56 protein-coding genes and 1 pseudogene (1 of these 57 running past the window's edge) are annotated in these 57,407 nt (G+C 45.1%); 21 read left to right on the top strand and 36 right to left on the bottom strand.

The window, feature by feature from the left end; genetic code table 11:
• Positions 1 to 1,019 carry the 5' portion of a multidrug efflux RND transporter periplasmic adaptor subunit VmeT gene (vmeT, locus tag ACF8EG_RS14760; protein WP_079858969.1) on the bottom strand. 67 nt of this gene lie to the left of the window's left edge, so 1,019 of the gene's 1,086 nt are visible here — the first part of the coding sequence; its start codon is at positions 1,017 to 1,019; its stop codon lies beyond the left edge, outside the window.
• 150 nt (positions 1,020 to 1,169) lie between these two features.
• Between vmeT and vdeR the strand changes: the two genes are divergently transcribed.
• Positions 1,170 to 1,895, top strand: a complete 726-nt coding sequence (vdeR, locus tag ACF8EG_RS14755) for an efflux transporter transcriptional repressor VdeR (protein ID WP_069507096.1) — start codon at positions 1,170 to 1,172, stop codon at positions 1,893 to 1,895.
• Positions 1,896 to 1,967: 72 nt separating this feature from the next.
• On the opposite strand, the gene gcvT is transcribed toward vdeR, so the two are convergent.
• Positions 1,968 to 3,086 carry a glycine cleavage system aminomethyltransferase GcvT gene (gene gcvT, locus ACF8EG_RS14750; RefSeq protein WP_025523335.1) on the bottom strand — a complete coding sequence of 373 codons (1,119 nt, stop codon included), beginning with the start codon at positions 3,084 to 3,086 and terminating at the stop codon, positions 1,968 to 1,970.
• A gap of 260 nt (positions 3,087 to 3,346) precedes the next feature.
• Entirely contained in the window at positions 3,347 to 3,970 is a 624-nt protein-coding gene (locus ACF8EG_RS14745) for a helix-turn-helix domain-containing protein (protein ID WP_005454180.1), read from the bottom strand.
• A 375-nt stretch (positions 3,971 to 4,345) separates the two neighbouring features.
• On the opposite strand from ACF8EG_RS14745, the gene ACF8EG_RS14740 reads away from it, so the two are divergent.
• The 6 genes from ACF8EG_RS14740 (at position 4,346) to ACF8EG_RS14715 (ending at position 11,519) form a co-directional block, all read left to right on the top strand.
• Positions 4,346 to 5,641 (top strand): serine hydroxymethyltransferase, encoded by a 1,296-nt coding sequence (locus ACF8EG_RS14740; RefSeq protein WP_005478453.1) that lies wholly within the window; start codon positions 4,346 to 4,348, stop codon positions 5,639 to 5,641.
• A gap of 51 nt (positions 5,642 to 5,692) precedes the next feature.
• Positions 5,693 to 6,073 (top strand): glycine cleavage system protein GcvH, encoded by a 381-nt coding sequence (gene gcvH, locus ACF8EG_RS14735; RefSeq protein WP_005454126.1) that lies wholly within the window; start codon positions 5,693 to 5,695, stop codon positions 6,071 to 6,073.
• Positions 6,074 to 6,201: 128 nt separating this feature from the next.
• A complete protein-coding gene (gene gcvP, locus ACF8EG_RS14730) occupies positions 6,202 to 9,066 on the top strand; it encodes an aminomethyl-transferring glycine dehydrogenase (protein WP_069507093.1) in 2,865 nt (954 codons plus the stop codon).
• Between the two features lie 408 nt (positions 9,067 to 9,474).
• On the top strand, positions 9,475 to 10,197 hold the full coding sequence (locus ACF8EG_RS14725) for an HNH endonuclease signature motif containing protein (protein WP_069507092.1): 723 nt from the start codon (positions 9,475 to 9,477) through the stop codon (positions 10,195 to 10,197).
• A 753-nt stretch (positions 10,198 to 10,950) separates the two neighbouring features.
• Complete coding sequence (locus ACF8EG_RS14720; RefSeq protein ID WP_031850706.1) at positions 10,951 to 11,160, top strand: cold-shock protein; 210 nt, start codon at positions 10,951 to 10,953, stop codon at positions 11,158 to 11,160.
• A 203-nt stretch (positions 11,161 to 11,363) separates the two neighbouring features.
• Positions 11,364 to 11,519, top strand: a complete 156-nt coding sequence (locus ACF8EG_RS14715; protein ID WP_162836296.1) for a hypothetical protein — start codon at positions 11,364 to 11,366, stop codon at positions 11,517 to 11,519.
• Positions 11,520 to 11,855: 336 nt separating this feature from the next.
• On the opposite strand, the gene ACF8EG_RS14710 is transcribed toward ACF8EG_RS14715, so the two are convergent.
• From ACF8EG_RS14710 to accD, 5 genes and pseudogenes are all read right to left on the bottom strand, one after another.
• Complete coding sequence (locus ACF8EG_RS14710; RefSeq protein ID WP_069507090.1) at positions 11,856 to 12,350, bottom strand: YcxB family protein; 495 nt, start codon at positions 12,348 to 12,350, stop codon at positions 11,856 to 11,858.
• A gap of 223 nt (positions 12,351 to 12,573) precedes the next feature.
• On the bottom strand, positions 12,574 to 12,834 hold the full coding sequence (locus tag ACF8EG_RS14705; RefSeq protein WP_005376453.1) for a DUF5062 family protein: 261 nt from the start codon (positions 12,832 to 12,834) through the stop codon (positions 12,574 to 12,576).
• Positions 12,835 to 12,916: 82 nt separating this feature from the next.
• Positions 12,917 to 13,285 (bottom strand): annotated as a pseudogene (locus ACF8EG_RS14700) (threonine aldolase); the annotation flags it as partial.
• Positions 13,286 to 14,146, bottom strand: a complete 861-nt coding sequence (locus ACF8EG_RS14695; RefSeq protein ID WP_069507088.1) for an immunity 49 family protein — start codon at positions 14,144 to 14,146, stop codon at positions 13,286 to 13,288.
• Between the two features lie 239 nt (positions 14,147 to 14,385).
• A complete protein-coding gene (gene accD, locus ACF8EG_RS14690; protein ID WP_069507084.1) occupies positions 14,386 to 15,255 on the bottom strand; it encodes an acetyl-CoA carboxylase, carboxyltransferase subunit beta in 870 nt (289 codons plus the stop codon).
• A gap of 109 nt (positions 15,256 to 15,364) precedes the next feature.
• Here accD and ACF8EG_RS14685 point away from each other — a divergent pair, with 109 nt between their 5' ends.
• The 4 genes from ACF8EG_RS14685 to ACF8EG_RS14670 all read left to right on the top strand — a co-directional run bounded on the left by ACF8EG_RS14685 (position 15,365) and on the right by ACF8EG_RS14670 (position 19,668).
• Positions 15,365 to 16,270 (top strand): LysR family transcriptional regulator, encoded by a 906-nt coding sequence (locus tag ACF8EG_RS14685; protein ID WP_069507082.1) that lies wholly within the window; start codon positions 15,365 to 15,367, stop codon positions 16,268 to 16,270.
• A gap of 155 nt (positions 16,271 to 16,425) precedes the next feature.
• A complete protein-coding gene (locus tag ACF8EG_RS14680; protein WP_069507080.1) occupies positions 16,426 to 17,040 on the top strand; it encodes a PolC-type DNA polymerase III in 615 nt (204 codons plus the stop codon).
• 173 nt (positions 17,041 to 17,213) lie between these two features.
• The gene (locus ACF8EG_RS14675; protein WP_069507078.1) at positions 17,214 to 18,974 is read left to right on the top strand and encodes an ABC transporter ATP-binding protein/permease; all 1,761 of its coding nucleotides are present in this window, start codon (positions 17,214 to 17,216) and stop codon (positions 18,972 to 18,974) included.
• Between the two features lie 301 nt (positions 18,975 to 19,275).
• Entirely contained in the window at positions 19,276 to 19,668 is a 393-nt protein-coding gene (locus ACF8EG_RS14670; RefSeq protein ID WP_069507076.1) for a hypothetical protein, read from the top strand.
• A gap of 39 nt (positions 19,669 to 19,707) precedes the next feature.
• Here ACF8EG_RS14670 and ACF8EG_RS14665 read toward each other — a convergent pair whose 3' ends face one another.
• The 4 genes from ACF8EG_RS14665 to ACF8EG_RS14650 all read right to left on the bottom strand — a co-directional run bounded on the left by ACF8EG_RS14665 (position 19,708) and on the right by ACF8EG_RS14650 (position 23,354).
• Positions 19,708 to 20,712: a metal-dependent hydrolase gene (locus ACF8EG_RS14665; protein WP_069507075.1), complete on the bottom strand. Its 1,005-nt coding sequence runs from the start codon at positions 20,710 to 20,712 to the stop codon at positions 19,708 to 19,710.
• A 322-nt stretch (positions 20,713 to 21,034) separates the two neighbouring features.
• Positions 21,035 to 21,493, bottom strand: a complete 459-nt coding sequence (locus ACF8EG_RS14660) for a hypothetical protein (RefSeq protein WP_005454292.1) — start codon at positions 21,491 to 21,493, stop codon at positions 21,035 to 21,037.
• A 94-nt stretch (positions 21,494 to 21,587) separates the two neighbouring features.
• Positions 21,588 to 22,616 carry a phospholipase A gene (locus tag ACF8EG_RS14655; protein WP_025500713.1) on the bottom strand — a complete coding sequence of 343 codons (1,029 nt, stop codon included), beginning with the start codon at positions 22,614 to 22,616 and terminating at the stop codon, positions 21,588 to 21,590.
• Positions 22,617 to 22,850: 234 nt separating this feature from the next.
• A complete protein-coding gene (locus tag ACF8EG_RS14650; protein WP_017447616.1) occupies positions 22,851 to 23,354 on the bottom strand; it encodes a DUF2938 domain-containing protein in 504 nt (167 codons plus the stop codon).
• Between the two features lie 84 nt (positions 23,355 to 23,438).
• Here ACF8EG_RS14650 and ACF8EG_RS14645 point away from each other — a divergent pair, with 84 nt between their 5' ends.
• On the top strand, positions 23,439 to 23,846 hold the full coding sequence (locus tag ACF8EG_RS14645; protein WP_069507074.1) for a helix-turn-helix domain-containing protein: 408 nt from the start codon (positions 23,439 to 23,441) through the stop codon (positions 23,844 to 23,846).
• Between the two features lie 64 nt (positions 23,847 to 23,910).
• On the opposite strand, the gene def is transcribed toward ACF8EG_RS14645, so the two are convergent.
• The 5 genes from def to ACF8EG_RS14620 form a co-directional block, all read right to left on the bottom strand.
• Complete coding sequence (def, locus tag ACF8EG_RS14640; RefSeq protein ID WP_069507073.1) at positions 23,911 to 24,417, bottom strand: peptide deformylase; 507 nt, start codon at positions 24,415 to 24,417, stop codon at positions 23,911 to 23,913.
• 204 nt (positions 24,418 to 24,621) lie between these two features.
• The gene (locus tag ACF8EG_RS14635; protein ID WP_005395194.1) at positions 24,622 to 24,873 is read right to left on the bottom strand and encodes a DUF2999 family protein; all 252 of its coding nucleotides are present in this window, start codon (positions 24,871 to 24,873) and stop codon (positions 24,622 to 24,624) included.
• 100 nt (positions 24,874 to 24,973) lie between these two features.
• On the bottom strand, positions 24,974 to 26,419 hold the full coding sequence (locus ACF8EG_RS14630) for an AGE family epimerase/isomerase (protein ID WP_069507071.1): 1,446 nt from the start codon (positions 26,417 to 26,419) through the stop codon (positions 24,974 to 24,976).
• Between the two features lie 113 nt (positions 26,420 to 26,532).
• Positions 26,533 to 27,069, bottom strand: coding sequence for an AAA family ATPase (locus ACF8EG_RS14625; protein WP_069507067.1), 537 nt, complete (start codon positions 27,067 to 27,069; stop codon positions 26,533 to 26,535).
• A gap of 271 nt (positions 27,070 to 27,340) precedes the next feature.
• The gene (locus tag ACF8EG_RS14620; RefSeq protein ID WP_005454041.1) at positions 27,341 to 28,687 is read right to left on the bottom strand and encodes a magnesium transporter; all 1,347 of its coding nucleotides are present in this window, start codon (positions 28,685 to 28,687) and stop codon (positions 27,341 to 27,343) included.
• 212 nt (positions 28,688 to 28,899) lie between these two features.
• Between ACF8EG_RS14620 and ACF8EG_RS14615 the strand changes: the two genes are divergently transcribed.
• A complete protein-coding gene (locus tag ACF8EG_RS14615; RefSeq protein ID WP_069507065.1) occupies positions 28,900 to 29,772 on the top strand; it encodes a universal stress protein in 873 nt (290 codons plus the stop codon).
• Positions 29,773 to 29,817: 45 nt separating this feature from the next.
• Here ACF8EG_RS14615 and ACF8EG_RS14610 read toward each other — a convergent pair whose 3' ends face one another.
• A complete protein-coding gene (locus ACF8EG_RS14610; protein WP_025498829.1) occupies positions 29,818 to 30,207 on the bottom strand; it encodes a MazG nucleotide pyrophosphohydrolase domain-containing protein in 390 nt (129 codons plus the stop codon).
• Between the two features lie 26 nt (positions 30,208 to 30,233).
• Complete coding sequence (locus tag ACF8EG_RS14605; RefSeq protein ID WP_169609944.1) at positions 30,234 to 30,662, bottom strand: PaaI family thioesterase; 429 nt, start codon at positions 30,660 to 30,662, stop codon at positions 30,234 to 30,236.
• Positions 30,663 to 30,873: 211 nt separating this feature from the next.
• On the opposite strand from ACF8EG_RS14605, the gene gloA reads away from it, so the two are divergent.
• Together gloA and ACF8EG_RS14595 are read left to right on the top strand one after the other, a co-directional pair.
• Complete coding sequence (gene gloA, locus ACF8EG_RS14600) at positions 30,874 to 31,260, top strand: lactoylglutathione lyase (protein ID WP_005481322.1); 387 nt, start codon at positions 30,874 to 30,876, stop codon at positions 31,258 to 31,260.
• An 11-nt stretch (positions 31,261 to 31,271) separates the two neighbouring features.
• Positions 31,272 to 32,372 carry an alkene reductase gene (locus tag ACF8EG_RS14595; protein WP_169609946.1) on the top strand — a complete coding sequence of 367 codons (1,101 nt, stop codon included), beginning with the start codon at positions 31,272 to 31,274 and terminating at the stop codon, positions 32,370 to 32,372.
• A 120-nt stretch (positions 32,373 to 32,492) separates the two neighbouring features.
• Here the strand turns inward: ACF8EG_RS14595 and ACF8EG_RS14590 are convergent, their stop codons facing one another.
• Complete coding sequence (locus tag ACF8EG_RS14590; protein WP_005498697.1) at positions 32,493 to 32,768, bottom strand: nitrogenase-stabilizing/protective protein NifW; 276 nt, start codon at positions 32,766 to 32,768, stop codon at positions 32,493 to 32,495.
• Between the two features lie 241 nt (positions 32,769 to 33,009).
• On the opposite strand from ACF8EG_RS14590, the gene ACF8EG_RS14585 reads away from it, so the two are divergent.
• Positions 33,010 to 34,860 carry an acyltransferase family protein gene (locus ACF8EG_RS14585; protein ID WP_169609948.1) on the top strand — a complete coding sequence of 617 codons (1,851 nt, stop codon included), beginning with the start codon at positions 33,010 to 33,012 and terminating at the stop codon, positions 34,858 to 34,860.
• Positions 34,861 to 34,939: 79 nt separating this feature from the next.
• Here ACF8EG_RS14585 and ACF8EG_RS14580 read toward each other — a convergent pair whose 3' ends face one another.
• From ACF8EG_RS14580 to ACF8EG_RS14565, 4 genes are all read right to left on the bottom strand, one after another.
• A complete protein-coding gene (locus ACF8EG_RS14580; protein ID WP_005376497.1) occupies positions 34,940 to 35,410 on the bottom strand; it encodes an RES family NAD+ phosphorylase in 471 nt (156 codons plus the stop codon).
• Position 35,411: 1 nt separating this feature from the next.
• Positions 35,412 to 35,864, bottom strand: a complete 453-nt coding sequence (locus ACF8EG_RS14575; RefSeq protein ID WP_005481265.1) for an antitoxin Xre/MbcA/ParS toxin-binding domain-containing protein — start codon at positions 35,862 to 35,864, stop codon at positions 35,412 to 35,414.
• Between the two features lie 162 nt (positions 35,865 to 36,026).
• Positions 36,027 to 38,201 (bottom strand): catalase/peroxidase HPI, encoded by a 2,175-nt coding sequence (gene katG / locus ACF8EG_RS14570; RefSeq protein ID WP_140094329.1) that lies wholly within the window; start codon positions 38,199 to 38,201, stop codon positions 36,027 to 36,029.
• A 193-nt stretch (positions 38,202 to 38,394) separates the two neighbouring features.
• Entirely contained in the window at positions 38,395 to 39,936 is a 1,542-nt protein-coding gene (locus tag ACF8EG_RS14565) for a glutamate synthase-related protein (RefSeq protein WP_021448450.1), read from the bottom strand.
• Positions 39,937 to 40,093: 157 nt separating this feature from the next.
• Between ACF8EG_RS14565 and ACF8EG_RS14560 the strand changes: the two genes are divergently transcribed.
• Positions 40,094 to 40,573 (top strand): aminoacyl-tRNA deacylase, encoded by a 480-nt coding sequence (locus tag ACF8EG_RS14560; RefSeq protein WP_020842041.1) that lies wholly within the window; start codon positions 40,094 to 40,096, stop codon positions 40,571 to 40,573.
• A gap of 77 nt (positions 40,574 to 40,650) precedes the next feature.
• On the opposite strand, the gene ACF8EG_RS14555 is transcribed toward ACF8EG_RS14560, so the two are convergent.
• Both ACF8EG_RS14555 and ACF8EG_RS14550 read right to left on the bottom strand, forming a co-directional pair.
• On the bottom strand, positions 40,651 to 41,328 hold the full coding sequence (locus ACF8EG_RS14555; protein ID WP_025522951.1) for a response regulator: 678 nt from the start codon (positions 41,326 to 41,328) through the stop codon (positions 40,651 to 40,653).
• Positions 41,325 to 42,899 (bottom strand): sensor histidine kinase, encoded by a 1,575-nt coding sequence (locus ACF8EG_RS14550; protein WP_025630128.1) that lies wholly within the window; start codon positions 42,897 to 42,899, stop codon positions 41,325 to 41,327. The genes ACF8EG_RS14555 and ACF8EG_RS14550 overlap by 4 nt, the downstream gene beginning before the upstream one ends.
• A 273-nt stretch (positions 42,900 to 43,172) precedes the next feature.
• Here ACF8EG_RS14550 and ACF8EG_RS14545 point away from each other — a divergent pair, with 273 nt between their 5' ends.
• The gene (locus ACF8EG_RS14545) at positions 43,173 to 44,576 is read left to right on the top strand and encodes an anion permease (RefSeq protein WP_169609950.1); all 1,404 of its coding nucleotides are present in this window, start codon (positions 43,173 to 43,175) and stop codon (positions 44,574 to 44,576) included.
• Positions 44,577 to 44,643: 67 nt separating this feature from the next.
• Here the strand turns inward: ACF8EG_RS14545 and ACF8EG_RS14540 are convergent, their stop codons facing one another.
• From ACF8EG_RS14540 to ACF8EG_RS14525, 4 genes are all read right to left on the bottom strand, one after another.
• Complete coding sequence (locus tag ACF8EG_RS14540) at positions 44,644 to 46,056, bottom strand: coniferyl aldehyde dehydrogenase (protein WP_169609952.1); 1,413 nt, start codon at positions 46,054 to 46,056, stop codon at positions 44,644 to 44,646.
• 125 nt (positions 46,057 to 46,181) lie between these two features.
• On the bottom strand, positions 46,182 to 46,754 hold the full coding sequence (locus ACF8EG_RS14535; RefSeq protein ID WP_015313154.1) for a GNAT family N-acetyltransferase: 573 nt from the start codon (positions 46,752 to 46,754) through the stop codon (positions 46,182 to 46,184).
• Between the two features lie 5 nt (positions 46,755 to 46,759).
• The gene (locus ACF8EG_RS14530) at positions 46,760 to 47,245 is read right to left on the bottom strand and encodes a GNAT family N-acetyltransferase (RefSeq protein ID WP_169609954.1); all 486 of its coding nucleotides are present in this window, start codon (positions 47,243 to 47,245) and stop codon (positions 46,760 to 46,762) included.
• Between the two features lie 17 nt (positions 47,246 to 47,262).
• A complete protein-coding gene (locus tag ACF8EG_RS14525) occupies positions 47,263 to 47,721 on the bottom strand; it encodes an NUDIX pyrophosphatase (RefSeq protein WP_015313152.1) in 459 nt (152 codons plus the stop codon).
• 187 nt (positions 47,722 to 47,908) lie between these two features.
• Between ACF8EG_RS14525 and ACF8EG_RS14520 the strand changes: the two genes are divergently transcribed.
• A complete protein-coding gene (locus tag ACF8EG_RS14520) occupies positions 47,909 to 48,814 on the top strand; it encodes a DMT family transporter (RefSeq protein ID WP_021448444.1) in 906 nt (301 codons plus the stop codon).
• Positions 48,815 to 48,887: 73 nt separating this feature from the next.
• On the opposite strand, the gene ACF8EG_RS14515 is transcribed toward ACF8EG_RS14520, so the two are convergent.
• Together ACF8EG_RS14515 and ACF8EG_RS14510 are read right to left on the bottom strand one after the other, a co-directional pair.
• Positions 48,888 to 49,202 carry a multidrug efflux SMR transporter gene (locus ACF8EG_RS14515; RefSeq protein WP_005498670.1) on the bottom strand — a complete coding sequence of 105 codons (315 nt, stop codon included), beginning with the start codon at positions 49,200 to 49,202 and terminating at the stop codon, positions 48,888 to 48,890.
• Between the two features lie 154 nt (positions 49,203 to 49,356).
• Positions 49,357 to 51,462 carry a M4 family metallopeptidase gene (locus ACF8EG_RS14510; protein ID WP_069507046.1) on the bottom strand — a complete coding sequence of 702 codons (2,106 nt, stop codon included), beginning with the start codon at positions 51,460 to 51,462 and terminating at the stop codon, positions 49,357 to 49,359.
• A 350-nt stretch (positions 51,463 to 51,812) separates the two neighbouring features.
• Here ACF8EG_RS14510 and ACF8EG_RS14505 point away from each other — a divergent pair, with 350 nt between their 5' ends.
• Positions 51,813 to 53,180, top strand: coding sequence for an endonuclease/exonuclease/phosphatase family protein (locus ACF8EG_RS14505; protein WP_069507044.1), 1,368 nt, complete (start codon positions 51,813 to 51,815; stop codon positions 53,178 to 53,180).
• A 75-nt stretch (positions 53,181 to 53,255) separates the two neighbouring features.
• Here the strand turns inward: ACF8EG_RS14505 and ACF8EG_RS14500 are convergent, their stop codons facing one another.
• The 4 genes from ACF8EG_RS14500 to ACF8EG_RS14485 form a co-directional block, all read right to left on the bottom strand.
• Complete coding sequence (locus tag ACF8EG_RS14500; RefSeq protein WP_021485223.1) at positions 53,256 to 53,795, bottom strand: phosphatase PAP2 family protein; 540 nt, start codon at positions 53,793 to 53,795, stop codon at positions 53,256 to 53,258.
• Positions 53,796 to 54,183: 388 nt separating this feature from the next.
• Positions 54,184 to 54,570, bottom strand: a complete 387-nt coding sequence (locus ACF8EG_RS14495) for an MAPEG family protein (RefSeq protein ID WP_020842033.1) — start codon at positions 54,568 to 54,570, stop codon at positions 54,184 to 54,186.
• Between the two features lie 205 nt (positions 54,571 to 54,775).
• Positions 54,776 to 55,681 (bottom strand): EamA family transporter RarD, encoded by a 906-nt coding sequence (gene rarD, locus ACF8EG_RS14490; protein WP_069507042.1) that lies wholly within the window; start codon positions 55,679 to 55,681, stop codon positions 54,776 to 54,778.
• Positions 55,682 to 55,769: 88 nt separating this feature from the next.
• Positions 55,770 to 56,492 (bottom strand): sulfite exporter TauE/SafE family protein, encoded by a 723-nt coding sequence (locus ACF8EG_RS14485; protein ID WP_005486597.1) that lies wholly within the window; start codon positions 56,490 to 56,492, stop codon positions 55,770 to 55,772.
• Between the two features lie 377 nt (positions 56,493 to 56,869).
• Here ACF8EG_RS14485 and mshA point away from each other — a divergent pair, with 377 nt between their 5' ends.
• Positions 56,870 to 57,406, top strand: coding sequence for a type IV pilin MshA (mshA, locus tag ACF8EG_RS14480; RefSeq protein ID WP_017447641.1), 537 nt, complete (start codon positions 56,870 to 56,872; stop codon positions 57,404 to 57,406).
• The last annotated feature ends 1 nt before the right edge of the window (position 57,407 follow it).

Raw genomic sequence — 57,407 nt, 5'->3', positions numbered from 1 at the left:
ATAACCACGTAGTCGTTGTTGTCCAAACCTGACTCAATCGCGCCACTTTCATTTAGTGACAGTGTCACTTTATTCACTTGTTGCGTTGAGCTATCCATCACCCAAACTTCACCTTGGCTCTCTTGCTTGTTTACCCAAGCCGATGTCGGCAACGTCATGGCGTTAGACTTGTTTTGCTTAGCAATGTGTACTTGTCCTGTCATCCCAGTGAGCAAGTTGCGATCAGTTGGCCGAGTGATCGTCACAATCGCTTCATAGCTGTTGGTATCGATGTTTGGCTGCGTTGAGATTTCTTTGAACTTACCCGGAATACGTTTGCTTGGTTCGCTGTCCATCGTTACCCACATCTCTGCGTTTTTTAGTGCAGACAGAGAGACAGACTCCGCGTAACTAACGGGCAAAGTGAAAGAAACATCCAGCGTGGTGTTATCAATCAAATTGAGGATTTCTTGCTTTTCACCTACCACTTGATACGGCTTCACGTAGGTGTACGACACCACACCGTCAAATGGCGCTTGAATTTTGGTGTAACTCAAATCGGTTTTCGCTTGTTCAAAACTTGCCAACGCTGCTTTGTATTGCGTTTCTTTTTGATCGTAGCTATCGGTGCTGATGAGTTTTTTGCTGTACAGACTTCTTGCTCGTTCCCACTGAGTTTTCGCCAGTGCATATTGGGCTTGCGCCGCGTCTAAAGCCAATTGCAGATCTTTCGGGTCTAGTGTGGCGAGCACTTCACCCTTTTCTACCCCTTGTCCCATTCTTACCAGTAGCTTTTCAACTTCCCCACCAACTTGAAAAGACAACTGCGCTCGATACGTTGCATCAATACGCGCAAGAAAAGCGTCAGAGTCGTCAACCGTAAGATCTTTAACAGCAAGTAATTTAACGGGTTTGATTAAAGGCTCTGCCGGTTCTGATATGGCTTTATTACACCCTGTCAGCAACATAGAGAGACTTAACGTCACCACAGCGCCAATCAAAGTGTGCTTTATAGTTTGTTTTCGCACTGGCTTCTCCATAGACTTAAAATTTACTACACAGTCGTGCAGTATAGGCAGAATTGAATATTGATCAACATATTTTCCACATGGATAGCAAATTAATTAGTCAAAGCGTTCGGTTTCTGGTAAAAGTAGGCACGTTGATTAATATTCGGGAAAAATCGAACTATGAATGTAAGAAAGCAAGGCCGACGTAGCGCTGAAGCCGCAGAACAAACTAAGTGTCTGATCCTTAAGGTCGCTGCAGATATGTTTTGTGAGCTGGGTTACGAGCGAGTCTCGCTAAGAAACATCAGCGAAAAGGCGGGTGTATCACATAGTTTGATTCGTCATCACTTCGGCAGCAAAGAGAAAATCTGGCAAGCAGTGAGTGACGCGATGGATGAGTTCCTGCAAAATTATATGGCAGGCCTAATCAACGAAATGCCTGAGAACACCCCATCAAATCGCAAGATTTACCTGTTTATGGTTCGCATGTTGGCGTTTGCACTCGTGAACCCTCATCCAGTACAAATGATTGCTGACTCAATCCGACAAGATGATAACGCGCTGTTTGACTACTTCCTAAAGTCAAAAGACGAGTTTGCCGAGATTTTCACGAGCATTTTCGCGCAGTACAACAGTGAGTTCCCAGAAGCACAATTCGATCAGTGGGAATCAAAATGGCAGATGTTGCTCTTTGCACACGGCGCAGTCAGCCTTGCTCCAATGATGCAAGAAACATGGCCAGATATCGCAGACAATCGTGAACAACTGCTGATCAAACACTGGGAATTGTTTAATACGATCATGGCGACGCAATTCAGAATCGCGAAAGAAGATATGATCCACCCTAGCAAGCTTGAAGACATCGTTATCGACATGTGTTGTACCATCGATGAAGCGGTAAACTAAAAAGCCAATAAGCGAAAATAAGACATAAAAAATGCCGAGCTATTCAGCTCGGCATTTTTGTTTCATTCGGTTTTAACCGCGGTAGTAGCGTTGCGGTACAAACGGCATTTTTTCAACCGTCATTGGTAACATTTTGCCACGCACTTCTGCGAACAGCTCCGTACCAATCGCAGCAAGATCGGCGCGCACATAACCCATTGATACTGGCTTACCTGCGTTTGGACCGGCTGTACCGCTGGTTACGATACCAATTTTCGCACCATCAGCATCAAACAGCTCAACACCTTCACGAACTGGCGCTTTTGTTTGACCAACAAGGCCAACACGCTTACGTGCAACATCTTTGGTTTCAATCTGCTTTAGAATGATGTCAGCACCAGGGAAACCACCTTCACGTTCACCGCCAACACGGCGCACTTTTTGGATACCCCAAAGCAAGCTCGCTTCAACTGGTGTTGTAGTCGTGTCTAGGTCATGTCCGTATAGACACAAACCACACTCTAAACGAAGTGAATCACGCGCACCAAGGCCAATCCATTCTACTTCTTCTTCCGCAGTCAGTTTGCGTGCTAATTCTTCTGCCTTGTCAGCAGGAACCGAGATCTCGTAACCATCTTCGCCAGTGTAGCCACTACGAGAAACAATGCATTCGGCGCCTAAAATATCGACTTTACGAATATCCATGAACAGCATGTCTGTCACTTCTGGAGCAAAACGTGCTAACACCGTTGCCGCTTGAGGGCCTTGAATAGCAAGCAGAGCGCGATCTTCAATGACTTCTAGTTCAACACCCGATGGCAGATGCGCTTTTAGGTGAGCGATATCTTGTTCTTTACACGCTGCGTTCACAACCACAAAAAGATGATCGCCCAAGTTTGCAACCATTAGGTCATCCATAATGCCGCCTTCTTCATTAGTGAAGAACGCATAACGCTGTTTGCCAGACTCAAGATCCACAATATCAACAGGAACTAATGTTTCTAGAAATGCTGCCGCGCCTTCACCAATTAAGCGAAGCTGACCCATATGAGATACATCAAACAAACCTGCTGCATCACGAGTGTGTAAGTGTTCCTTCTTTACGCCTAGAGGGTATTGAACCGGCATATCGTAACCCGCGAACGGGACCATTTTTGCGCCAACTTCAACATGAAGTGCGTGCAGTGGTGTTTTCAGAAGTTCTTGAGTCATTTTCGTCTCCATTTAGATAGACCCGAGAATGCTATCGGCATTCGATGTGTTTCCAATAATAAACATGGCTCATTCTATTTTGCACGAACAAGACAGCGATCGGCTTTCAAAAGTGTGACTCTTAACATTTTAATCACAACAAAACGTATAAAAAAGGCGCTTCATTGACCGATATATCATCAACAGAGCGCCATCATAACGTATTTACACTTGTTAGCAATCGTTTGCTTTCACTATAGGAAATTTACAACTATTTATCACTACTTGGCGGTAACCCACAAAATTTGAGCATCTTCCTCACTTACGCTGGTCAACATGTGTCCCATGTTCGCGTCGTAATAGACACTGTCACCTTCGCTCAAAACCACCGGCTCGTAAAACTCAGAATAGAACATAACCTCCCCTGATAAGATGAGCAAAAACTCCTCGCCATCATGACGAACCCAATCTTTGTATTCGTCGAAACTGCGAGCACGGATCTGGCTCTTAAACGGCATCATTTTCTTATTGGAAAGTTGTGTCGCGAGCAGTTCATGCTCATAGGTTTGAGTCGGGTGTGGTTTTCCTTCACTTTTCTTAGTGATATCTCTACGCCCTGTTGCCACTTTTTTTCTTGGAGGTTCAAATAGTTGCGGCATGTCAATCTGCAATCCAAGCGCCAATTTTTGCATGGCTTGGAACGTAGGAGAAATCTGTTCGTTTTCAATCTTACTTAGCGTAGAACGCGCAAGGCCAGTACGCTGACTCGCCTCTTCTAACGTAATGCCCAACTTAGAACGGATATCCTTAATGCGCTGACCAAGCTTTAACGGCTCGATATTTTGATCATTTTGTTCTTTCGCCAACGTCATCGACGGGTATTCATCGTAAATACTTTCTGCCATAAATCCCTCTATAAATATCCTTATTTCTCTCCTACTAGCATTGTGCATGAACCCTATAGTGGATAAAAGTGCACCACGTTAATTAAAGCGTGCTCTTGTTAACAAAACCAGAAATCTTGTTTCTTATAGGAAATTTTTGGTTGATTGTTCCCGCCTCAAGCGCTATGTTACCAACTTGTTAGATGTAGAGATGCAAATTTCCGTAAGAGATTGAAGAAGAAAAAGCGCAATCCGACGGAGTTTTCGCCCGCTTTTTAGGGCTGGATGTTCACTCTGTTCTGCTACGCAGTTCAGCTGTTTTGAGGACAAATGAACCACATCGCAAGTCAATCAATCTTCTGCGGGTTCATTTTCAGATTTGGAAGGTCAACTACCATGAATAAGAGTTACCCTAACCACAGCTTGGAAAACTTTTTCTCTACCAACCTCTCTGCGACAGATGACGCTGTCTTTGCCGGAATTCAGGCGGAATTCACTCGCCAAAACGAACAAATCGAACTTATCGCTTCTGAGAACATTGTGTCTAAAGCGGTAATGCAAGCTCAAGGCACATGCCTAACCAACAAATACGCTGAAGGTTATCCAGGTCGCCGTTACTATGGTGGTTGTGAGCACGTAGATACAGTGGAAGCCATTGCTATCGAACGTGCGAAAAAACTTTTTAATTGCGAATACGCAAACGTTCAACCTCACTCAGGCGCGCAAGCAAACGGCGCGGTGAAACTGGCACTTCTTCAACCTGGCGACACCATTCTTGGCATGTCTTTGGATGCAGGTGGCCACCTAACACACGGCGCACGCCCTGCACTATCTGGCAAGTGGTTTAATGCGGTTCAGTACGGCGTTGATCGTGAAACACTAGAAATCAACTACGACGATGTTCGCGCTCTGGCGCTAGAACACAAACCAAAGATGATCATCGCAGGCGGTAGCGCGATTCCACGTACTATCGATTTCGCAAAGTTCCGTGAAATCGCCGACGAAGTGAACGCAATCCTAATGGTCGATATGGCGCACATCGCAGGCCTTATCGCAACAGGCGCACACCCTAGCCCATTGCCACACGCACACGTTGTGACCACGACAACGCACAAAACACTGCGTGGTCCACGCGGGGGCATGATTCTGACTAACCACGAAGACATCATTAAGAAGATCAATTCGGCGGTATTCCCAGGCCTACAAGGCGGTCCATTAATGCACGTTATCGCCGCTAAAGCGGTCGCATTTGGTGAAGCACTTGGCCCTGAATTTAAAACTTATATTGATTCGGTGATCAATAACGCAAAAGTCCTAGCGGAAGTATTGCAAACTCGCGGTTGCGACATCGTAACTGGTGGTACAGACACGCACTTAATGCTGGTTGACCTTCGTCCTAAAGGCTTGAAAGGCAACAAAGCAGAAGAAGCTCTAGAGCGTGCTGGGATCACATGTAACAAAAATGGCATCCCATTCGATACAGAGAAGCCTATGATTACATCGGGCATCCGTTTAGGAACGCCTGCGGGTACAAGCCGCGGCTTTGGCGCTGAAGAATTCAAACTCATCGGTAATTGGATTGGTGACGTACTGGACGGTTTGGTGAACAACCCAGAAGGTGACGCAATCGTTGAGAAACGCGTTCGCAAAGAAGTAAAAGAGCTTTGCAGTCGCTTCCCTCTTTACCAGTAAACGACTTTTTAAATCAGAATAATTCCTGATAAGTTATTTGGAGATTAAGCAATGGACAAAACACTGAAGTTTACAGATAGCCACGAGTGGGTACGTGACAACGGTGACGGCACAGTGACAATCGGTATTTCTGAGCATGCGCAAGAAATGTTGGGTGACGTAGTATTCGTTGACCTACCAGACGTGGAAGACGAAGTAGAAGCTGGCGAAAGCTTCTCTTTGGTTGAGTCTGTAAAAGCGGCTTCAGACATCTACTCACCAGTAACCGGTGAAGTAGTTGAAATCAACGAAGAGCTAGAAGACAGCCCAGAGCTAATCAACGAAGAACCATACGAAGGTGGTTGGATCGTGAAAGTGAAACTTTCGGACCCATCTGAGTTGGATGACTTAAAAGATGCGGAAGAATACCTAAGCTCTATCGAAGAAGAGTAATTAGGATGTGACGAAAGCTGTTCCCTAGCCTGTTTAGAGAGCAGCTTTTTTTCTAGGTTCGGACGTATAATTAAATGAGTCAATTAAGACCATTTCCGATACCCGAGCCAAGGAGTAGGTAAAGGACAATGACTGAATTACTTCAAAGCCTCAGCACACAAAACGAGTTCGTTGGACGCCACAACGGACCAAAACTTTCTGACCAACAAAAAATGTTGGAAGCGATCAACGCAGTTAGCCTAGACGCACTGATCAGCGAAACCGTACCAGCAAACATCCGCCTTGAGCAGCCAATGACGTTGGCAGAAGCGAAAAGCGAAGCGGACATGTTGGCTACGATGAAACAATTCGCAAAACAAAACCAAGTCAAACGTACATTCATCGGTCAGGGTTACTACAACACGTTCACGCCAAATGTCATTCTGCGTAACGTACTAGAAAACCCAGGCTGGTACACCGCGTACACACCATACCAACCAGAAATTTCTCAAGGCCGTCTGGAATCACTACTGAACTTCCAACAAATGGTTATCGACCTAACCGGTATGGAAATCGCTAACGCGTCTTTGCTTGATGAAGCAACCGCAGCGGCAGAAGCGATGACACTTTGTAAGCGTGCAGGTAAGAGCAAGAGCAACGTATTCTTTGTGGCTGACGATGTGCACCCACAAACCATCGAAGTGGTAAAAACGCGTGCTAAATTCATCGGTTTTGAAGTGCTAGTTGGTTCTTTAGAATCTCTACCAGAGCAAGACGTATTCGGCGCGCTGGTTCAATACCCAAGCACAACGGGTGAAGTTCGTGACCTAACGGACATCATCGCGAAAGCACAAGCAAACAAAACCCTTGTCACTGTTGCGACTGACCTACTTGCTTCTACCCTATTGAAGCCTGCTGGAGAAATGGGCGCAGACGTCGCAATCGGTTCAGCTCAGCGTTTCGGCGTACCAATGGGTTACGGCGGTCCACACGCGGCATTTATGGCAACTCGTGACAAACATAAACGTACAATGCCAGGCCGTGTTATCGGTGTTTCTATCGATGCGAAAGGCAACCAAGCACTTCGTATGGCAATGCAAACTCGCGAGCAGCACATCCGCCGTGAAAAAGCGACATCAAACATCTGTACCGCTCAAGCGTTACTAGCAAACATGGCATCTTTCTACGCGGTTTACCACGGTGCAGAAGGTCTACGCACCATTGCTCGTCGCACGCACCACATGACTGCCATCCTTGCTGCTGGCTTAACAAAAGGCGGCTTTGAACTTGCTCATAACAGCTTCTTCGACACCATCACCATCAACACTGGTGAGAAAACGCAAGATCTGTACACAAAAGCACTCGCAGCAGACATCAACCTACGCGCCCTACCTGGCAAACTAGGCATTAGCTTAGACGAAACAACAACCGTTGCAGACGTCGAAGCTTTGTTTGCTGTCTTTGGCGTAAAAGAAGACGTTACCACACTATCTACGGAAATCGCTGGTAACGAGTTTGCCGCCATTCCAGAAGCGCTACGTCGCACTTCAGAATACCTAACACACCCAGTGTTCAACACTTACCACAGCGAAACGCAGATGATGCGTTACCTAAAACAGCTTGAAAACAAAGACTTCTCGCTAACGCACGGCATGATCCCACTAGGCAGCTGTACGATGAAGCTAAACGCAGCGGCAGAAATGATCCCAATCACTTGGCCTGAGTTTGGTTCTATCCACCCATTTGCACCAGCAGAACAAGCAGCGGGCTATGCAGCGCTAGCGAAAGATCTAAAAGAGAAGCTTTGTGAAATCACAGGCTACGACGCATTCTCACTACAGCCAAACTCTGGCGCATCGGGTGAGTATGCAGGTCTTATTGCGATTCAACGCTACCACGAAAGCCGTGGCGAAGGTCACCGAAACGTATGTTTGATCCCAAGTTCTGCGCACGGTACTAACCCTGCAACCGCATCTATGGTGTCAATGAAAGTTGTGGTTGTTAAGTGTGATGACGAAGGCAACATCGACATCGACGATCTAGCAGCGAAAATCGAGAAGCACAAAGACAACCTATCAAGCATCATGATCACTTACCCTTCTACGCACGGCGTTTATGAAGAGAAAGTGAAAGAAGTGTGTGAAATGGTTCATGCAGCAGGCGGTCAAGTATACCTAGACGGCGCGAACATGAACGCACAGGTAGGTCTAACATCCCCTGGCTTTATCGGTTCAGACGTTTCTCACCTAAACCTACACAAAACCTTCTGTATCCCTCACGGTGGCGGCGGTCCAGGTATGGGGCCTATCGGCGTTAAATCCCACCTAGCACCTTTCCTACCAGGTCACATCGAGAACGGTGTAGAAGGCGAAGACTTCGCAGTATCAGCTGCAGATTTTGGTAGCGCATCTATCCTACCTATCTCTTGGGCTTACATCGCAATGATGGGTGAAGCAGGCTTATCAAACGCAACGAAGGTCGCGATTCTAAACGCTAACTATGTGATGGAACGTCTACGCCCTCACTACCCTGTTCTTTATCGTGGTAAAAATGGCCGCGTAGCGCACGAATGTATTATCGACATCCGTCCACTGAAAGAAGAAACAGGCATTAGCGAAGAAGATATCGCGAAGCGCCTAATGGACTACGGTTTCCACGCGCCAACCATGTCGTTCCCAGTTGCTGGCACGCTAATGGTTGAACCAACGGAATCTGAAGACCTAGCAGAGCTAAACCGCTTCTGTGATGCGATGATTTCTATTCGTGAAGAAATGACGAAAGTGAAAAACGGTGAATGGCCACTAGAGAACAACCCTCTCGTTAATGCGCCACACACGCAAGTTGACCTTTCTGCTGAAGAATGGGATCGCCCATACTCACGCGAACTTGGCTGCTTCCCTTCTAAAGCAACCAAATCTTGGAAATACTGGCCAACAGTAAACCGCGTAGATAACGTTTACGGCGACCGTAACCTAATCTGCTCGTGCCCAAGCATCGATAACTACGAAGACTAATTTTTGTAGAATCTAAATAGACAAAGGCGAACCGTTTGGTTCGCCTTTTTGTTTTTAACTCACTTCTGGACATAAATGTGTCAGTGGCTTCGTTAAATTAGTAAGTTATGGATAACTGCGTGTATCGAAAGTCGCTTCGCTTAGTGTCTCGTATTGATGACTCCATCAAATTTAGAAAGTCCATTAACGGGCTTGCCTCTTGGCAGTGGTGAACTGTTCCTGTTTACCATCAAAAAGGTATGACTATTGACGAAAAACAAAGTAAAAGCGACTATTTAGCCGTATAGTTCGCGCAAACTTTTTATGGAGAGCTTACGGCAGCATAGCTCAGCTCACCCACCTAGAAGTAACACCATCCAACATAGAGATAATATCTAGAAATGAGAACGCCATTGTTCAGAGGGGCGTATGTTCCAAAGCGCTGAAGAGTTAAAAAACGGTATAATGAGAGAGCCTGAAATTAAAGATAATGCATTATGGACTTGCATTGAATTTGGGGTTACCTATGACCAATACGAAAAATATTCACAAAATGAGATTCAAGTCCACGAAGAAGATTATAGAGAGTTATGTAATCAGTTATCAACCAAGCCAGATCTATCTTTGTCGGAGAAGCGAAAGTTGCGGCAAGAGATTGAACTCCAAGCCACCGCTGCTAGGAAGAAAATAGAACTGGATTATCTAATGAAGCAGCGGCGGGAGGCTGAAGCTTTAGAAGAAAAGATACGCACAATTTCCCCTTCGTTCAATCGCTTTGATTACACAATACTCGCCCATGATTATAAGCGTGGAAATAAGGTAGACAATGCTTATAAACGGCTTTACACCTTAACTGCCCTCAATGCGTTTGATTGTCGCTGTGCGAACTGTTACGACCGCCACAATGGGTTTGAATTAGACCACTTTATTTTTAGTAAGAATGATGGTGGTAACTTTGTTATGCGGAGCAAAGATGGATATCTAGTAAATAATGCAGTAGTCCTCTGTGTAACGTGTAATAGATCTAAACAAGATAAAGTATTTACAGAATTTTTCAGCCAAGAGGCTGTTTTTCGAATCATGGATGTGAATAAATCCCTTACCGAAATCATCCACAAAGAAAAGAAAATGCACAGCTACTGCCAAGAGTAATTATGTGTATGACTGTTACGTTATCGCTGCGAACTTCCGATATCGTACAGCCAGAACGAAAAAGCCGCTAAAAAATAGGTAGTCATTTATCCTATGGTAAATGGGGGCTAAAACGCCCCCCTCAGAACTGTTTAGCGCATTTCTCAATGTAACCTGCGTTTACGCAGTTAAAGCCCCCCTTTTATGCACTTAGAATTCGATATTCATTCTATTCCGTTATGTTCTTTGCTACGTATCAACTCTGTTAAGAAAGTCTTCTTATTGACCATTACAGGCAGCATATGAACTTCTAGCGTTAGCAAATGTTGGTCAAAATAATCGTGCCTGTTTAGTGAAGTGCAACTACTCTAAGCAGGAATGGGGCACTTCTGAGTTACGAAGTGCCAACTGTGAAAGTTCTGGACAAAAGCTTGCTTAAAGCAACAAAACCATTTTGAATGAGTCTTTCATCTGAATGGTTACTGGCACATCACTTGTAGTAAGCGCTTGTTATCATGAATAATTTAGCACTTTGTTACAACAGTTTTAAACTCGTAAGGATAAAAATTGAAAATAAAGGTATCTTTAATTAAGTAAGTCTGTATAGTGGCCCTTGCTCTGACACAGAGTTGTTTCAAGATAAAATATAAAGAAAGTTTTTCAGCGTCATCCCTAGCAAGTTTCTCTCTGTAATCTCCTTAATTCTATATCCTAAAAATAATACTTATGTTCAGTGCACCTTAATTTTGATTTTAATTTTATAAGGGGCATAATATGTCTAATCAAGCAATTGGTACAGTAAAGTGGTTTAACGAAACTAAAGGTTTCGGTTTTATTTCTCAAGAAAATGGCGATGATTTATTTGTTCATTTCCGAAGCATTTTAGGCGATGGTTTTAAGAAGCTTGTTGAAGGTGATAAGGTTTCTTTTACTGTAGGCAAAGGGCCAAAAGGTCTTCAAGCTGAAAATGTAACGACTATTTAGTCTTACAGTTGAATTTTAACTACCTTGTCATATGTGTGGCAAGGTAGTTGCTCTGACAAAGAGTTGTTTCAAGATAAAATATAAAGAAAGTTTTCCAGTGTCCTCCCTAGCAAGTTTCTCTCTGTAATCTCCCTTAATTCTCTATCTTAAAAATAATACCTATGTTCAGTGCACCTTAATTTTAAATTTATAAGGGGCATAATATGTCTAATCAAAATGTTAATAATGAGAATAGAATTAATAAAAATAAAGCTATTCAAAATACTGAAACTTCAATCAATGAGAAAGTAAACATGAATAGCCTTCTTCAAAGGATTGCCAATGGTCAAACTGGTGTTGTTTTGGAGGAATTACTTTGAGAAATAATGGTAGAAAGAAAATTTGGTTTAAGTTGAAAAAGTGCGAATCAAACACTAATAAATTTTTATCAACTTGAAGATACAGTTTATAAAGGGTTGCCAGATAGCAACCTTTTTTCGTTCTATGCTACAGCCAAGTTTTTTAACTAGAATTTAGCGTTATTGTCATCAGAAAGATGAGCATAAGGGTCATGCACCTCTGCTTCTAGCAAGCTTTGGGGCAAAAACGAATTAGCCAGCGTAGTGGTTCTTCCTAGCGATTCTTTTTTAAAACTATGTAGCCAAGCTCAAAAAAGGCGAACCCATTGGCTCGCCTCTTCTGTTAATAGAGATTTGTTAGCTCGCTTTTGATCCGGCGTGCTGCTCTACCATAAACGTGATGACTTCTTCATTTAAGCAAGATTTGCTGATGTATTGGCGTTGTTTACCAAGATGAAGGATAAAACCTAGATCTGTTTGTTCGAGTTGGTCGATTTCACTCCAAGCGAGGCTGCGATCGATTTTACCGCTTTTATAGCGCACGCCATCTGCATTCACTTCAAACACCACTTTGTTGCCACGGCTTGAACTGATGGTTTGACGCCATAGCCACCAGGTTCTTTTGAAGTAAACGCTACACGCTTCAATCACACTCAATACGATAAAGAACCAACCGACATAACCGTTAGGTAGCAGTTCAAACTCCAATAAAACCACACCAAAAATTAGAAAGAGTAATCCTTTCAAATACGCTTGCGGGAACTTAACTGGCTGGCTAGTTTGATCATAACACTCAGCAAAAAATGGCTTGTCGAGTGTGTATTCTGTAGTGAATTCGAAATCTTTAGACATGTATGGTTACTTTAAGGCTTCTGTAAATGAGTATTCTTGGTTGCACTCTTGCAACGCGTGCATTGTAGCGCTTCTCTGGCTTTATCTTTAGCCCTTTTGATGCTGATTTGTAAATCAATGATAACGAAACATTAGAAGACCTAGGTGCACTTGCCAAGATCAGACAAGGCGAACCATCTGGCTCGCCTTGTGAATTAATGACCTATGTAACTTCTTGAGGATTTTACTTTAGAGGGTCGTTGTCTGGCAACGCACTGTGTATCCATACTGCCAGTCGGTGTTTGATGCTTGCGCCATCTAGCTTGCTTTCCGGTAGTGGCGTGATCTGTTTGGCATCGACCAAGAATAGGTAAATCGCTTTTACTCTTAGAGGCTGTGGTGACTGTGGGAGATCAAAGCCTTGTAGCTTCGCCATCTTCCCTCCAATCTCTAGTGCCTTTTTAACCAGTTTGTCTTCATTGTGAAGCTTGGAGCTTTTTGACATTGATAAATCCTCTTCTTCGCTTCAATTAAGAATACATGAAGTGTCACGTATGGCGTGTTAGTAAGCTCGCATATTGATAAGTTTATGCCTTATCACCGAGTAACTGGTTGAAAAACGACCTTAATTCTTCGTCACCAAGGTTGAGCAGGTAGTCACCGACATACCATTCAACGATGGATTGATGTGGATGTGCCGTGACTTGCGGATTACCAAACCAAATGCCCTTTTCTGTAGCAAAAGTATGTTGGAGTTCTTTCAACTTTTCACAGCTGAAAGGCAAGAGAAGGTGCAACATGTTTGCTTGCGGTTGGGTTGGTCTTACCGCCAAAGGTGGGAACTCATCGATGATCTTGTAGATTTGTTTTGTTCGCTCAAACAGAGCCCGCAGCTGCGCCAACCTTTCATCGAACGCCATTGCTGCAGACACTACATAAGGTGTTCTATTAATGATTTATTTAGAACAGAGATCATGCTCACCGTAAACGAGCCACTTTGGCAAATATGCGGTTTCTGGAATTGTCCAGCCATACTTATCGTATGCCAATGCAGCAAGACCAATCAGTTTCAAAGAAACATTCCCTTTTGGCGAATAACGAACATCTTCATTCATGTAGAACTGGTAGTGCGCCTCTAACGCATCCCTCAGTGCTTCTTGATAATGCGCCTCATCGCCATCGATAATGGCAACAAACACATTCACAAATGGAATAAACAAAGAGTGTACATATGGCACTCTGGTTGATTCTAAGTATTGCGGAAAAGATTTCTCCATCACAGTTTGCAATAACTCAGGTAACGCTGATGAATTGCTAAATACACCGCTAACGAACTCGACTAGCGCAACATCGAATGGATCTTTTAAACGCACTAACGACTCATCCATGATGGTCATCAGCTCTACGCAGCGCCAATCTCTCGCGGCCATCGCTAAACAGATTTCATCCAACCAAGCATCCATCGTTCCCCCTGCAACAGAACGGTTACCTACTTCCGAAAAGTGTCGGTGCCCAACGGAGAATTCAACTACTTGGTCTGAATGATTGGCCAGCAAGTACACGTTATTCAGTAACTCAAGCGCCCTTTTTATATAAGCTGGCGAGGCCTGATGTTGTCCGAATTCGGAAGCAGTGAAGAATGCCTGAAGCGAATCCCAAGCATCGCCTTTCATTCTTTTAAGAGGTTGCTTATAAAAAGATTGTTTTTCATCAAGCATTCTTTCCCAGAAGCTGTAGAAATCTTCATCTTCTTCACGAAAAATACGCAATTTTCTTTCTTCAGGTATATCTAAATAGTGATTTTTCATTGGTTCCATCGTTCCCTAGCCTCGCATTATAAGTTGTTCTAATTTTTTGCCGTGATGATAATCATCCTCAAAATCAAGCAGTGAATGATGCCGAAGTTGTTTTATGAAATCAATTTATAATCAGCACCTTATATCGAAAAGCAATACTTAGTTGAAATGAACCGAAAAGCCGCCTTTACGCTATTAAATCAATCGATTGCATAGCAGTAAATATCTCAAAGAACATATAAAGCATGAGCCAACCGCAATTACTTAACTTCTAGTCGGATGCTTGTATTAGTGAGTTTTGCTATCAACCCGCCTATCCTCTCGCGCATATCGTGCCTTTGCACAATCATATCTAAAGCACCATGCTCAAGCAGAAACTCACTTTGTTGAAAGCCATCCGGTAGCTTTTCTCGCACGGTTTGTTCAATCACACGACGCCCTGCAAACCCGATTCTGGCTGCTGGCTCACCAATATTGATGTCCCCCAGCATTGCCAAGCTTGCCGAGACGCCGCCAAAGGTTTGATCGGTCAATACCGAGATATAAGGCAAGCGCGCATTGGATAAACGCTCCAACGCAGCGCTGGTTTTGGCCATTTGCATTAAAGCCATCAGCGACTCTTGCATACGTGCGCCACCACACGCAGAAAAGCAAACTAACCCGCAATTTTCCTCTATCGCCGTATTCACAGCATCAACAAAACGAGCACCCACAACCGACCCCATCGAGCCAGCCATGAAAGAGAACTCGAACGCGCAAGCCACGATGGGTAAGCCCAACAACTCGCCTTTCATTACGACCAACGCATCTTTTTCGCCAGTACTTTTTTGAGAGAGAGCAAGACGCTCTTTGTAGCGTTTCTTGTCCTTAAAATTGAGCAGATCTTTCGGCTCATATTTGCTAGCAAGCTCTATACGCTCACCTTTGTCCAAGAAGCCGTCTAAACGATGTCGCGCAGACATTCGCAAATGGTGTTGACACTTGGGGCAAACTTCCAAGTTTTCCTTGAGCGCGATGCGATACAGCACTTGGTCACAAGACGGACACTTAGTCCATATGCCTTCCGGAATCGCCGCTTTACGCGTATTAATGATGTTCTTTTTATCTAATAGTTTTTCTAACCAACTCATTGGAAAACCTTTATGCCCAAACAACGGTAACTCGCATTGTATAAACCTGTTTTAAGTAATAAAGTGCAACTTATTGGCTTTATAGTTCAACAAAATGGGATTAATGGAGATGCTTGAGAAAATTGATCAGCAATGGCTAAAAAGCTTCCATTGTGTCTACGAGAACAACAGCTTTAAAAGAGCCGCCGAGTTTTTATCTCTGCCGACATCAAATGTCAGTCGCCACATTGCGTTACTTGAAGAACAGCTTGATGTGCGTTTGTTCGACAGAACGACTCGACGAATCTGCGCAACAGACGCTGGAGAGCACCTCTATTTACGTACACAGCCTTTGTTAGACAAACTGAATGATGCGCTTGAAGAAGTGACGCAACACTCTCGTGAGGTCATGGGGCAACTCAACGTTGTCATGCCAGATTCACCAGAACTAGCTAAAGCCGTCGTCTCTTTTTGTGCTCAGTACCCTGCTATTTCATTGAATTGCGAGACGAACCTCAGCCCTAAAGAGGACTTACTCGATGGGTTTGACGTTATCTTGAGTTTTCACCGCGGCAAGCTTGAAGACAGCAATTGGATTGCAAAAGAGATCAAGCGTTGGCCGAGTGTTGTGGTCGCGTCACCTCAGCTACTGCAAACACGTCAGAGACCTTTCAAAATTACCGACTTGAAGCACGTTCCTTGTATCAGCAGCTTTACTGCATTGAAAGGAACACCTTGGGTTTTCAAAAACTCAGAAGGAGAACTGATAACTCAACGAGTACAATCTGCATTTAAGGTCAACAGTGGGCAACTTGCTAAAGCCGGCGCGTTAGCAGGATTCGGCTTTGCGATTCTACCTGTCGAGTTTTGCCATGAAGAAATCGAATCAGGAGATCTGGAAGTGATCGAACTGGAATATGAACCCGAAGATTTGGTGCTGTATGCCTTTTACGCTTCCAGAAAACACTTAGCCAAGAAGATCCCGGCGTTTATCGAGCACTTAAAACGCCAAGCGAATAACGAAACAAGCGGGTAAAGCCATAGACTTGCCTATTACTGCCCATACATTGTGAACCAGAAAGGCTGACTTTGTAGAATCCAAATAGACAAAGGAGCACCGTTGAATTCGCCTTTCTTTTTCTGTCGCTTTCAATAATACTCTTGCGCAATATTACTCAGCTGGAAAACTTCATGCCTCAAGCAAACTCTGTGGTCGTACTCGACTTTGAAACCACTGGTCTCTCTCCTACTTTAGGTGACCGTGCAATAGAAATTGGTGCGGTAAAGTTAGTCGATGGCGAGGTTGTCGATAGTTTTCAGCAACTCATGAATCCCGGTTTCAGAGTGAGCTCCTTCATTGAGAACTACACCGGCATTACCAATAACATCTTGCGAACGGCACCAAGCTGCGAAGAGGTAATGACATCATTTAGTGAGTTCATTGCTGGCGAGAACCTTATCGCTCATAACGCTTCATTCGATAAACGATTTTTAGATGCAGAGCTTGAGCGAATCAACTGTGGTTATTCAGGTGAGTTTGCTTGCTCCTTACTGGTGGCAAGACGGCTCATTCAAGATGCTCCGTCACACAAGCTAGGTGAACTTGTTCGCTATAAAAATATCGACAACGACGGCGTTTTTCACCGCGCACTAGCCGATGCACAAATGACGGCCAAGCTTTGGCTCTTAATGGTAGAAGGATTAGAAAACTCAGGTATCGTTAAGCCAAGTTTTCAGTTGATGCAAACGGTTAGTAAAACAGCAAAAGGAAAAGTCGACCAGCTACTCGCCAAAAGCCGAGCTTAACGCCCTCCCAACTAAAATCTGGTTCTAGTCTCTTAGGCATTTAAGCAATTTTCGATAGACATAAGATATTGAGCATCTCAGTGAACTTCCTACTCCGAAAACGGTAGTTCACTGGTCTCCCCTACCAAACTGGCTTACTATGCCAGTTACCTAAAACGCTTTGTGAGTCACTCATGAGCCGAAAAAATAACAAAAATCTCAGCATTCTTCTTAAACTCAACACCTTTATTGCGCCTTATAAATGGCGGGTTGCAGCGGCCTTAGTTGCACTTGTCGCGACGGCAAGTTTAACGTTATCCGTTGGTTATGGAGTACGTATTCTTATCGACCAGGGGTTTGCACAGCAGTCATTGCAAGAGCTTACCAATGCGATTCAATTTATTGTTGGTGTCACACTATGTATTGCCATTGGGACTTTCTTTCGCTTCTACCTTGTATCTTCGGTGGGTGAGCGCGTCAGTGCGGATATTCGCATTGCGGTGTTTAACCATGTGATTACGTTGCATCCGAGCTATTTTGAGACCAACAGTAGCGGCGATATTATGTCGCGCCTGACTACCGATACCACGTTGCTGCAAAGCATTATTGGTTCATCGTTCTCGATGGCGATGCGTAGCGCTTTGATGTGCTTTGGGGCCATCATAATGTTGTTTGCCACCAACGTTAAGCTCACGCTGATTGTGCTTGCTTCTGTGCCTTTGGTTTTGGTTCCGATTTTGTTTTATGGACGACGCGTGCGTGCGCTCTCTCGCCAAAGTCAGGACTCAATGGCCGATGTCGGCAGCTACGCTGGGGAAGCAATAGAACATATTAAAACCGTGCAAAGTTTTAGCTCAGAGCCGTACGAACGAGCGGCTTTCGCTGTCGAGGTGGAAAAAGCGTATGAAGTGGGCAGACAGAGAGTCAAACAGCGCGCGATCCTGATATCTGGCGTTATTGTGATTGTGTTCAGCGCAATTGCAGGCATGCTTTGGGTTGGCGGCAGCGATGTGATTCACGGAAAGATGTCTGCGGGTGACCTAGCAGCGTTTGTGTTTTATGCCATTATGGTTGCCTCATCGACTGCAACCATTTCCGAAGTCATGGGCGAATTGCAAAGGGCCGCAGGTGCTACCGAGCGACTGATTGAGATCCTTCAAGTAGAAAGCGATATTAAAGCACCAAGCAACCATTTGCTTGTCCGTTCAGACATGTCTGCTGAAGTTCGCTTTAAGTCGGTGAATTTCAACTACCCTTCTCGCCCAAATCAACCTGCTATCAAAGGATTAAACCTAACCGCTGAACAAGGCAAAGTCTTGGCGTTGGTTGGCCCTTCTGGTGCAGGTAAAACAACGCTATTCGAACTGCTGCAACGCTTTTATGACCCACAACAGGGGCAAGTGTTGTTTGGTGGCGAAGACATTCGACAGTTCGATCCAAACGAGCTTCGACGCCAAATGGCACTCGTACCTCAACAACCAGCGCTGTTTAGCCATGATGTGTTTCACAATATTCGTTACGGCAATCCAGAAGCAACGGATGAACAAGTCATCGAAGCCGCCAAAAAAGCCCATGCCCATGAGTTTATTGAGAAGCTTCCCGAAGGCTATCACAGCTTTTTAGGCGAGCGCGGCGTTAGGCTATCAGGCGGTCAAAAGCAGCGCATTGCGATTGCTCGCGCGATTCTAAAAGATCCAAAAATCTTACTGCTGGATGAAGCCACCAGCGCCCTTGATAGTGAAAGTGAGCACCACGTTCAGCAAGCACTTGAAGCACTGATGAAAGGACGCACAACGCTGATCATTGCTCATCGCCTTTCTACTATCCAACATGCGGATAAAATTGCGGTGCTGGACAATGGCGAGTTAGTCGATGTTGGTAACCACCAATCATTAATGCAAAGCTGTGAGCTGTATCAGCGACTTGTGGCGTTGCAATTTAAACACTTAGAGTAGCGCCTAGTTAAGCCCTCAAAACAAGCAAAGGCGAACCAAACGGTTTGCCTTTTTCTGTTCATTCACTTCCGTAAACTTTGTGCAATCCAAACATCCTTTCGCTCATCTAAAAAACCTCACTCCATTATTTCACTACTCCACCACTCCACTTATAAGGCGAACGACTTCACTCGTAACTAATCTGTTTTCAAAATAGGAAATCACCACTGTAAAAGTTCACCGCGTTTTGTCTTGCTGACTATGGTTACAATATTTGTGAAATCAATGCCTTTAAACCAAATTACAAGTAAGTGGCACCGATATGAACAGCGAAGCGAAACAACTTTTTGATCATTTATGTCAGCAATACGACGCGCTCTCTCAAGATCTAGAGTCTCGCGCGTTTCCTGAGTTTTCCGAGACCATCACTCATCCGCTTGGACACTGCTTTGTCCGTTGCCCTGTAGGCAGTCAGCGCTTTTCCATTGTCGCAGTCAACTTTGCGCCCTCCGTTCGCGGGCAAGGTGTGCTTACTGCATTTATCGATTACATTAAAAGCCATCCATATCATTACCAAGGGGTTGAAGTCGTTATCATTGAAAACAAGAGCTTAGCAAAACGACTGTTGTCTCTTGGATGGAAGTACAAATCTCTGTTTAGCAAGATCTTCTTTGCTAATAAGCCGACGCTGGTGAAGGACTTTCAATCGGCTTGATAGTCACTGAGTCACTCCCCATGTAACCCAAGTAAACGCTCAGTCAAAGTCCGTAAGCATATTGAGAAAAGTTTGGCGGTCTTCCGCTGTACTACCTCGATGAGCAGTGTATTCGACGTGTTCATCCGCGCTGGCTTTTGGGGATAGATTGATGCCCCACAGCGCATTAATTTGGTTTGGCACGATGGAGTAACGCACATCAACAATTCGCATTTCGTCATCCGGGTCTTGCACTACAAAACCATTTGAAAACCAACGGAAACGTTCAATATCTTTCGCTTGCTGCGATTGCGGGTCGAGCCATGGAAATTGTGTTTTTACATTGAGCTTTGGTGTGGATTCGCCAGGATAGATTTTTATTGAGCGCCCCACTCTTACCGCATCCACATAATAGTTATCTTCCGTTTCATAAATCACTTTCCAGACCAAAAGATTGCCGAAGGTTGGTTTTGCTTTTAGCTGCATAGCACTGTGCTGTCGCTCTTGGACGATTTTCCACCCGGCCGCTTCTGCTCTATCTCGTTGAATAACCCCAAGTGTCAGATAAGCCAGAGACCATAGAAATGCGACACGCGCATAATTTCGATTTCGCTTCAGTGCGGCAAACAAAAGCAGGATCAAAATAGGAAGTGAGAAAGCGGGGTCGATAACCGAGATCGTATTCCAGGCATAGCGTGTGTTGCTTATCGGCCAAAAAAGCTGAGTCCCATAGCTGGTGCAAGCATCTAACAGCGCATGGGTGCTATAACCAAGGGCACAATAAAACCAACTCTGTTGAAAGTTTAGCTCTCGTCTTTTTGCAAACAATGGATACAGCACTAAAGCACAGAGGAAACTGCCAAAAGGGATAAACAACAATGAATGGGTAAAGTGTCGGTGATATTCCAAAAACAGCAATGGGTCACTTGATGAACGGATAAGTACGTCCAAATCCGGAGCCATCCCTGAGGCCACACCTAATACGCCAGCAGCTACAATATGCCGCTTGTTACTTGCAGATTGCGGCAAAGCAGCGCCCAGTAAACCTTGCGTTAACGGGTCCATTATTTGCGCCCACCACGATAACGTAGGCGAGAGAGAAGGCATATGCGCTTCAAAATCGGTTCAAATTTAAAAACCAGAACGTTCTCCGACATAAATTATCCGTATTTAAGTGGATTGGAAATCACGGCTTAATGATGCATTAAAGTGTTCGAAAACAAATGCTTTGATTTTAGTGTAAGAAGGAATCGCCCTATTCGCTAGTGAGAAGCGAGGATCGAGGTGTACGTCAGAAGTCCAAAACGGCGGATTTTACAGACGTAAAATAAAACAAGGCGAACCAGATAGCTCGCCTTGTTTACTGAACGATTAACGACTAAAAACCTTAGTCTTGAGGGTTTTCTTTCGCGTTGATTTCAGCGTAAGTATGCAGAAGCTCTGTCAGAGTTTTCACCCAAGCAAAAACATCCGAAGGGGTATTTTCGAGTAGTTTTTCTACTAGTTCACAGTGTGTTTCTAGCGTGATTGCCTCTTCCAAATGGAATGAAATCGCATAGAAATGCCAAAGCACCAGTCGCGTCATTCGCTCGCTATTTTGCTTTGCATTGTCTGAGTCATCAAACGCTTGTTGAATTTCACTCAGTGCGATTGCTGTCATGCGTAGCATTGCATCAAGACGTGCAGACAACATACGGTCTTCGCTATCCACTTCTTCTTGATCAAAAGTAAACAGCTCATTCATCACGTCTTCTGGCACCATTTTACTGATCATGCGAGCACTAAACTCTTCCAGTTCATGGCGAGGCATGGTTACAAGACAATCGAAGGTGTAATCACGAAGCATAAAATCACTCTAGGTTGGAAATCAATTTCAGCCACGCATTCTAAATACTGAAATCTCAATTGCCAGTGTTTATTTCTCTTGGGCTATCGAAAAACTACAGAACACCGTTGATCGCGATACCAACACCAATGCGCTGCTGATTATGGTCGTAGTCAATTAAGCTCTTGCCGTATCCAGTCGAGTATTGAGCATATCCCCTAACTTTTCCCCAAATTGGAAACAACAAACCTATCTCAGCATAGCCTTTATGCGTTTTAAAATTCTCGCGCCCCAAGAACGTCAACTCGTAATCGTCCCATTTGTAGGCGCTTGTTAGCTCAAAATGCCCCATGTAATCTTCGATATCTGGGTTATCATCGCCTTTAGGATCATTCGGAAAGGTTTTTTCGTCCTCAGGTATGCGCCACCAAGGTTGGATAGAGGCGACAAAATTGTCTTTCGCAAAGGTTAAGTTGGTATAAACGCGGTTCCAACTGCGCGATAGCTCTTGTCTTTGGCCATTTGATTCATGCTCAATACCGAAACCCAGCCAAGTTGAACCACCAAGCGGCTGCCAACTTGTAGGAGTGAAGTAAAACAGCTCAGGACGATAATTGGTTTCGCGAAACGGACGCGACGCATCCCCCGTGTATACCTGCCAGAACGATTTGAGCGTCATACCAAAAAACAGGCCATCGCCGTCAAACAACAAATCGTCGTAGTTCATTGGTACTTTAAAGCTGATTTGAAACTCTGCCTCTTCCTTACGCAGTTCATCGCCGTATTTGGTGTCGGCATACGCACGTTTGTTTACGCGATCACTATAAGTAAACGGCAGAATGTAGTTAATTCGATGTGCAACCAAGCTAAAAGGCTCGAACGCGGTTTGCTTTTCTGATTCCAAACGTTTGTCGATCAAGCTTTCTTGCGGTTCTTCTGATTCTTTCGTTGTTGATTCGACAGACGCAGTGCTCGTGACGGTATCTAACTCACACTGCTTGCGAATGCTCTCGATCGTTTCTTCGCCATTGCTTTTTTTCATTGTTTCTAGCAAACATAAATCGTATGCGCTTGCGGTCTCTCCCATCACCACCGGAGCTACTAATAAACTCAGTATAGATATCCCTGTCGCTTTTGAAGCCATCTGAAATCCTCAATAATCTTGATGTCAAACCAGACAATTCTAATTTTTATCGGTAAATCACTTGCCATAAAGGAGTTAAGTTAATGTTAAATGTTGGCCGACTTTACGTCTTGGATTGATACGACAGATTTAAAAGATATCTGCTCACTATGAACAGAGCGCCAAAAAACAACCAAGAGTTGAGCATCATAAATCCAAACCGAAAACAGCACGTTTTTATGATGCTCATGCTCACTACATAACATACTGACTCACACCTTTGATAGCGAATGCGGTAATGAATAAGCCCAATCCATAAGCCAAATGCGCCAATGTGCTAAGAAAACGAGCTTTCCAAGGTGTTGGGGTTTTACTGGCAGCAAAACCAAATCCTAAACAAGGCTGAATGACCAAAAATGGGAACACCAACGTTACCGCACCTGTAATTAAGCCAGGTGTTAGGCTAGGCTCTACCAACCAATGATGACCAAAAACAGCAATGTGAGCCAAAGCGAAAACAACGCCAATGGCATAGTGCAAAAACCAACCGAGTGCTTTTTCTCCCGGCATCGGGTCTGTTGACATAATTGGTGCATGCACAAGCTTCCCTCTTGGCATGTACAAAACCCAGCGCGCAACCAATGCATAATTTAATGAGGGAATACCAAACGCTCTCCTTTGTAACCAAGCCCATAAATCCATTATCAAAGTCGCACCAATCCCTATTAGCGCCGCTTGTAATCCTATTAAAAACAGCATTTTTCTCTCCTCAAGTTTTTGATTTGTTAAGGTCTTAGTTGCATGCTACAACTTAAAGCCAACTTGAAGTCAATGAGGAATAGTATGGATATTGCAGAAGTGGTTAAAAAATCAGGATTGCCGACCTCAACACTCAGATACTACGAACAATTGGGGTTAATTCGCTCAATAGGAAGGAATGGATTGAGGCGTCAATATTCGCCAGAGGTACTCAATAAACTCAACTTAATTAGTTTAGGGCGTATCGCTGGAATATCACTTAACGAAATGGCGGAAATGTTGAATCACTCAGAAGGTTCAAAACCATACATTGATCGTGACTTACTGGCGAAAAAGGCGCTTGAGATTGATGAGCAAATAACACGTTTGAAAGCGGTGCGAGACAGCCTAAACCATGTTGCCTCCTGCCCTCATGAGTCACATATGGTCTGTTCTTCATTTCAGAGGCTTATGAAGGTCGTAAAGCGTTATGTCCCCCAAAAAACGAGATAAACCACTCAACTTATTCTTGATTTAAAAGGAAGCAACTCGCGATTGTGAGTTACTTCCTCTCATATTACTTAGCTTGCGCTTTTACGTACTTCTTCACTTTTTTCATCGCCATTTTTTGCTTTAACGGTGAAAGGTAATCAATGAACAAGTTACCAGATAGGTGATCGATTTCGTGCTGCATCACAATCGCTAAGAACTCATCGCTCTCGATTGTAATCGGGTTGCCATCACGGTCCAATGCAGACACAACAACTGATGTGTAACGCTCTACATCGGCGTAGTATTCGGGAACAGATAGGCACCCTTCTTGACCAAGCGCTTTGTTTTCTCCGCTCACCACTTCTGGGTTGACCAAGACTAAAGGATCATTGCGTTCGTCAGAGATATCGATGACAACAACCGCCTCTTTTCTGCCCACTTGGGTTGAAGCTAAACCGATGCCATTGCCCGTTGCGTAAAGTGTTTCTAGCATATCGTCGATCAACGTTTTTACTGTCGATACATCAGTGACTTTTTCTGCTTTTACTTTAAGTCTTGGGTCTGGAATGGAGAGAATTTCGAGGACTGCCATACTTACCTTTCGTTATCTGTAAATCCTAATTTCCGGCGAATTATACACACGTTTGGGCTGACATAAACATGTTGAGTTTTCGTGGGAAGACCGTTTCGTCTAAAACATTCGATTTTGCTTGAGACCAAAGAGGCACAAAGGAAGAGAAAACAATAACGCCAGAACCATTTGGCTCTGGCGTTATTGTTTTTATCGAAAACTCGATTACTGCTGTAGCTTCGCTTTGGCTTCTACTACTTTGGAGAAGTCTAGGCCTAGCTCTTCCACTGCTTCTTTAATCAGTACAGGGTTTTGCATTACCTGCGCCATTAACGCTTGAAGCTGATCTTGTGGCAGACCTAGTTGGCTGATAGTTGCCATTGCAGCCAGAGGGTTTTGAGTTAACGCCTGAAATAGCTCGTTGATTTGCTCGTCGCTAATATTGTTTTCTTTCAACATCGCAAGAATCGGGTTCATCAAATTACCTTTAAATACTATGTAAAACAGACTCGCAGTTTACCATTGGGTTTTGTTAGTTTGCACGCAGACTTTAACCACCACACCACCATCGACCAAGTTATGGTCGAATATTAGTGAACGTTGCAGTAGTGACTCCATCACTTTGCGACGAAAGCGCTTTTATATCCGCGTTAAAGTAATATGGATTAAGTGGCATTTTACTCTCGGCTGGTCGCGCGTAGTAAAGCTTGGCAGGCTGTTTTGCCATTTGTTGCGCGTACAAATACCCGACCAACGCATGTTCAAACTGGTGGTAACCATTTCCCCAATGGAACGCTTTGGTTGATTTAGGATTCAGACCAACACCTCCGTATTGATGATCCACCCACACGTCCATAAAGGTGGGTAATGTATATTGAAGCGTTTCTTTCATCGAACCATCGACAAGAGAAACCGTCATCGCCGCTTGATCGAGTTCTGCCCATTCCCAAGACGAGCTGTAATGCTTGTGCGGTCTTGATTGCCAAGCAGGAATGCTCTCTTCTCTCCATTTACTCTGCCATTCTGGAGAGAAGAGCGCTTTGACTTGCTCAAAGTTTTGCTGGTATTGAGCTTGTTTAAGCGTGTGTTTCATTCCTTTGAAACCAAACTCAGTCCAATTGGAATTCTCCAACAACTGACCAGTGAGATATGTCATCCAATACGCTTTGATGGTGTGTCCAAAATCATTGTGTTTTGCATCAGGCATCATTACCGCTTTGTGGTGTATCGCGCCATAAAGGCGCTGCTCTTTGTCGGAGTGGTAGTTATCCAGCATCACTTGCGTCAGCCATTGCAGATCTTGCTTCCACTTGGCTTGCGCTGGCTCTGGTAAAAGTGGCGCCGTTAGCAACAGATAGCCATTAATTTGGTCAAGTTGAGCGACTAACTCTTGCTGCTTCTCACTTTCCCCATCACCATCTTTCAAAACCCACGCCAGACCGCGATCATCGCTTCGTCGGTATTGTTTAAATATAAACGCTTGCTGGTCGATAAGTGCTTGTTCAACCTTTGGATCTTGCGTCAAGTAGTAGTACATCGCCAAGCCCACCAAGGCGTAAGCTTGGTCTTGAGAAGTTCGCTGTTGCCACTCCATCCCCGGTTTTCCACTACGCGTAAAGCTCACGAAGCCGCCGTTTTTCTCATCTTGTAGATGATCAATCAGGTAATAAGCCCCTTTCTTGGCTAGCTCTAATGCTTGTTTGTCACCCGTAAGATGAAAAAGCACGCCATAAGCGTAAGTTTGGCGCGATTTCATGCGTGTGTATTCGCGATCGAAGTGCGGGCTAATCCACCCTTTGTTTAATTCTTCACACGGCTTTTGTGGGTCGAGAATGACACCGTTATCACAACGAAATGTCGGAAAATTCCCCGCAGGTTGCCCATGCGCACTTTCCATCATCCAATATGGCGCTAGGCCATTTGTCACATGGTTTAACCAATCATCCCCCGAAGGCAGGTCCACATCAGCAAAGCTGTTCATGCTCGTCGTTGCGAGCAATAAGGTAAGATATTTAAAAGACATAATACTCAATTAAGTTATTGAATTTTATCCAGTATAAATAACTCCCTTTACGCATATTGTCGTCGTAGTCACAATCGCCTTAAGCATTTGTTTGCATTATTCATCTGTCTGCCTTATTCGATGACTGAGCCGAGAATAAACGCCACTCTGTCTTCGACTGACATTTTGGGCACTTCGATCAATTGATACCCAAACTTGTGATAAGCGTTGACCATCTGTTGATATGTGGCGACCGCTTCAGAAAAATCTTGCTTTCGCTCTTCATCGTTGCTGAATATCGATGCCCACGGTGGAAAAATGAATACTTGAGAATGATAACGAAGCGTTTGGCAATGCGTGATGAGCTCATGCGAAATTGGCAAACGCTCCAACTTGCTGTAGCCATATACGTCCACAATACTGCGATCAAAAAATACGTCCCCTTGGTGGGCATTGAAAGATCGGTAGTTGTTCACTTCTTCTTTTGTCATTTCGTCTCTAAAGGCTTGTTTGTCATTCCAAGGTAATGTTGAACCGTGATTCGCAACCTGCATTTGTATCACGTGACGACCTGTTTCTGGCGCGCAGATAAAGCCTTGTGTTTTTAGTTGTTCGATAACCGAGGTTTTTCCTGCACCGGGACCACCAGTGAATACGATGAGTTTGTTCAAAATCTTTTCCTTATTTTTTGTTTGAGTGAAGTAATGCGTGTACAGCCAAAAAAAATGGCATGGCATTTGGCTCGCCAGCGTTAAGCGAGATCGGCAGTGGAAAGTTTTGGGATAGAAATGAGCAGTGAAAAATATTGATGAAATGAAAGCTTAAACGGCGTGTTCAGCGTTTATGAAAAACGGAGGAATTTTGAGCGAATCAAACTTGCCCAAAATATTGGGTTGGGAAATGGAGAGATTGGAGCATCAGGTTAACGCGTCAATTGGCTTTCTATATCAAGAATATGGCACCTAAGCCTAAGAACGCAAAGAAACCGACGACATCGGTAACGGTTGTTAATACTACGGAGCCAGCCACGGCGGGGTCAATGTTAAACTTCTTCAACGTGAATGGTATCAACGTACCCGATGCCGCGGCCGCCAAACTATTGAGGAAAATTGCACAACAGATAATAAGCGCCAATGGCCAAGAGTCAAACACCATGTAGACGACACCCGCGATGACTAATCCCATGATCAAGCCATTAATGGTGGCGATTTTTAATTCCTTATTCACCAATAGCTTCAAGTTACTTTGGTGCAAGTGGTTCAATGCGATACCCCGAATGGCCACCGCTAGGGTTTGGCTACCTGCGATGCCGCCCATACTCGCCACAACGGGCATTAAGATAGCAAGCGCAACGACTTGCTCGACCACATTATCAAAAATACCAATGATGGCAGAGGCAACAAAAGCGGTCAGCAAGTTAATCACCAGCCAAAGTGCTCTTAGCCTTGTCGCCACAGTTAATGGTGTGAACAAATCTTCTTCACTTCGTACGTTTTCTGCCACTACAGCTTGTAGGCTGAGTTCACGCAAGGTAATCGCGATGGTCGCCATCGACAAAACGCCCATAATTTTGCCACCAGCCATGATAGGAAACCAATGCGCTCCACCATCAATCGAGACCTGTTTACTGACGCTTTGAATCGTTTGGATATCCTCCAGAATTGGCGTGACTACGGTCAAGTCTGTGAGTTTGGTATGGTTCTCATGCAGCAACAGGATTTGAGGTTCTATCGTCCCAATAACGCCTCCGACATCGCGCACAATGATCAATCGCACCGGGCTTTGTCCACGTTTTAACAACTCGGTTTTGATGCCTCCTACGCTGTTTTTAGGATTTGCGACTAAAAAATGCGGCTCGGCATATCTCCCCACTTTGTTATCTTCATACGACAGCGCTTGTTGAATGTGCGCGACCGACTCTTCACTTTGGTCGATAAGGTACTCATCCACAAACTCGGTCGGTAGAAAGTCTGCAAAGATGATCAGTTCCGAATCCGTGATGTACGCTAAGCGTTCATGTTGCAGCTCTTTGTTGAGTGATTGATGAATGTGCTTGGCGGTGTCGTATCGCAGCAAATTTAATACCGTCCAGTACTTCTCTGGCGGCACTGCTTCTATCACGCGTTTACGATAAGCAATGTTGACCGACTCCAAAATGTTCGCGATTTGCGCTTCCTGATAGTCTTTCAAAAAACTGAGGTCTTCGGTCGACTCTATCGCTTTAATGATCTCGGCAAGCAAATGAGGCACTTTGCGATTAATTTGTAATTGGCTGGAATCTATCATCATTGTCACCGATTTCCTTGGGCATCACGTTAGTGTCAACACGATGTCTATTACCTAAAGGCATGAGATCCTGATGTTAAAATTCTAGGCAATGGCACGCACAATTGCGGAATTTATATTTTGCTCGCAGAAACAGAACGTCTTTGCATAAGGGGATGGTATAAACTTTTAGTGTGCATTAGGCGCATTTGCCTCGTTTGATAATGGAGTAATCAATGGCACCAGTATTTTTTCTGACTCAACAAGCCGCCTTACCAAGTCGTAAGGTGCTTCGTAAAGTGATTCAGTTTGCGACAGCGCTGGCTCAACCCATCGTGGTATTGGTGGAAGATCACCGCCGGAGTGAAGATCACGCGTTCGCGCATTTCCTTAGTTTCAACTCTGACCATATAGAAAAGAGACAAGCTGAGTTTGAAGCTTGGACATCAAAATTTAAAGACTTCGTTATCGAACTTTGTGAAGAGGAAGTTGAAACGCCAACACTCTCTTATGAGCATTTCAAAGGGAGTCATTGGATTGTTCAAGTCGCGAAACGGCTTGTCGACGACACAGATTTACTGCTCGTGGGGCATTTGAACAAGCACGACATTCAAACCTTACTCACCGAGCTAGCAAAAAACGATTGTGATTTATTGCTATTAAGTGAGCGTTCATGGCCTTCTCACGCCAACATGCTTTGCGCGATAGATCCGCTTCATCGCGGAGATGCAAAGTCGGTCGTAGATAAAGCCATTGTATCGCGAGGCTCAAAACTAGAAAAAACCTTGGGCGGAAAAATGACGTTAGTTTACTGCCGCTACGTTGCGCCTTATCTGTCTCGCTATCGTGCAGAGATTTTGAGCAACCAAAAAGCAGGCATTACGGACTTTATTACTGCGCAAAAGTTAACTCGAGTACCACTACTGCTGCCAGAAGGAAACCCTGAAACGGCGTTACCAAAAGCAGTTAAGCAATCACAAGCGGCAATTCTGATTATGGGCGCGTGTAAACGAAGCATGTCATCCCAATTTTGGTCTGGCAGCACTGTAGACACGTTACTTGATCAACCGCCTTGTGACCTGCTGCTCGTCAATAGCACGAAGGATTGATCAGACTTCCCCATTCCGCCGCATCTTAAATAATATCACGCGCAGTTATTGGCTCTTCATTGTCTCTAGTTGCGCGGCTTCATGTTCCGCGTTCAAGGCTCGTTTCTGCTGCTGTTTAACCTCATCCCAACTGCGTCCCGATTCAATCGCAGATACACGCTGCTCGTATTTAGTGCAGGCTCTTTCGAGTACTTTCTCAGGATCTATGCCCTTTTCTCTTTCCAACGCTTTTAATACATTAAGATAGTTCCACAACACATCGCCTAACTCGTCTTCCAAATGACAAAGGCGATCCTCACGAATCTCTTCTCGGACTTCATCGACTTCTTTGCCAATGGCCTCCAGATAAGTCTCTACGCCTTTAAACCAAGTGTTGGTTTGGTCATATTGAGATTTTCTCGTCGCAATTGCGTACAGCTCATCAAATTTCTTCATTATCTCTCCGTAGAACGAGTTTTTATTTACGCCTCTTTAGGACGAATAAACTTCCCTTTTGCCGTCACTCTAACTTCATTATTGACCAGTAATTGAGCTACCAGTTGATATATACCGCGGCGTTCACCTTCACAGTGTGCAGTAATCATGACGTGCTCATCTAGCTCAATAGGTGCATGGTAGCGCACATCCAACTGCGCGGTAAGGGCTTGAATGTCTCTAAATAACAAACAGTGCGTCATTGCACCATCGAGCAGCGAACTCGCAATACCACCATGCAACAGGTCTGTGTAACCTTGATGACGCGGTAAAACGTGAAACTCTCCGACAACAGAACCATCGGCTAGGCACTGGTAGTTCACAGCCAAAGAGTTAGGATTTGCATCGATTGAAGAACAAACCGCACATTGATAATGAGATTCGTTAGTGGAATGAAAGTGACTGTTTGCGGACATGTTAAGTACTCAGCTTGTAAAAAGGAGTAATTAGCATATGCCAATTATTCAAAAGAAACGGCGAGTAATCTTTGTTTGCACGTTGTAGGGCCAACAACCTCATTATCCATAACGTTAAGTAATCATTTTCATAATTAACGATAATTTCCAGTTTATTTAGAGCGGCGATAAGGTTTGCATCGTGATTACGCAACGTTATGAAAGGCGACTTATGAAGTTTCTCCACACGATGATCCGTGTTGTTGACCTAGACAAATCTATCGAATTTTATACAAAAGTTCTGGGAATGAGCGTTTTGGATCGTTTTGAAAACCAAGAATACCGTTACTCACTGGTGTTTGTTGGTAGCCCTGATCAACCAGATGGCGCGACCATCGAGCTAACTTATAACTGGGATACCGGCAGTTACGACTTAGGTAACGCATTCGGGCACATGGCGCTTGGGTGTGAAGACATTTACGCAGCTTGCGAAAAAATCAAAGCGCTTGGCGGCAACGTCACTCGCGAACCCGGTCCAATGAAAGGAGGAGAAACGCACATCGCCTTCATTAAAGATCCCGACGGCTACCCAATCGAACTGATTCAAACTAAACAATAACAAGGTTTCCTATGACAGATGCATTATTTCAACCGATTCAACTTGGCTCTCTTTCATTAAAAAACCGCATCGTTATGCCTCCGATGACGCGCTCTCGAGCCTCTCAACCGGGTAATGTTGCCAACGACATGATGGCCACCTACTACGCTCAACGAGCCGAAGCGGGATTAATTGTTGCTGAAGGCACGCAAATTTCACCAATGGGTCAAGGCTATGCGTGGACTCCGGGTATTTATAGCCCAGAGCAAATTGCTGGCTGGAAAAAAGTAACTGATGCAGTGCACGAGAAAGGCGGCGTTATCTTCGCGCAATTATGGCACGTAGGTCGTGTGACTCATCCTGACAACATCGGCGGCGAGCAACCTATTTCTTCTTCTGCGCTTAAAGCAGAAAACGTGAAAGTATTTATCGACAATGGCACAGACGAACCTGGCTTTGTCGACGTGGTTGAGCCACGTGAAATGACCAAACAAGACATCAAGAATGTTATTGAAGAATACCGCCAAGCCGCATTAAACGCGATAAAAGCTGGGTTTGATGGTGTCGAACTTCATGCAGCAAATGGCTACTTGGTTAACCAGTTTATCGATTCTGAAGCGAACAACCGCACCGATGAATACGGCGGCTCAATTGAAAACCGTCTGCGTTTTCTTGGTGAAGTGGTCGAAGCAATGACGCAAGCCATTGGCGCAGAGCGTGTTGGTGTTCGCCTTGCACCATTCACTTCGTTAAACGGCACCGTTGATAGCACACCAGTCGACACCTACACCGCTGCTGCTGCGCTGCTTGATAAACTCAATGTGGTTTACATTCACATTGCAGAAGTGGATTGGGACGACGCGCCATACACTCCGCACGACTTTAAAACCGCAGTTCGTGAGGCGTACAAAGGCACACTGATCTATGCCGGTCGTTACAACGCAGAAAAGGCGCAACACGCGATTGAGAGTGGTTTAGCCGACATGATCGGTTTTGGTCGTCCGTTTGTTGCAAACCCAGACTTACCAAGCCGCATCAAGCATGGCTATCCACTGGCAGAACATGACCCTGCCACATTGTTCGGCGGCGGTGAAAAAGGCTTAGTGGACTACTCTGCTTATCACGCGGGTTAACTCATCTACGTAAAGCCGATTCGCAACTCGCGACAAACCAATAGCTAACCCAAAAGAACCTTGCTCTTCCCCCTGTAACGCCAAGATGCAGGGTTCTTTTTTAGGCTAAGCCACCAAGAGTTAACGTCTTTGACAAGATGTACAACCTCGGCACGCAGAGCGCGTCGTTTTACTTAGTAAACTGCGTTGTACTTTACAGTAGGCGTTTTTGAGTGCGCGGCGGCCTGAAAACCAATCATCCGGTTTAGTGAGGATTAAGTAGCCGTTAAACCTCTTAACCAACTCGGTTCGATTGTTTTCGATAAATCGGCTATCAAACTCGATTTCGAAGTAATCCAACGCTTCTTCGATACAAGTAAAGCTGGCAATTTTTTCCTGAATCGTATTCTCTGTCATTGTTTCTTTAGCGTTATCATTTTCAATGAAGTCTAAGAGCCTCGCGCTTTACGTTCTTTGATTTAGCGCTTCTTAACATCACTCTTTCTGGGATTTCCATATTGAAATTCAATTTGGGAATTCGTTATTTCCCCCAGCCTTTTCATTTTGACACTCAATTTAAGGTGCTGATTTAAAGCAATATTATTTCTGGTTCATATTTTGCTCTACTTCGTTAAACGGAATGTTGGAGGGACACAATATGACTTACAGAGCGGAAGTAGACGGATTAAGGGCGATTGCTGTCACGTTAGTGATTTTGTTTCATGCAGGAGTTGAGCAATTCGCTGGTGGCTTTATTGGCGTCGACGTGTTTTTTGTTATCAGCGGCTATTTGATCACCACCATCGTGATTAACGATTTGGAAAACCAGAAGTTTAGCCTCGGTGATTTTTATGAGCGACGCATTCGCCGCATACTTCCCCTGCTACTGGTGGTGATTGCCGTCAGCTATTTGATGTCTTGGTGGCTATTTTTGCCACAAGCACACAAAGACGTTGGTCAGTTCGCAGTGTCTTCTATTCTTTCTTCATCCAACATTCTTCTGTATTTAAAAGGCCACAATTACTTCGGTTTAGAAGATCAAGCCAATCCGCTATTTCACACCTGGAGCTTGGGCGTTGAAGAACAATACTACATTGTCATTCCTTTGCTACTCATGCTACTCGCTCGTGGCAAAAACGCGTTTTACCTGATTTTTTTCATCGCGGTTTTTGCGCTGAGTTTGATGGCTATTGTCTATACGAACAACGATCCTGATTTCGCCTTCTACATGATCTTTTCTCGTGCTTGGGAGCTGGCAACCGGTTCATTACTCGCATTAGTAATGAGAAAAACCCAAGTTCAATCCAACGATACGCTGGCAACCATTGGCATCGTTTTGATATTGGCCTCTGCACTTTTGTTTGAAAAATCGCAAGATGGCGCGGGTATCACTTTGTTGGTGCCGGTCATCGGTAGCGCGTTAGTGATTTTGTTTGCCTCTAAAGACAATGTCTGCGGTAAATTGCTGAGCCTAAAATGGGTCGTGTTCGTCGGCTTAATCAGCTACAGCTTGTACTTGTGGCATATTCCGCTATTTGTGTTTTACCGCTACATGCTGGACGCAACTCAAGACGTCAATATCTCGCTTTACATTGCCGCTCTTTTTGTACTGTCTTACTTCACTTGGCGCTTTGTGGAAAAGCCGTTCCGCAGCCGAAAAGCCATGAGCATGCGCACTGTGTCTGCGGTTGTTGTGTTGTTGACGCTGCCCTTGCTGACGTTCGGCGTTATTGGTCATCAAAACGGTGGTTTTCCAGAAAGAAGCGCATTTTTCGAGGCCATGCGCGTTAACAACGGTTACGGTTTATATTGCAACGGCAACACCGACGTTAACGATGTGTGCTCGTCTGCGCCGCAGCCTACCATCGCTGTGTTAGGTAATAGTCACAGCATGGTTTACGTAAAGCGTCTGTCCGAAGTAACACCAACTGGCGTGGTGCAACTTACTCAAGATTCCTGTGCGGTCGGTTATGTCGACATCCTCGAAGCTGCTGGCTCAATTTCTTGCCGACAGTTCTTCAAACAGGCAGTCGATACCATTTTGCGTACCCCTTCTATTCGTCGCGTCGTTATCTCTTCCAACTTCAATAAAGAGCTTTCACAAGCAGATTATGAGGCATCATTAACTGGATTGTTGAATGAACTGGAAGGGAAAGAAGTGGTCGTTTTCGGCCCAACGCCTTCTGCACCATTTGCGGTAGGTGAATGCCTTTGGAAAGCGCGTTTGTTTGGCGAGCCGGAAGAGTCCGCATGCGATTTCTCTCCCAAGCGACATCACCCTCAAAACGTGGCGAAGTTAGTGAACTACTTTGATCAATTTGAGCACGTTGAGTTTGTCGACTTGACCGATGCCATTTGCAGAAATGGCGTATGTCGCATGAAAGTTGGTGCGAACAACGCCATGTATACCGATGACAGCCATTTATCTTACAAAGGTGCTGAGTTGGTGCTTGGGCATTACCACAGCAGTACGAATGAAGCTCAACAGTTCACTTACGACCGACAATAACCAAGGAATAAGCATTTATGCTTCAGCGCTTATCTCAGGTAAGCGCTGAATATTTTAAAGCAAGACAAAACCAACGCCTCTATTTGAAAATGCGCGGGTCAAACGCGAAATCAAGCTTTTCGGCTTTCTTGATGATCTCTTTCATTTTGGGATGATTTGGGTTCACCACGTAGTTTTTATCACGAGGTGAAATCGTTGAAGGCACTTGCAGCGCAGCAAACTCAGGATGAGGATCATTGAGAAACTGATCACCAATGTATTGCGTAGACTCGCTCGCCGGTATTGCTCGCCACGTCACTGGGAGATCTTCTTCATCTAAGGTAGCTATGAGGTATTCTGGCATTTCGATACGATATAAATCGTACAGTTTGGTGATGGCAGGGTCGTTGTTTACGTGAACAAACACTTCCAACGAGCAAAGGGATTCCGATTCAGAGAAGTAGAGGGCTTCGGTTCCTTTTGAGTTCCATCGCCCTCCAAATAACTTTGCGCCAACGGGGCTAAATGGCGTGTCAGCAAATTTCTTTTGTGTGAGACGATAGAGCTTCATATTACGAGAATACCCCGTGCTCTAAACGGCCGATCAAATCTTTCACGATTTCAAAATCCACCGTGGTCGAGACCATGTCTAGCGGCCTTTTTCCACCTAAGCCGTAAACATTCTCTTTCATCCATTCAAGCGCGCGTTCTTCGTCGTCAAACAGCTCTGTCGCGAGTTTTAATAACATCGCTAATCGATAAATCGCATCACTTTCTTGCGTATTGAAGCGTTCATCGTTTTTTAGACGACGCTTGATTGTGCTGACAGGTATCAATGTGACGTTTTGAAACTCATTTTGAGATAGCTTCACACGCTCAACAATATTGCGATACACCTTAGGCTCAAAACCTTTGTGAACCGCATCAGTGCGACCTGTCTCGGCGTCTTCAATACCCAACATAAACCAGAAATTAGCTTTATGAGGTTGTTTCGGTTTGAAGCTTTTTAATGCTGCAGTTGCCATATCAAGCTCCTTTAGTTCATATGGTCTGATGATTATGGTTCAAATGAGCTTAACTTTCAAACAAAGTAAAAAGCCACGTAAAGAAAAAGGCGAGCATTGCGCCCGCCTCTCTTACTTATTCATCAACTTTATTTACGCATCTATCGATGAACATCGTTTCAATTATTGCAAGTCAAAACGATCCGCGTTCATGACTTTCGTCCATGCAGCGACGAAATCATGGATGAATTTTTCCTGATTATCATCTTGCGCATACACTTCCGCGTACGAACGTAGAATCGAGTTTGAACCAAAGACAAGATCCACTCGAGTCGCCGTCCATTTCACTTGGTCTGTTTTACGATCACGAATTTCGTATTGGTTCTCACCCGTTGGCTTCCATGTGTAAGCCATATCGGTGAGGTTTACGAAGAAATCGTTCGATAACGTACCCACGCGGTCGGTAAAGACGCCATCTTTGCTGCCACCGTAGTTGCTACCCAGAACGCGTAAACCACCAATCAGTACCGTCATTTCTGGTGCTGTCAAACCCATAAGCTGCGCTCGGTCGAGCAACAACTCTTCCGGCTTCACCACATAGTCTTTCTTCAACCAATTTCGGAAACCGTCAGCCACAGGTTCAAGCACTTCGAACGATTCCACATCCGTCATATCTTGAGAAGCATCGCCTCGACCTGGTGCGAAAGGCACAGATACATCATGACCCGCCGCTCGCGCAGCCAGTTCAATACCTACGTTACCAGCAAGCACGATAGCATCAGCAACGCTACAGCCCTCTTCTGCTGCGATGCTTTCTAGCACAGCAAGAACACGACTTAGACGCTCAGGCTCGTTACCTTGCCAATCTTTTTGCGGAGCCAAACGAATTCTCGCGCCATTTGCGCCGCCACGTCGGTCAGAACCACGATAAGTACGGGCACTGTCCCAAGCGGTGGCGACCAAATCAGCGATAGACAAGCCGCTCGCTTCGATTTTGCCTTTCACAAGATCGACGTTGTAGTCCGTTTTGCCTGCTGGCGTTGGGTCTTGCCAAATCAGATCTTCGCTAGGTACATCTGGGCCTAGGTAGCACGATTTTGGTCCCATATCACGGTGAGTCAGTTTGAACCACGCACGGGCAAACATATCTTCAAAGTATGCAGGGTCTTGTTGGAAACGCTCTGAAATCTTGCGATATTCAGGGTCCATTTTGAGTGCCATATCGGCATCGGTCATGATTGGATTGTAGCGCTTAGAGCCATCTTCCACATCAACAGGTTTGTCTTGTTCTTCAATGTCGATAGGCTCCCATTGCCAAGCACCGGCTGGGCTCTTCTTCAGTTCCCAATCGTATTTGAAGAGCAAATAGAAATAACCGTTATCCCATTGAGTCGGATGCGTTGTCCAAGCCCCTTCCAAACCACTTGTTACCGTGTCACGACCAATACCACGAGTCTTGTGGTTCATCCAACCAAGGCCTTGTTCATGCACGTCAGCACCTTCTGGATCTGGACCAAGGTTGGCAGCATCACCGTTACCGTGACATTTACCCACGGTATGACCACCAGCCGTTAGTGCAACAGTTTCCTCATCGTTCATTGCCATGCGCGCAAATGTCACTCGCATGTCTTGCGCCGTTTTCAGTGGATCTGGATTGCCATCCACCCCTTCTGGGTTCACATAGATCAAGCCCATCATTACTGCTGCAAGTGGGTTCTCTAAATCACGCTCTCCGGAGTAACGGCTGTTTTTCGCGCCACTTGGCGCAAGCCACTCTTGCTCAGAACCCCAATAGGTGTCTTTTTCTGGATGCCAAATATCTTCGCGACCAAAACCAAAACCAAAGGTTTTAAAGCCCATCGATTCATAAGCCATGTTACCTGCGAGAATAATCAGGTCGGCCCAGCTTAATTTGTTGCCGTACTTTCTCTTGATCGGCCAAAGAAGTCGGCGTGCTTTGTCTAGGTTGGCGTTATCTGGCCAAGAGTTGAGAGGGGCAAAGCGTTGGTTACCGGTTGCGGCACCACCACGTCCGTCTGCGATACGATAGCTACCAGCCGCGTGCCATGCCATACGAATCATCAAACCGCCGTAGTGTCCCCAGTCTGCTGGCCACCATTCTTGGCTGTTTGTCATTAGGTCTTTTAAGTCTTGCTTGAGTGCGTCGACGTCCAGTTTTTTAAGTTCTTCTTTGTAATTAAAATCTGGACCAAATGGATTCGTTTTGGAGTCGTGCTGATGCAGGATGTCTAAGTTTAAGGCATTCGGCCACCAATCCATCACCGACTTGTCTGTAGATGTTTGTCCACCATGCATAACTGGACATTTACCTACTGAACCGCCGTTTGTATTGCTCATATTGTACTCCTTTATTTTGTAGCCTCCTTGGCTACTCATTCTCTACTCAATGCGAAAAACATTGAATACCTGACCAAAACAGCGTAGTCCACTTGACGCAAGAAAGAAGTCTTTTTCTTCAAAATTTGCACGCTGTTTACAAGCTTTTACTGTTACCAAACATGTACATATATGCGTTTTATATGGATTCAGATCAGATTGGATTTACCCCTGAATACTTAACGCCAGACAATCTCGCCATGTTTTGATCCCACGTCGCTAAATCCCGAACATTGAATTGGCTGAGTGAATCATGACCGCACGCCCTTGCCATCACTTGCATGAGCTCAACCGATGATTCAAAGAAGTTTTTCAGTTGTTGAGACGATTTTTCAATATCGAGACGCTGCCTCAAATCGGCATTTTGTGTCGCAATGCCAGCCGGACAGTTATTGGTGTTGCAGATACGAGCTGCGACACAACCAATTGATTGCATCGCGCTATTCGCTATCGCCACGCCGTCTGCACCGAGCGCTAACGCTTTGACAAAATCCATAGGAACGCGAAGTCCACCAGTGATGATTAACGTGACGCGGTCACTTGCGCCTTTTTCATCTAAATATTTACGTGCACGAGCTAACGCAGGAATAGTCGGGACGCTAATGTGATCACGGAACATGGTTGGTGCCGCGCCCGTGCCACCACCACGGCCATCGAGAATGATGTAATCGGCACTCGCATCAAGCGCAAACTGGATGTCTTGCTCAATATGGTTAGCACTTAATTTAAAGCCAATCGGAATACCGCCAGTAATGCCACGAACTCTGTCGGCAAACTTTCTGAAATCGTGAGTAGTATGAAGATCGGTAAAGGTTGGTGGCGATATTGCAGGTTGCCCTTCAGGAATGCCCCTCACCTGAGAGATCTTACCAACGTTTTTGTTGGCAGGAAGATGGCCTCCTGTCCCCGTTTTCGCACCTTGTCCGCCTTTAAAGTGAAATGCTTGAACCTTTAAGAGCTTGGATTCGTCGTAGCCAAACTTAGCACTAGCTAGCTCATAAAAATATCGAGAATTAGCAGCTTGCTCTTCTGGCAACATGCCGCCTTCCCCGGAGCAAATCCCAGTTCCAGCTAACTCCGCACCTTTTGCCAGCGCAATTTTCGCTTCTTCCGAAAGCGCACCGAAACTCATGTCCGACACCAATAAAGGAATGGCGAGCTTGAGCGGCTTACGTGCGTTTGGCCCCACAATCAATTCGGTAGACACGGGAACGTCTTCCAACAGCGGTTGTGTCGCCATTTGCGCCACCATGATTTGTATTGCATCCCAATGTGGTAACAAGTGCCTAGGCACGCCCATTGCAGCCATCGGCCCATGATGACCGAGCTTAGAGAGCCCTTCTCTGGCAAGTTGGTGAATAAATTCTAGAGTTGGCTCCTCTTGAGTATTGGCAGCGGCGAGCTTTTCACTTTTCTCTCGTTTTTGATCGGGGCCTTCTTTGCCCACTTGCTCGGTAGTAAATCGTTTATGCGTACCGTCGCAAAAAGGCGCATTGGCGGTGTGCTTGCACTGGCAGAGATAAGCATCTTCATCTTTTTCCGCAGTAAAGCTCATTGGCTTCATCCCAGTTCCAGAATGCGAGCCGTCACAATAAGGTTGCTTTTTTGATCGCCCACAACGGCAAAAATAGTATTCTTGCCCGGCCTTCAATTCGACTTTGATCGGCTTGTTATCGGCGATGATTGGCTTGCTCATGTTGCCCCCTAGTTATTGTTTTTCACCATGCTTTGTCGCTGGCTTTCAAATAAGCGTAGAACAGGAGCCAAAGAGCGTCAGTGCAAGCGGAGTAAAATGCGCGATTGCGACCGTCCTCTCCTATACTCTTTATGGGTCTCATACACGTGGAGGCTATATGACGATTGCAACCCGATTAGATGAATATTTGACTGAGCATAACATTCACTTTCAAACCGTGAATCACAGCCACAGTCATAGCTCGCTACAAAGTGGTGTTGCCGCAGGTGTGCCTTTAATGAATATCGCAAAAGGTGTGATTCTTGAGGATCATGAAGGGCGTCATATAATGGCGGTCTTACCTGCCAACAACAAAATCAGTTTGTCGAGATTAAACGACGAATTTAACGCCACCTTCCATCTGGTGAAAGAGCGCATGGTTTATCGACTCTTCACCGATTGTGAACACGGCGCTATTCCGCCGATTGGTAGCCCTTACCACATGTCGACAGTTTGCGATGAAAGGTTAGCAAATTTGGAACATGTCTATCTCGAAGCCGGCGATCATGAAACTCTGATTAAGCTGGATAGAAAGGCATTTAAAGATTTGATGAACGACTGCAAATACTTAAGATTCAGCAGTGAAGTTCTGCATTAAACTTGCCAAAATATGTCGACATTTCGTGAAAAAGGCTCTTTCAACAAGAGCCTTTCTTTATTCTTTATCTCAAACACTTAGCTTTCTGAGACTAACTTATTGCGATAAACCCGAGTCGGTCGCCCTACTTTCCCGTGTTCTAAAAAGGCCACCAACTCACCTTGTTCAACGGCTTTATCCAAATAACGACGAGCCGTACTCTTACTGATGGTTAAACTTTCCGACACACTCAATGCGGTGTGCTCGACATGCACGTGCGTAAACAGGCCCACCACCTGACGGAACATAAAAGGATCTAAACCAGCCAAATCCGTTGGCGTGCCTTTTCCAAGATGGAACAAGTCATCAAGCTGCGACTGTCGAAAACTCTCTTGGCTACGCATATGGTTTTTGACCTTTGCGAAACGGAGCAAGCTTTCGGTTAGTCTTGAGTAATCAACGGGCTTGACGAGGTAATCAAATGCGCCGAAACGATGGGCTTTTTGAACCGTAGATGCGTCATTGGCCGCCGTGACCAAAATGCATTCTGGTTTCTGGTCGCTCTCTAACCATTGATAAACCAGCTCGACACCTTGCCCGTCTGGCAAGTAGTTGTCGACGATGACCAAATCCGGCTTAGTATGCGTCACTAGCTGCTGGGCAATGTGAATACTGCCGGCAATACCGACGACTTGATATTGTTCCACTTGCTCAATGAAATGGTGATGAAGCTCTGCAATGTTGGGATCATCTTCCACTATGACTACTTTTATCATCCTAACTCCTTGGGAAAATAGATCGTAAACGCGGTTTCTTGCTCGTCACTGTCCAACTCCATATGCCCATTGCCTTGCTCAACGATGGAACGTACAAGGTACATGCCTACTCCATGATCGGCTTTGTTTTGCTTAGTGGTAAAGCCCAATTCGCACAACGCATCAAACTCACTCTCGATCAGCGGGCCATTGTTCGAAACCTGAATGGTGTACTCACAAGCCGATTCTGAAATACCGATGTGTACGTGACCGTTTTCTTGTCCTTTCACCGCTTCCAAAGCGTTTTGAGCTAAATTGCCAATCAACCCACACAATTGTTCTTCTGACAAACGGCGAGACAGTGCGCTCAAATCACTTTGGCAGTCAATGCTCAGTGCCACACCCAGTTCGTTGGCTTTGCTCGCCTTTGCCAAAATCAAGGCTGACAAGGCCGGTCTGCTATTCAGCGCATGTAGCGAATCCAGTTGTGATTGACTGGCTTTCGCTTGCGACAAACAAACTGAAAGCGCTTTATCGTAAGCCCCCATTTGTAAGAGACCCGAGATAGTCGAAAGCTTATTTTGATACTCGTGACGCGCAACGCGCATGTTCTCCATGTACTGCGTCACCTGACTGATTTTCTCCGAGAGTACGTGCATCTCATTTTGGTCACGCAAGCTAAACACTGCGCCATAAGGTTCACCTGTCGACGTACGAAGCGTAACTCTGTTCATCACCAAATTTTTACCATTCACGCGAATCAATCCATTAATGTAATCGTCACCTTTCAGCGAAAAACTTTCAGGGTTATCTATCCCGTCGGTAAATACGTTGCCAAGCTCTTGATGATAGTTGAGCATAGCGCGAGCGGAATCATTAATAAGATACAAACTTCCCTCGGAGTTTATCGCGACCAATCCTTCATACGTCGCTTGCAGCACGCCTTGATGCGTTTTTAATGCCTGCTTAAGCTGCCAAGGTTCTAACTCTTGCATTTGAGTACGAACATAGCGAGAAAACTTCCAAGACAACCAAATACAAATAGCGACGGCAATGATTCCGAACGATATCAAGGGCAATAACCGTTCGCTTGTCCAGAGATCCAAAGTATCAATCAAATAGCCAACTTTGATCATGCCAATCACATCGCCTTCATTGGAAAAAATGGGAGATATGTAACGAACCGATGGTCCTAAAGATCCCACGCCATAAGAAAGGTAGGACTCACCGTTTTCCAGCGCTCTTTCAATGTCACCTCCCAATACAGGCAGACCAACGCGTTCAGCGACAGGATGTGCCAGCCGAATTCCTGCGCGATCACTCACAGTGATAAAGTCCGCATCACTCACCGCCTGAACCGCATTGATGATTTCTGACGTTTTGCTTGCGCTACCAGACCCAACAGCGGCAATAAGGCTGGACAATTGCGAGAGCTGCTGCGACTGAACTTGAGCACGCAGGCTGATTTGATGAGTGAGGATGTCGTCCAACTGATGAGCACTGTAACTCCACCAACTCAACATGCCCAATAGCATTACACCACTAAGCAATACGGCCAGTTGTTTAGTAAAAGAAAAAGAAGCAAACGGCACGATAGGATTCCAAGAGATGACTTACCCTAAGCTTACCGCAATTCCTTATTCGACTTAGGGGCTCTCACCATGAATTTTGACGCGGATCTCAGTGGTGATTTTTATGACTTTTATTAATTTAATGCGTTTATTCTCAATTATTTTTCAAACAGATTTTGTCGTGACATGCAAATTGATAAAGAGCTCAAGTACGTCGTTGATGAAATTGATTTTTCTCAGTTTTTTGCCATTTCCAAACCCTATGATGAAGAAAAATAACTTGGAGATGGATGTATGAATAGTTCCCAAATGAAAATGCTTCTACTGGTCGCGATAGGCTGCATCTTATGGTTTATCCCAACCCCAGAAGGACTCACCGATCAAGCTTGGCAAATGATGGCGATATTCGTCACCACCGTACTAAGCTTGATCCTCGCCCCACTTCCTCTTGGCGCGATGGCCTTGATGGGTTTGACGCTCACGACACTGCTTGGCGTACTGCCAATCAAAACCGCACTAACTGGCTTCGCGCACCCAACGATTTGGATGATTGCAGCTGCGTTCTTTATCTCTCGCGGTTTTATTACCACCGGCTTTGGTCGACGCGTCGGATACTGGTTTATCTCTAAACTTGGTCACAACTCATTAGGCCTTGCTTACGGCTTAGTGTTGACTGATTTGCTGTTTGCACCTGCAACCCCAAGTACCACAGCACGTTGTGGCGGTATTATTTCTCCGCTATTTCGCTCGGTTGCGAGTGCTTATGATTCCGACCCAGAAAAAGGTACTGAGAACCGAATCGGCGCATTTTTGGTGCAATGTATCTTCCAATGTAACGCGATTACTTGTGCGATGTTCCTAACCTCTATGGCAGGTAACCCACTCGCCGCTAACTTCGCAAAAGAACAAGGCGTTGAAATCACATGGGCTGGCTGGGCAACCGCGGCGATCGTCCCTGGTTTGTTGTGTTTGTTCCTCATCCCACTCGTGATGTACATGGTGTTTCCACCAGAGCTAAAGAAGACACCAGAAATGCGTGAAATTGCACGTCAAAAGCTGGCTGAAATGGGCAAAATGACGCGTGACGAGCTGATGGTTTGTATCACTTTTATCGGTATGGTTTCACTTTGGGTATTGGGCCCAACATTAGGCATTCATGCAACGGTTACGGCTTTACTTGGGTTAGTTTTCTTGCTTCTCACTCACACTATCACATGGGACGCCGTTCTTGGCGAAAAAGAAGCATGGCACACCATAACTTGGTTCGCTGTATTGGTAATGATGGCTGCGCAACTCAACAAACTCGGATTCATCAGCTGGTTCAGCGAGTCTATGGCCGAGTCACTGTCCGGCTTTGGCTGGGTGACAACCATCGTCGTGCTTCTTTTGGTTTACTACTACAGCCACTATTTGATGGCTAGTGCAATGGCACACATCAGTGCGATGTATTCCGCGTTCTTGGCTATTGCGATCTCTGCTGGCGCGCCTCCGATGCTTGCTGCGATTGTTCTTGGTATTTTCAGCAACTTGTATATGTCGACCACGCATTACTCGTCTGGCCCTGCGCCAATCTTGTTTGGTGCTGGTTTCCACACTCTGCAAAACTGGTGGAAAATCGGGTTTATCTTCTCACTCATCGTCATTCCAATCTTTGTTTTTGTTGGCGGTGCGTGGTGGAAGCTTCTCGGCCTTTGGTAATCCGCAATTTAGAACGCATAGAAACCAAAAAACCGCCCGTTTGGGCGGTTTTTTATCAATCCAATCACTATCGAACAAAAATCTTTTGAATCGCTTTTATCGCCATTGCTCTGCGACGCATTAAAGCCCCCGTTCTTGGCAGCCATTTCGGCGTGTGGAGTACGGTTTTCGCATGGCTAAAGGTTCTGAATCCTTCCACTCCGTGATAATGACCAATGCCTGATTGCCCAATGCCACCGAAAGGTGCATCTTCAGCGCCAACGTGTAATACCGTATCGTTAATGCCGACTCCGCCACTGTGTGTGTTGCGCACGATATGTTTGATGGTCGATTTGTCGTCCGACATAACATACAGCGCAAGTGGCCGCTGGTGCTGATTAATGTAGTCAATCGCTTCATCTACCGCTTTGTAGGGCTTGATGGGTAGAAATGGCCCAAAGATTTCCTCTTGCATGATTCGCATATCCGCTGACACGTTTGTGACCAAATGAGGGTACAAAAGCCGTTCCTCTTGAGGTGACGCTTCAACGGTATGGAGGCTTGCGCCTTGGGTTTTGGCATCCTCAAGCAACGCAGTCAAACGCTCATACTGTCGTTGGTTGATAATATGGGTCAGCTTTTGATTCTTGTTGGATTTCAAATAGAGTTTTTCAAAACGTTTTAAGAACAGCGTGATGAACTCTTCGACGCGTTCTTGCGGTACAAACGCGTAATCAGGCGCCACACAAATCTGGCCCGCATTGATGCATTTACCAAACAAAATTGCATCAACGGTTTTCTTCATGTCTGCATCTTCTGCGATGATCACCGGAGATTTCCCACCCAGTTCTAACGTCACTGGAGTCAGGTTTTCTGCCGCTGCTTTTGCCACAGCGCGGCCAACATTTGTCGAGCCAGTAAACAAAAGATGATCGAATGGCAGTTGGCTGAATGCTTGTGCAACGTCTGCTTCACCTTCAAATACTTCGACATATCCCGACAGCTCGCGACAAATATTGACGATGACTTTATTGGTTTTGGGCGTAAATTCGCTGAGCTTCATCATCACACGGTTGCCTGCGGCCAAAGCAGTCACTAAAGGCGCAAGGCTCAAAATAACAGGAAAGTTCCACGGCGAAATGATCCCGACAACGCCGAGTGGCTGATATTGAACGGTCACTTTCGACGGAGCGAGCAACAGGCCTGATTCACGTTTACTAGGTTTGCACCATTTTTTTAGCCGCTTGAGGGTGTAATTGATGTGCGAGACCGTCGGCAAAACGTCGGTCATTGCGGTATCAAATTCTGAACGATAACCAAAATCGTCACTCAGCGCTTCCACCAACGCTTGTTTGTTCGCGATAAGCGCTTGTTTTAGCATAATAAGGCGCTGCTTACGTTCATCCAAACTAGGATAAGGTTCGGCGGCATACGCCGTTTTTAAGCGGTCGAGGCTTTGCTGTAACGAGTTGTCCACGTCAACCTCTGCGATTGCGTTCATGATGTTTCTCCTAGCCTAGTTTCGATCAATGACGCTCCAAATTAACACGAGCGCAACAATGTTACTATTGTAGCGCTCGCGAAATTAGAGTTCGAACTCTGATTAAAATATCGGTGGGTTTGGAGCTAAGTCAGACGCAATTCATAAATGCCTAATCGTTGAGAGCGGTCAAGCGTCTCGAACTCGTGATCAACGTATTCTTTTAATGTGGCACCAGCACGCTCAGCAATATTGATACTGGCAATGTTATCTTCCATACAGTGGAATTGGATGAACTGCGCATGCCCTTTCTGCTTTAAAAAAGGAATCAGAACCGCAAGCACTTGGTCAATCACTCGGTGTCCTCGCCCATTGTTCGCCAACCAATAGCCAATCTCAGTGACGTGTGTGTGCGAATCCACACCCTTGATACCAATAACGCCCGTAAACTGCTCATCAAAATAAATCGCGCACCAGTGGGCATCTAATGCTTTGCTGTTCACGCGCTGAGAAATGTAGTTCACTGCTTCTCTGCGGTTGGTCACAAAGTCCGTCCAAGGTAAATAGCCAGATAGGCTGTTTCGATACGTGTTCACCACTTCCAGTAAAACCGTCGCATGTTTGGTGGTTAGAGGCTCAATTGAGACCCTTTCCGAGATGGAAAAGCGCACTTGCGAGCCATTCCCTTGATAGTCGTGTGGATACATCGAATCTCCCATTCACATCATCCTTTAGCAAAGCGCTGCAATGCATCTCCCGCCAGTCGATAGATCTTCCATTCATCTTGAGGCTCTGCACCGATTGACTGATAGAAATCGATGGCAGGTTGGTTCCAATCCAATACAGCCCATTCAAAACGGCCACAACCACGATCAATGGCAATATTCGCCAAATGCTTTAACAACGCTTTCCCAGCACCAACATTTCGGTACTCAGAAGAAACATATAGATCTTCCAAGTAGAGTCCGTTCTTTCCAAGCCATGTTGAGTAGTTAAAAAAGTAGACGGCGAATCCTATCGGTTCTTCGTTCACATAACAAATCACTGCGTGTGTCGTCGAATCTTCGCCGAAAATCGCTCGATCAACGTCTTCGACGCTGGCTTTAACTTCATGTTCTAAATGCTCGTAACGAGCTAACTCTTTAACAAATCTTAAGATGGTTGCAGAATCCTGCTTTTGTGCTGCTCGCACAGAAATTTTATGAGTCACGTCCTTGTAGCCCTTTCCTAGCTGTTTTGCTCGATCAATGTATACGGTGTCAGCGACTCCACATCAACATAGTATTGCCAAACATGATCATAGAGATGATGTTGATTGGCAAACGGCGTAAGCTGCTTTGCTTCTTCCAGCGAACACCAGCGATATTCCGTGTGTTCTTCATTAAGCACCACAGGTTGGTTTGGCGGACAAAATAACACAAAGCATGGGATGACCAAGATTCGGTTCTCCTTCGCTTCGTAGAACTGTTCTAAAAAGTCCGCCTTATGTAACTCAACATCGTCAATCTGCGTCTCTTCTTTTAGCTCTCTCAGAATGGTTTGCCATCCTGTTTCACCAGCCTCTACACCACCAGCCACATGGCACCAATACCCGCCTTTAACGCGTTTGAGTAACAGAATTTTATCTACGCCATCAATTCGAGAGATGACAACGCCAGAGACATGCGTCGCTTGTATTGGGATCATGTATGCTCCTTAAATATCTAGATATTTCCTAGATGCGCTCCATGCGCGAAAGAAAGATAGATAGATTGATTGAGAACCCACAGTCTACCGCTTATTCTTTCTCTCGGCAGAGATGTTTGAATGCCGCCGATCATTTTGTCTGTTGAGTATGCTAAAGTGCGATCTGTCGCAACAAATGAGCAGTAAAATGTCTAATTCACTCAACACTATGGTTCCCATTGGTGTGCGCTTTATGGTGCTCTCCGCTTTCGGGTTTGCGCTAATGTCGGCCACGGTAAAGCATGTCAGTCTTCATGGTATCCCTGTCTTTGAAATCGTTGCAGCAAGAGCACTCGTTTCTTTAGTGATCAGTTATTTAGATGTGAAACGAAAACGAATCTCTGTTTGGGGCAACAACAAACCACTACTCTTAGCGCGTGGTGCGGTGGGCACCTTCGCGCTGATGTGTGTTTACTATTCGGTGACCACGTTACCTTTGGCAGAAGCAACCATCTTCCAATACATTCATCCGGTATTTACGGCGCTGCTCGCTGTCATTTTTTTGAAAGAGCGAATTCAGCCCACAACCTTCATTTGTATTGCGCTATGTTTGCTCGGCGTCTACGTCATGGTTCGGCCAGAAACCGGCGTAGAATCTGCACAAACACTTCCAATGTTCAGTGTGATGATTGCTATTTTAGGTGCTTTTGGTAGCTCTATCGCTTATGTCATTGTAAGAAAGCTCAGCCAAACCGAAGACAGCTCGGTGATCATTTTCTACTTCCCGCTTGTGGCGCTACCAACGTCCATCCTGTTTATGGGGGATAACTTTGTCATGCCAGATCTTTACCTGACGTGTATGTTGGTATTGGTCGGCGTGTTCACTCAAATTGGTCAACTTGGGCTGACTAAGGCGATGCAAACTCAACAAGCAGGTAAAGCATCAGCCTACTCTTACGTGCAGATTGTCTTTTCGGTACTGTTAGGAATTGTGTTCTTTGGCGAACTTCCATCACTATGGACATACATTGGCGGCGCGTTAATTGTAGCGGGCGCATTGATCAATGTGTTCGGCCATCATTTACGGTTGCTTTTTATTAAGCGCAGCGCTTAACGCCTCGGGCAAGATATTTAAATGCAAAAAAGCCAGAGTCGACTCTGGCTTTTCTTTTATGTTTAACCCAGCGTTAAGCTGAGATTTTTAACCCTGCAATACCTGCCACAATCATCAATAAACTCAGTGCTTTAATTAGCGTTGCTGGCTCATTGAACAAGTAAATACTGACGATTGCCGTGCCTATTGCGCCAATGCCAACCCAGACGCCATAAGCGATGCCTAAAGGTAAGGTTCTTAACGCGATACCAAGCAGCCAAAAGCTCAACAACATAAAAACGATGGTGAACGCCGAAGCGCCAAATTTGGTAAACCCTTGTGAATATTTAAGACCGACAGCCCATGCGATTTCACACAAGCCCGCAATGAAGAGAATTCCCCAAGCCATGTCATATTTCCCAACGAGATTGGGGTCGTCCCCGAGAAAAGATAGAGCGGTGAGGTCGTCCTCACTTCTGTGTGGCCCTCGAGTATAATCAAAAATTCGTAAGAGAAAAATAAGGCTCTGAGAATTTCAGAGCCTTAGGAAATATGCTTTGTCGCTATGGTTTGAGAATGACAAAAGTTTGCCCATCACTCAGCGTGAAGCTTACCGAACCAGTTTTTTTATCAATACCCGATTTGCTACACTCGCTATCATTGCCACATGAATCACTAGGGTTGTTGTTCCACACGCCACCAAGCAATCCTGAGCCCGTGACAATCGCCGTCCACGTTTTGCCATTGTTGATGGATTGTGTTGTCACACCGCCAGAAGGTGGTGGGGCTTCTTGTTCTGTATAACTCGCGGTTACACTCACGTTACTGATACCGCTATACGCGTAAACCCCAATATGCCACGTCCCTTCACTTGGCGTAGCAAAACTGCACACTTCGTTACTATTCGAGCTGATAGAGCGACAATCGTAGTTTGACAAACTTGGCGCACTGCCCAACTTTACGTAGAGGTCGGCATCCCCATTTGAACCTGCGGTCGTGATGGTTAAGTCTGAACCGTTTGCTGGCACATCAATAGTGAAGCAGTGCCACTGCCCTGTCGAAGCAGATTCGATATTGCTTGATGTCCCATTACTCAACGACACAGCATCACAAGCGCTTGAAGGTGGTTCAACGACACCACCATCCGTCGACACGCCAACTTGGGCAAAAGCCGCCGTCACATCACTCGCAGGTAAGCTTAAGTCTTGCGCCGCCGCCAATACGCCAGCGGCAGCTGAATCAAACGTCGCGCTTGGTGTCCAATAGTTTTGGTTCGCGTGGGCAAATGCCTTGAAGGTATTTTCAGTGCCCCAACCATACTCGACGGCTAACAGATAAAACGCCTTGTTAAACACACCACTGGAGTAATGAACATCCATACCACTGACATATTGAGACGCGTGGTCAATCGAGCGTCCGTCTAACGGAGGGTTGTCCATGTAACGTAATGCGCCAGTTGGAGACTTACGAATATCAAATCCGACTTTCCAATCGTTTGAACCTCGGGAATAGAACTCTGCTGCTTCGCCAGCCATATCCGAAAACGCTTCATTAATACCGCCAGATTGACCTGAATAAATCAGGTTAGAATTTTGCTCTGTAAACCCGTGGCTGACCTCATGCGCGGAGACATCCAAACTCACTAACGGATAGAAGTAACTCGCTCCGTCGCCGAATGTCATACTCGATCCATTCCAGAAGGCATTTTCATATCGCTTGCGGTAATGGACTCGCATTTGCAGCTGAAACGTCAAGGGAGCAGTATTCAACCAATCTTTGTACATGTCGTATACCACTTTGCCAAAGTAGTGCGCATCGTTTAATGGGCTGTACGCGCCATTGATCTCTTTGACCGTATTCGTTGGACAAGTAAAGGTGTGAACACTACCTGAAGTTCGGCCATCTAGGTTGATGGTTTGGACGATATTAGGCGTATCCATGATACAAGTGCTCCCCGACTGCTGAACAAGTAACGGGTCGTATTCCTTACCATACTCATAGAAACCAATCTTTTGATTGCCTCCCGGGCCATCTGCTTCTACATGAGCTAATCCTTCATACTGCAACAGCACTTCACCGGATTTAGCATCCACGAGATAAGTTGGTCTAGTGGGGTTTACCGCTTGTTCAGAATCGGCAAAAAACTGGATCTCATAGGCTAAATGCGCAACGTCTTTGTCATCGATATAAATACGCAATCCCTGTTGTTGATCTTCGATGTGATAGCCAACATCCAAATACGGCTTTTGTACTTTGCTTCTTATTCTTTCAAGGTTGAGCTGAGGAGTCGTGTTAGAAATGTCTTGCCCGATATCATGAACTAACGTACCACCAAAGCGTTTGATTTTCCCTTGTTTATCCCGGTGTAAAACGATCTGTTTTCCCCAGATCGGAATTCCTTTGTAGGTTTGTTGATACCGAACGTGGACATCACCATTTTTGTCTTGGTTGGCTTTAAGCTTTTGAACATTATTGCCCGGCTTTAATCCAAGCGCTTTGGCGACATTTTGGGTCGCGGCAAGGTTTTGCTTTTCGAGAGAAACCACACGTCCATGATTTGGCTCTAATCGCTCCAACTGAGCGGCAGAGAGAGAAGGTGAAACAAGAAGTGGTGACGCCAACACCAAGCCAACTGCGAGCTTGCGCTGATATTTTGATCCTAGATCCATCGGTAAGTCCCCTATTTTGCACAAATAGCAAAGCCAAACTGACAGATTTTATGCGCCGAATAATCCCTTAACAGGACGTTAGGCTTATTGATCTTATTCTGTTCATTGAGTCTAGCACAGGAATTTATAGACCTTATGGATGAGTTTATGGCGATTCAACGCTCTCGACACATGCCTTTAACAACTTGCATATAACCTTTTGATGTTGAAACTGTCGCATTTATTGCACAAATCACACAAAAATTGATTGTATATGTAATTATGCAAACGTTTGTGTGATTCATATCGCTTACAAATATTACTGATGTTATTAATATTTGCCCGAATCAATTATAAGGTATGACGTACCCATGAAAACAATTAAAACTTCTCTCGCTCTCCTTATCGGTGCCGCTTTACTGACTGGCTGCAATGACGACGACACGAAATACGTAAACGTTCAGCCAACTGAAGTAAAGATTGCCACCTACAACCTCTCTTTTGACCGCGCGACCTTCGAAGCTTTAGTAAATGAAATGCAAATTGAACCAGCGCAGCAAGCTGCATTGGTTACAGCCTATTTAGACGGATCCATCGCAGCTGAAGATAAAACCACTGCGGAAAAGGTCATTCAAATTCGCAACGTTGCTGCGATCATTCAAAAGAATCGCCCTGATGTACTGATGATGGCGGAATACAACAACGACGGAACAGGCGAAGACAAAGCAGCCCTTGAAGGCTTCCAAAAGAACTACCTGTCTGTTGCACAAAGTCTCGATGGCGCGGGCGAAGAAGCAAACCTCGAACCTATCGAATACCCTTACGCGGAGTCTTACTCTACCAACACAGGTTTGTTGAGCGATTTTGACCTCGACAACAACGGCACTGCCGGCCAAATGCCGGGGGATGCATGGGGCTTTGGCATGTACCATGGCCAATACGCCTTTGCCCTAATGTCTAAGTACAAAATTGATACGGCAAATACACGAACCTTCCAAGAGTTTAAATGGAAAGATTTAGAAGGCGCGAAAATCCCAACCATTACTATCTGTGACGGCTCACAAAAAATTCCAGACAACATGAAGTGTGGCGATGAGTGGTACTCTGCAGAGGAATGGGCTCAAGTACGCCTCTCTTCTAAAAACCACGTAGATGCACCAATTATCATCCCGACCAGCAATGGTAATGAGGTTGTTCATCTTCTGATGTCGCACCCTACACCACCAGTTTTCGATCCTGGTAAAAACCAAGCGCAAAACGCAGCGGAAGTGGAATTTTGGCACCATTACATCCAAGGAAAAGAATTTTTCTACGACGATGCAGGTAAACAAGGTGGCTTGGCGAACGGTGCTAAATTCGTCATGATGGGCGACCAAAACCTCGATCCAGTTGCTGGCGATGGTATTAGCTCTGTCATGCAAGATCTGCATAGTGATCCGCTGGTTAACCAAGACGTGATGAACGGCAACCTGTACCCAACAAGCTTTGGCGCAGCTGAACACGCCGTTGAAAAGAGCTCAACTCACCCATACCCGAACCGTATCACTTCAACATTTGGTTTAGGTGTAGACTACGCCTTGCCTTCTGCAAACTTAAACGTGGTTGATTCCGGCGTTTACTGGTCTGCATCTTATGAAGAAGGTCGTAAACTGTTTAACGATTCGCGCATCGGCAAATACGGTAATGGTAAAGATGTTTCATCTGACCACCGCATGATCTGGATTAAAGCGCAGTTCTAAGTAACTTCATAAACAACAAAGCCTCGGACATTTCCGAGGCTTTTTTCATTTGATTCACATATCTAACTCATACCCTTACCAACGATAAGTGATGGAGATACCCGCATCCTCGCTGGTCACCCAAGGTACAAGCTGTACATTTTCGTCATACGCATCAGTAAAAATATAAGCACTCAACGTGCCTAAAGCCGCGCCTGCCAACACGTCTCGCCAGTAGTGTTTCTTGGCTTCAACACGGCCGACGCCCACTAACGCTGCCATGCTGTATGCAGGAAGTCCGGCTTCCCATCCATAACGCAAGTAAAGGTTGGTCGCAGAAGCAAATGCGTTTGCCGTGTGGTTGGATGGAAAGCTGTCGTTGTCACTTTTATCTGGGCGTTCTTCATCGATGGTCTTTTTACCAATCAAACCAACACCAGAAGCAGTGCCAATGCTCAATCCTGCTTGCCAGAACCCTTCCCAATCGCCTTTATAAGCTGGCACAGCGGCAGCGGTTGCCACTAAACCGTAAGTGCCAATATCCGTTAGAACGTCCCAGTCTTTTTCGCTCATCGCATTAACCGACTGACAGCACAGTAAAGATGCCACACCTACTACACGTATTGTTTTCTTCATTAATACAACCAATTACATTTAAACCGCGCGCAAGTTATCACACTTGTTGGTTTTATTCGATAAGGCAAACACCCTAATAGCGTGTAGAGATAGGAAACCTGAAGATAAAAAAAAGCCAACCACAAGGTGTGTGATTGGCTGTATATACTTGTGAACAATTGGGTTCACTAACAACGTCAGTTGGCTAGGTGACCCTCGGCTTAGAAAGGGTCAGTAGTACTAAAGCATGAGGCGTGCCAACTTTAAAGCGCATAGAAACAGGCTGATATTTAATCAATTTCATTAAAACTTCATCAATAGCGACTGTTTGCTCACAGTTTTCATTGCAATTTGCAAACTCGATTTAGCAATTCGCAAACAGATTGGCACTATAGGAACTTATTTAGACTTACCACAATTTTCCGTAAGGGAAGTAAAACATATTCAAAACCACAAGAGACACAATCACGAGAAACGTCAGCTGCATGCCCTTCACTCTTCCTTTAAAACTCTCTTGTAGGATACCTCTGGCATGAATGATGCGGCCAATTACAAAGATAATACCGGTAAGATGAATCCAAATAGGTACTGCGCCGTTAAACTCTAACAACGCCATAAGAATTAACGTAATGGGTATGTATTCGCTTGCGTTACTTTGTGCGCTGCGGGCAATTTGCAGTGTTTCTACGCCGCCATCTGCGTACGCAACCTTGTTAAGGCGCCTTTGTTTGATGACTTGAAACGCTAACCAAACTAAAAGTAGAGCCAGAATACTGGCATAAAGTGCAGTGATCATGTTGAGTCCTTTCTATTCAGATACCTATCCACTATACCTAAGTAACTTCAAGATGCCGAATAATGAAAAACATCGCTATTCATAACTTGAATTTCAGTGATAAAAAAGCGCTCTACTGAGCGCTTTTATGTTTGGTTTTACTTGGATGCACGATGAACTAAAACGAGCGTGGTTTAGCCCAAACTTGGTTTAAACCGGATTCAACCTACACCGAATGATTAGCCAACTTTTTGCGCTTTATTCCTTTCGCAACGCCTTCGAAGATCGTGAGCAACAAACCCACCCAGATAAAGGCAAACGTAACCGCTTTAACGTCATCGAACAGCTCCCCAAAGAACACGACAGCAAGAATAAACTGCAAGCTCGGCTCTATGTATTGCATCAAACCAACCGTCGATAAGTTTGTAATACGAATCGCGATTGAGTAGAAGATCAAAGGCAGAATCGTGATTGGCGCGCTGCCGAAGTAAAGCAATAAGGTTGTTGTATCAACGTAAGAAGCCAGCTCGCCTCTCGTCCATTGTTTGAACAGCAAATATCCCAACGCGAAAGGCGCAAGAACAAGCGCTTCAATAAACAATGTTGTGCTCCAATCATAGCTAATTTTCTTTTTGTAGAGTCCATAAAGCGCAAAGAAAAGCCCCATTGTTAAGGCAACAAACGGTAGCTGCCCGTATTGAAACACTTGGTATAACACGCCACAAGTTGCGAGCAATATTGCAATTAATTGCCCCTTAGAAAGCTTGTCTCCCAAAACAAATACACCTAATGCGACAGACACAAGTGGCCCGATGAAAAAGCCCAAGCTTGCATCAATCACTCGATGGTGAGTCAACGCCCACGTAAATGCACTCCAAGAAATACACATTAGGCTACTTGCCACAAAGGTATACCAAAGAGACTTTTTATCTCGCCACACCTGTGACCAATTTGGCCAATGGCGAGTCACCGCGTAGACGATAAGAATCCCTACGGGTACCGAGCCAATAATGCGCCATGCCAGCAACTCATCCATTGCAGCATTAGGAAGAAAACGGTAGTAAACCGGCAGTAATCCCCAAATAACGAAGGATAACGCAGCCATAAAATTGCCGTAGTGACGATGATTCATAGGCTATTGCTCATTGAGATGAAGAAAAAGTGACGCGATTTTATAGCGCAAAAGGCGTTTGTAAAGTGATTATCATCGCGCCTAATTGTTACAGGTTCAGCCCTTGTACGACTGCCGTAAAGCCACTCACAAAACACAGCAGTAACGCACCAAAACGAATCTTTTCTTTCGGCAGCGATTGCGTCGTTTTCATCGCAAGCCAATACCCAAGCCCGGCAGCTGGTAGCAACGGAATCGTAATCACAAGATGATGCAACGTAAAGAAGCCCGCTGGGATTTGAACCACCAAAGAGATGATAGAACTGAATACGAAAAATGCCGATAAGTTACCGCGTAACTGATTCGCTTCTTGATGCTGCAATAGCAATGCCATCGGAGGGCCACCGATTGCCGAGCTGGTACCAAACAAACCGGAGAAAAATCCAGCTAACGTCATACGCTGAGGTGTAGGTTCAATACGAAACGGAAGCACACTGACGATAACCGCGAATAGAACGAGTAAACCGATCCACAACGTCAGTGCTTGAGTGGAGACAAAGAACAGCATGAAGCCACCAGCAATAGAGCCGGGAACTCGGCCAATCAATGCCATTTTTAAACCACCGATTTCGACGCTACTGCGGTGTTTCAGCGCATTCATGATCGAAATAAACAACGCGACCAAACAGATAGGTGCAGGCACATATTCGGGCGCCCATAGAATGAGCAATGGCGCGGCCACAATGGCTAAGCCAAAACCAATCGCAGTTTGGACAAAAGAACCGAGAAAAATCAGTCCCATCGCAAGCAAGTTAACCGAATCAAATTCCATCTAGATTGTTCTTATATTCAGATGATCAATAAGGGCGCTAGACTTATCGCATTTCGAGATAGTTGCCTAACCCCGCCTTGCGTAGAATTCCTTAATGACCATGAAAAGACAATCTATTTGTCTGTTTTTAGACAACATTCATTTTCGCTAACCTCACTACCAACGTAAGGCTTTTCTTACAGAAAACTGAATGCACTGTACACCAAAACAACACATATACCGTTGATAAAATCATCAAAATGATTGATGTCGAGCTCTAGCGCTTTATTTTGCATCGCTCTATAATGCTGACCCTTTTATCAATACTGTACTTATTTCCACAACAAAAAAGCGTACAGTTATTTACTTTTTTACCTTTAACTTGCTGTGAAAATAATATGAAAAAACAGACTGGATTTACTCTGATTGAGTTAGTAGTGGTGATTGTGATACTAGGCATTCTTGCTGTCACCGCCGCACCACGTTTTTTAAACTTACAAAACGATGCTCGCGAAGCCCGCTTAGAAGGTATGAAAGGTGCCATTGCGTCGGCGTTGGGGATCGGATATGGAAAAATGGCGATCGTAGGATTAGAGCATTATCCATACATTTCAAACAAACACACAGACGCGGGATCAGGTAAAGGCCCAGAAAGTCTTCCTTTCCCAGGTTGCAATCTTAATGGTTCTAAGAGCTGTACATTTAGATATGGATACCCAGATGCGGATGAAACTAGCTTAGCCGTACTCGTTGCTGAGCTAGATAATCAGTATGGAACAAGTGATTGGAAAGTAACCCAATCACAGGAAAAAATTGAAGTCGTAATTTCCGCTAGAGACGACAAAAATAGTAGCTTAACCCAGTGCGGTATTTTGTATGCTCCGCCAACTACATCAAACGAAAGCTATAAGTTAGAAATTCTTCCTTGCCCATAAC

This window comes from Vibrio sp. YQ_11 (assembly GCF_043103065.1).
GTDB classification, from domain to species: Bacteria; Pseudomonadota; Gammaproteobacteria; order Enterobacterales; family Vibrionaceae; genus Vibrio; species Vibrio parahaemolyticus.
Note: the sequence above shows the minus strand (reverse complement) of the source record. Positions and strands in the feature narration are given on the sequence as shown.

Coding starts and splice junctions, on each gene's coding strand:
- gcvT (WP_025523335.1), bottom strand. CDS start 3,086: ATGACTCAAGAACTTCTGAAAACACCACTGCACGCACTTCATGTTGAA.
- ACF8EG_RS14745 (WP_005454180.1), bottom strand. CDS start 3,970: ATGGCAGAAAGTATTTACGATGAATACCCGTCGATGACGTTGGCGAAA.
- ACF8EG_RS14615 (WP_069507065.1), top strand. CDS start 28,900: ATGGCACCAGTATTTTTTCTGACTCAACAAGCCGCCTTACCAAGTCGT.
- ACF8EG_RS14645 (WP_069507074.1), top strand. CDS start 23,439: ATGGATATTGCAGAAGTGGTTAAAAAATCAGGATTGCCGACCTCAACA.
- ACF8EG_RS14590 (WP_005498697.1), bottom strand. CDS start 32,768: ATGACAGAGAATACGATTCAGGAAAAAATTGCCAGCTTTACTTGTATC.
- ACF8EG_RS14505 (WP_069507044.1), top strand. CDS start 51,813: ATGAAAACAATTAAAACTTCTCTCGCTCTCCTTATCGGTGCCGCTTTA.
- ACF8EG_RS14605 (WP_169609944.1), bottom strand. CDS start 30,662: ATGTCCGCAAACAGTCACTTTCATTCCACTAACGAATCTCATTATCAA.
- ACF8EG_RS14650 (WP_017447616.1), bottom strand. CDS start 23,354: ATGCTGTTTTTAATAGGATTACAAGCGGCGCTAATAGGGATTGGTGCG.
- ACF8EG_RS14740 (WP_005478453.1), top strand. CDS start 4,346: ATGAATAAGAGTTACCCTAACCACAGCTTGGAAAACTTTTTCTCTACC.
- ACF8EG_RS14580 (WP_005376497.1), bottom strand. CDS start 35,410: ATGAAGCTCTATCGTCTCACACAAAAGAAATTTGCTGACACGCCATTT.
- ACF8EG_RS14595 (WP_169609946.1), top strand. CDS start 31,272: ATGACAGATGCATTATTTCAACCGATTCAACTTGGCTCTCTTTCATTA.
- ACF8EG_RS14725 (WP_069507092.1), top strand. CDS start 9,475: ATGTTCCAAAGCGCTGAAGAGTTAAAAAACGGTATAATGAGAGAGCCT.
- ACF8EG_RS14705 (WP_005376453.1), bottom strand. CDS start 12,834: ATGTCAAAAAGCTCCAAGCTTCACAATGAAGACAAACTGGTTAAAAAG.
- mshA (WP_017447641.1), top strand. CDS start 56,870: ATGAAAAAACAGACTGGATTTACTCTGATTGAGTTAGTAGTGGTGATT.
- ACF8EG_RS14630 (WP_069507071.1), bottom strand. CDS start 26,419: ATGTCTTTTAAATATCTTACCTTATTGCTCGCAACGACGAGCATGAAC.
- ACF8EG_RS14610 (WP_025498829.1), bottom strand. CDS start 30,207: ATGAAGAAATTTGATGAGCTGTACGCAATTGCGACGAGAAAATCTCAA.
- ACF8EG_RS14575 (WP_005481265.1), bottom strand. CDS start 35,864: ATGGCAACTGCAGCATTAAAAAGCTTCAAACCGAAACAACCTCATAAA.
- ACF8EG_RS14675 (WP_069507078.1), top strand. CDS start 17,214: ATGAGCCGAAAAAATAACAAAAATCTCAGCATTCTTCTTAAACTCAAC.
- accD (WP_069507084.1), bottom strand. CDS start 15,255: ATGAGTTGGTTAGAAAAACTATTAGATAAAAAGAACATCATTAATACG.
- ACF8EG_RS14660 (WP_005454292.1), bottom strand. CDS start 21,493: ATGCTTCGTGATTACACCTTCGATTGTCTTGTAACCATGCCTCGCCAT.
- vdeR (WP_069507096.1), top strand. CDS start 1,170: ATGAATGTAAGAAAGCAAGGCCGACGTAGCGCTGAAGCCGCAGAACAA.
- ACF8EG_RS14655 (WP_025500713.1), bottom strand. CDS start 22,616: ATGGCTTCAAAAGCGACAGGGATATCTATACTGAGTTTATTAGTAGCT.
- ACF8EG_RS14710 (WP_069507090.1), bottom strand. CDS start 12,350: ATGTCTAAAGATTTCGAATTCACTACAGAATACACACTCGACAAGCCA.
- ACF8EG_RS14555 (WP_025522951.1), bottom strand. CDS start 41,328: ATGATAAAAGTAGTCATAGTGGAAGATGATCCCAACATTGCAGAGCTT.
- ACF8EG_RS14520 (WP_021448444.1), top strand. CDS start 47,909: ATGTCTAATTCACTCAACACTATGGTTCCCATTGGTGTGCGCTTTATG.
- ACF8EG_RS14720 (WP_031850706.1), top strand. CDS start 10,951: ATGTCTAATCAAGCAATTGGTACAGTAAAGTGGTTTAACGAAACTAAA.
- katG (WP_140094329.1), bottom strand. CDS start 38,201: ATGAGCAATACAAACGGCGGTTCAGTAGGTAAATGTCCAGTTATGCAT.
- ACF8EG_RS14695 (WP_069507088.1), bottom strand. CDS start 14,146: ATGGAACCAATGAAAAATCACTATTTAGATATACCTGAAGAAAGAAAA.
- ACF8EG_RS14545 (WP_169609950.1), top strand. CDS start 43,173: ATGAATAGTTCCCAAATGAAAATGCTTCTACTGGTCGCGATAGGCTGC.
- rarD (WP_069507042.1), bottom strand. CDS start 55,681: ATGAATCATCGTCACTACGGCAATTTTATGGCTGCGTTATCCTTCGTT.
- gloA (WP_005481322.1), top strand. CDS start 30,874: ATGAAGTTTCTCCACACGATGATCCGTGTTGTTGACCTAGACAAATCT.
- ACF8EG_RS14500 (WP_021485223.1), bottom strand. CDS start 53,795: ATGAAGAAAACAATACGTGTAGTAGGTGTGGCATCTTTACTGTGCTGT.
- gcvH (WP_005454126.1), top strand. CDS start 5,693: ATGGACAAAACACTGAAGTTTACAGATAGCCACGAGTGGGTACGTGAC.
- ACF8EG_RS14685 (WP_069507082.1), top strand. CDS start 15,365: ATGCTTGAGAAAATTGATCAGCAATGGCTAAAAAGCTTCCATTGTGTC.
- ACF8EG_RS14665 (WP_069507075.1), bottom strand. CDS start 20,712: ATGGACCCGTTAACGCAAGGTTTACTGGGCGCTGCTTTGCCGCAATCT.
- ACF8EG_RS14510 (WP_069507046.1), bottom strand. CDS start 51,462: ATGGATCTAGGATCAAAATATCAGCGCAAGCTCGCAGTTGGCTTGGTG.
- ACF8EG_RS14670 (WP_069507076.1), top strand. CDS start 19,276: ATGAACAGCGAAGCGAAACAACTTTTTGATCATTTATGTCAGCAATAC.
- ACF8EG_RS14715 (WP_162836296.1), top strand. CDS start 11,364: ATGTCTAATCAAAATGTTAATAATGAGAATAGAATTAATAAAAATAAA.
- ACF8EG_RS14485 (WP_005486597.1), bottom strand. CDS start 56,492: ATGGAATTTGATTCGGTTAACTTGCTTGCGATGGGACTGATTTTTCTC.
- ACF8EG_RS14535 (WP_015313154.1), bottom strand. CDS start 46,754: ATGGGAGATTCGATGTATCCACACGACTATCAAGGGAATGGCTCGCAA.
- ACF8EG_RS14540 (WP_169609952.1), bottom strand. CDS start 46,056: ATGAACGCAATCGCAGAGGTTGACGTGGACAACTCGTTACAGCAAAGC.
- ACF8EG_RS14620 (WP_005454041.1), bottom strand. CDS start 28,687: ATGATGATAGATTCCAGCCAATTACAAATTAATCGCAAAGTGCCTCAT.
- def (WP_069507073.1), bottom strand. CDS start 24,417: ATGGCAGTCCTCGAAATTCTCTCCATTCCAGACCCAAGACTTAAAGTA.
- gcvP (WP_069507093.1), top strand. CDS start 6,202: ATGACTGAATTACTTCAAAGCCTCAGCACACAAAACGAGTTCGTTGGA.
- ACF8EG_RS14585 (WP_169609948.1), top strand. CDS start 33,010: ATGACTTACAGAGCGGAAGTAGACGGATTAAGGGCGATTGCTGTCACG.
- ACF8EG_RS14680 (WP_069507080.1), top strand. CDS start 16,426: ATGCCTCAAGCAAACTCTGTGGTCGTACTCGACTTTGAAACCACTGGT.
- ACF8EG_RS14560 (WP_020842041.1), top strand. CDS start 40,094: ATGACGATTGCAACCCGATTAGATGAATATTTGACTGAGCATAACATT.
- ACF8EG_RS14515 (WP_005498670.1), bottom strand. CDS start 49,202: ATGGCTTGGGGAATTCTCTTCATTGCGGGCTTGTGTGAAATCGCATGG.
- ACF8EG_RS14635 (WP_005395194.1), bottom strand. CDS start 24,873: ATGAACCCGATTCTTGCGATGTTGAAAGAAAACAATATTAGCGACGAG.
- ACF8EG_RS14525 (WP_015313152.1), bottom strand. CDS start 47,721: ATGATCCCAATACAAGCGACGCATGTCTCTGGCGTTGTCATCTCTCGA.
- ACF8EG_RS14565 (WP_021448450.1), bottom strand. CDS start 39,936: ATGAGCAAGCCAATCATCGCCGATAACAAGCCGATCAAAGTCGAATTG.
- ACF8EG_RS14495 (WP_020842033.1), bottom strand. CDS start 54,570: ATGATCACTGCACTTTATGCCAGTATTCTGGCTCTACTTTTAGTTTGG.